This window comes from uncultured Cytophaga sp. (assembly GCF_937863595.1).
Classification (GTDB): Bacteria; Bacteroidota; Bacteroidia; order Cytophagales; family Cytophagaceae; genus Cytophaga.
The window spans coordinates 1-57671 of record NZ_CALMGQ010000136.1 but is presented as its reverse complement, the minus strand read 5'-3'; the positions used below and the strand labels follow the sequence as shown (position 1 = coordinate 57671).

50 protein-coding genes (1 of these 50 running past the window's edge) are annotated in these 57671 nt (G+C 36.0%); 22 read left to right on the top strand and 28 right to left on the bottom strand.

Going from position 1 to position 57671, the window contains the following annotated elements; all coding sequences use genetic code 11:
- Positions 1–425: the end of an isoleucine--tRNA ligase gene (gene ileS, locus Q0543_RS11945; protein WP_299253211.1), read on the top strand. The gene continues 2929 nt to the left of window position 1, outside the view; 425 of the gene's 3354 nt are visible here — the last part of the coding sequence; its start codon lies beyond the left edge, outside the window; its stop codon occupies positions 423–425.
- A 91-nt stretch (positions 426–516) separates the two neighbouring features.
- Positions 517–1134, top strand: a complete 618-nt coding sequence (locus tag Q0543_RS11940) for a lipoprotein signal peptidase (RefSeq protein ID WP_299253209.1) — start codon at positions 517–519, stop codon at positions 1132–1134.
- A gap of 166 nt (positions 1135–1300) precedes the next feature.
- Here the strand turns inward: Q0543_RS11940 and recG are convergent, their stop codons facing one another.
- The 5 genes from recG to mutY all read right to left on the bottom strand — a co-directional run bounded on the left by recG (position 1301) and on the right by mutY (position 6698).
- Complete coding sequence (gene recG / locus Q0543_RS11935) at positions 1301–3391, bottom strand: ATP-dependent DNA helicase RecG (RefSeq protein ID WP_299253206.1); 2091 nt, start codon at positions 3389–3391, stop codon at positions 1301–1303.
- A gap of 97 nt (positions 3392–3488) precedes the next feature.
- Positions 3489–4085: a gliding motility lipoprotein GldD gene (gldD, locus tag Q0543_RS11930; protein ID WP_299253203.1), complete on the bottom strand. Its 597-nt coding sequence runs from the start codon at positions 4083–4085 to the stop codon at positions 3489–3491.
- Positions 4069–4947, bottom strand: coding sequence for a transporter associated domain-containing protein (locus tag Q0543_RS11925; protein ID WP_299253200.1), 879 nt, complete (start codon positions 4945–4947; stop codon positions 4069–4071). Before Q0543_RS11925 ends, gldD begins: the two co-directional genes overlap by 17 nt.
- A 180-nt stretch (positions 4948–5127) precedes the next feature.
- Entirely contained in the window at positions 5128–5586 is a 459-nt protein-coding gene (ssb, locus tag Q0543_RS11920; protein WP_299253197.1) for a single-stranded DNA-binding protein, read from the bottom strand.
- 56 nt (positions 5587–5642) lie between these two features.
- Positions 5643–6698: an A/G-specific adenine glycosylase gene (gene mutY, locus Q0543_RS11915; protein ID WP_299253194.1), complete on the bottom strand. Its 1056-nt coding sequence runs from the start codon at positions 6696–6698 to the stop codon at positions 5643–5645.
- A 161-nt stretch (positions 6699–6859) separates the two neighbouring features.
- Here mutY and Q0543_RS11910 point away from each other — a divergent pair, with 161 nt between their 5' ends.
- From Q0543_RS11910 to Q0543_RS11900, 3 genes are all read left to right on the top strand, one after another.
- The gene (locus Q0543_RS11910; protein WP_299253191.1) at positions 6860–7192 is read left to right on the top strand and encodes an HU family DNA-binding protein; all 333 of its coding nucleotides are present in this window, start codon (positions 6860–6862) and stop codon (positions 7190–7192) included.
- A gap of 75 nt (positions 7193–7267) precedes the next feature.
- On the top strand, positions 7268–8110 hold the full coding sequence (locus Q0543_RS11905; RefSeq protein ID WP_299253189.1) for a tetratricopeptide repeat protein: 843 nt from the start codon (positions 7268–7270) through the stop codon (positions 8108–8110).
- Positions 8111–8317: 207 nt separating this feature from the next.
- Complete coding sequence (locus tag Q0543_RS11900) at positions 8318–9925, top strand: Rne/Rng family ribonuclease (RefSeq protein WP_299253186.1); 1608 nt, start codon at positions 8318–8320, stop codon at positions 9923–9925.
- A gap of 79 nt (positions 9926–10004) precedes the next feature.
- Here Q0543_RS11900 and Q0543_RS11895 read toward each other — a convergent pair whose 3' ends face one another.
- Positions 10005–10718 (bottom strand): porin family protein, encoded by a 714-nt coding sequence (locus Q0543_RS11895; RefSeq protein ID WP_299253181.1) that lies wholly within the window; start codon positions 10716–10718, stop codon positions 10005–10007.
- Positions 10719–10762: 44 nt separating this feature from the next.
- Here Q0543_RS11895 and gldB point away from each other — a divergent pair, with 44 nt between their 5' ends.
- Complete coding sequence (gene gldB / locus Q0543_RS11890) at positions 10763–11791, top strand: gliding motility lipoprotein GldB (RefSeq protein WP_299253178.1); 1029 nt, start codon at positions 10763–10765, stop codon at positions 11789–11791.
- 1 nt (position 11792) lies between these two features.
- Here gldB and Q0543_RS11885 read toward each other — a convergent pair whose 3' ends face one another.
- The 5 genes from Q0543_RS11885 to Q0543_RS11865 form a co-directional block, all read right to left on the bottom strand.
- Positions 11793–12968, bottom strand: coding sequence for a glycosyltransferase family 4 protein (locus Q0543_RS11885; RefSeq protein ID WP_299253175.1), 1176 nt, complete (start codon positions 12966–12968; stop codon positions 11793–11795).
- Entirely contained in the window at positions 12968–14824 is a 1857-nt protein-coding gene (asnB, locus tag Q0543_RS11880; protein ID WP_299253172.1) for an asparagine synthase (glutamine-hydrolyzing), read from the bottom strand. Before asnB ends, Q0543_RS11885 begins: the two co-directional genes overlap by 1 nt.
- 226 nt (positions 14825–15050) lie before the next feature.
- On the bottom strand, positions 15051–15704 hold the full coding sequence (gene nth / locus Q0543_RS11875; RefSeq protein ID WP_299253169.1) for an endonuclease III: 654 nt from the start codon (positions 15702–15704) through the stop codon (positions 15051–15053).
- A gap of 9 nt (positions 15705–15713) precedes the next feature.
- Entirely contained in the window at positions 15714–15944 is a 231-nt protein-coding gene (locus Q0543_RS11870; RefSeq protein WP_299253166.1) for a hypothetical protein, read from the bottom strand.
- On the bottom strand, positions 15919–16524 hold the full coding sequence (locus tag Q0543_RS11865; RefSeq protein WP_299253163.1) for a sigma-70 family RNA polymerase sigma factor: 606 nt from the start codon (positions 16522–16524) through the stop codon (positions 15919–15921). Before Q0543_RS11865 ends, Q0543_RS11870 begins: the two co-directional genes overlap by 26 nt.
- Before the next feature lie 379 nt (positions 16525–16903).
- Between Q0543_RS11865 and Q0543_RS11860 the strand changes: the two genes are divergently transcribed.
- The gene (locus Q0543_RS11860; RefSeq protein WP_299253160.1) at positions 16904–17338 is read left to right on the top strand and encodes a DMT family transporter; all 435 of its coding nucleotides are present in this window, start codon (positions 16904–16906) and stop codon (positions 17336–17338) included.
- A 416-nt stretch (positions 17339–17754) separates the two neighbouring features.
- A complete protein-coding gene (gene uvrA / locus Q0543_RS11855) occupies positions 17755–20589 on the top strand; it encodes an excinuclease ABC subunit UvrA (protein ID WP_299253158.1) in 2835 nt (944 codons plus the stop codon).
- Between the two features lie 67 nt (positions 20590–20656).
- Here the strand turns inward: uvrA and Q0543_RS11850 are convergent, their stop codons facing one another.
- From Q0543_RS11850 to Q0543_RS11805, 10 genes are all read right to left on the bottom strand, one after another.
- Positions 20657–21970 (bottom strand): T9SS type A sorting domain-containing protein, encoded by a 1314-nt coding sequence (locus Q0543_RS11850; protein WP_299253155.1) that lies wholly within the window; start codon positions 21968–21970, stop codon positions 20657–20659.
- A 235-nt stretch (positions 21971–22205) separates the two neighbouring features.
- Positions 22206–23441: a hypothetical protein gene (locus Q0543_RS11845; protein ID WP_299253153.1), complete on the bottom strand. Its 1236-nt coding sequence runs from the start codon at positions 23439–23441 to the stop codon at positions 22206–22208.
- Positions 23442–23765: 324 nt separating this feature from the next.
- Complete coding sequence (locus Q0543_RS11840; RefSeq protein WP_299253151.1) at positions 23766–23999, bottom strand: hypothetical protein; 234 nt, start codon at positions 23997–23999, stop codon at positions 23766–23768.
- Positions 24000–24017: 18 nt separating this feature from the next.
- On the bottom strand, positions 24018–24788 hold the full coding sequence (locus Q0543_RS11835; RefSeq protein ID WP_299253148.1) for a YgcG family protein: 771 nt from the start codon (positions 24786–24788) through the stop codon (positions 24018–24020).
- 422 nt (positions 24789–25210) lie between these two features.
- Positions 25211–25999, bottom strand: coding sequence for a YgcG family protein (locus tag Q0543_RS11830; RefSeq protein WP_299253145.1), 789 nt, complete (start codon positions 25997–25999; stop codon positions 25211–25213).
- On the bottom strand, positions 26000–26437 hold the full coding sequence (locus Q0543_RS11825) for a TPM domain-containing protein (protein ID WP_299253142.1): 438 nt from the start codon (positions 26435–26437) through the stop codon (positions 26000–26002). It abuts the gene before it with no gap.
- 2 nt (positions 26438–26439) lie between these two features.
- Positions 26440–27021, bottom strand: coding sequence for a LemA family protein (locus Q0543_RS11820; protein WP_299253139.1), 582 nt, complete (start codon positions 27019–27021; stop codon positions 26440–26442).
- A gap of 281 nt (positions 27022–27302) precedes the next feature.
- Positions 27303–28631, bottom strand: coding sequence for a choice-of-anchor Q domain-containing protein (locus Q0543_RS11815; RefSeq protein ID WP_299253136.1), 1329 nt, complete (start codon positions 28629–28631; stop codon positions 27303–27305).
- A 54-nt stretch (positions 28632–28685) separates the two neighbouring features.
- Positions 28686–29756: a peptide chain release factor 1 gene (gene prfA, locus Q0543_RS11810; protein ID WP_299253133.1), complete on the bottom strand. Its 1071-nt coding sequence runs from the start codon at positions 29754–29756 to the stop codon at positions 28686–28688.
- Positions 29757–29819: 63 nt separating this feature from the next.
- The gene (locus Q0543_RS11805; protein WP_299253130.1) at positions 29820–30395 is read right to left on the bottom strand and encodes an SRPBCC family protein; all 576 of its coding nucleotides are present in this window, start codon (positions 30393–30395) and stop codon (positions 29820–29822) included.
- A gap of 331 nt (positions 30396–30726) precedes the next feature.
- On the opposite strand from Q0543_RS11805, the gene Q0543_RS11800 reads away from it, so the two are divergent.
- The 3 genes from Q0543_RS11800 to Q0543_RS11790 all read left to right on the top strand — a co-directional run bounded on the left by Q0543_RS11800 (position 30727) and on the right by Q0543_RS11790 (position 34056).
- Positions 30727–30864 carry a hypothetical protein gene (locus tag Q0543_RS11800; protein ID WP_299253127.1) on the top strand — a complete coding sequence of 46 codons (138 nt, stop codon included), beginning with the start codon at positions 30727–30729 and terminating at the stop codon, positions 30862–30864.
- A gap of 246 nt (positions 30865–31110) precedes the next feature.
- Entirely contained in the window at positions 31111–33450 is a 2340-nt protein-coding gene (locus Q0543_RS11795) for a TonB-dependent receptor (protein ID WP_299253124.1), read from the top strand.
- A gap of 3 nt (positions 33451–33453) precedes the next feature.
- A complete protein-coding gene (locus tag Q0543_RS11790; RefSeq protein WP_299253122.1) occupies positions 33454–34056 on the top strand; it encodes a hypothetical protein in 603 nt (200 codons plus the stop codon).
- Positions 34057–34232: 176 nt separating this feature from the next.
- Here Q0543_RS11790 and Q0543_RS11785 read toward each other — a convergent pair whose 3' ends face one another.
- Positions 34233–34940 carry a hypothetical protein gene (locus tag Q0543_RS11785; RefSeq protein WP_299253120.1) on the bottom strand — a complete coding sequence of 236 codons (708 nt, stop codon included), beginning with the start codon at positions 34938–34940 and terminating at the stop codon, positions 34233–34235.
- 95 nt (positions 34941–35035) lie between these two features.
- On the opposite strand from Q0543_RS11785, the gene Q0543_RS11780 reads away from it, so the two are divergent.
- Positions 35036–36217, top strand: a complete 1182-nt coding sequence (locus tag Q0543_RS11780; RefSeq protein ID WP_299253117.1) for a class I SAM-dependent rRNA methyltransferase — start codon at positions 35036–35038, stop codon at positions 36215–36217.
- A gap of 16 nt (positions 36218–36233) precedes the next feature.
- On the opposite strand, the gene Q0543_RS11775 is transcribed toward Q0543_RS11780, so the two are convergent.
- Positions 36234–36932 carry a HEAT repeat domain-containing protein gene (locus Q0543_RS11775; RefSeq protein WP_299253114.1) on the bottom strand — a complete coding sequence of 233 codons (699 nt, stop codon included), beginning with the start codon at positions 36930–36932 and terminating at the stop codon, positions 36234–36236.
- A gap of 87 nt (positions 36933–37019) precedes the next feature.
- On the opposite strand from Q0543_RS11775, the gene Q0543_RS11770 reads away from it, so the two are divergent.
- Positions 37020–38609 (top strand): hypothetical protein, encoded by a 1590-nt coding sequence (locus tag Q0543_RS11770; RefSeq protein ID WP_299253111.1) that lies wholly within the window; start codon positions 37020–37022, stop codon positions 38607–38609.
- Positions 38610–38783: 174 nt separating this feature from the next.
- Here Q0543_RS11770 and Q0543_RS11765 read toward each other — a convergent pair whose 3' ends face one another.
- From Q0543_RS11765 to recF, 4 genes are all read right to left on the bottom strand, one after another.
- The gene (locus tag Q0543_RS11765) at positions 38784–39329 is read right to left on the bottom strand and encodes a hypothetical protein (RefSeq protein ID WP_299253109.1); all 546 of its coding nucleotides are present in this window, start codon (positions 39327–39329) and stop codon (positions 38784–38786) included.
- Positions 39329–42649, bottom strand: a complete 3321-nt coding sequence (locus Q0543_RS11760) for a PKD domain-containing protein (protein ID WP_299253106.1) — start codon at positions 42647–42649, stop codon at positions 39329–39331. The genes Q0543_RS11765 and Q0543_RS11760 overlap by 1 nt, the downstream gene beginning before the upstream one ends.
- Before the next feature lie 97 nt (positions 42650–42746).
- Positions 42747–43067 (bottom strand): DUF721 domain-containing protein, encoded by a 321-nt coding sequence (locus tag Q0543_RS11755; RefSeq protein WP_299253103.1) that lies wholly within the window; start codon positions 43065–43067, stop codon positions 42747–42749.
- Positions 43068–43071: 4 nt separating this feature from the next.
- Positions 43072–44193, bottom strand: coding sequence for a DNA replication/repair protein RecF (gene recF, locus Q0543_RS11750; RefSeq protein WP_299253100.1), 1122 nt, complete (start codon positions 44191–44193; stop codon positions 43072–43074).
- A 58-nt stretch (positions 44194–44251) separates the two neighbouring features.
- Between recF and pdhA the strand changes: the two genes are divergently transcribed.
- The 4 genes from pdhA to Q0543_RS11730 all read left to right on the top strand — a co-directional run bounded on the left by pdhA (position 44252) and on the right by Q0543_RS11730 (position 47950).
- A complete protein-coding gene (gene pdhA, locus Q0543_RS11745) occupies positions 44252–45295 on the top strand; it encodes a pyruvate dehydrogenase (acetyl-transferring) E1 component subunit alpha (protein WP_299253232.1) in 1044 nt (347 codons plus the stop codon).
- 25 nt (positions 45296–45320) lie between these two features.
- Positions 45321–46028, top strand: a complete 708-nt coding sequence (locus Q0543_RS11740) for a tetratricopeptide repeat protein (protein ID WP_299253097.1) — start codon at positions 45321–45323, stop codon at positions 46026–46028.
- Positions 46029–46101: 73 nt separating this feature from the next.
- Positions 46102–46581: a 6,7-dimethyl-8-ribityllumazine synthase gene (ribH, locus tag Q0543_RS11735; protein ID WP_299253094.1), complete on the top strand. Its 480-nt coding sequence runs from the start codon at positions 46102–46104 to the stop codon at positions 46579–46581.
- A gap of 31 nt (positions 46582–46612) precedes the next feature.
- A complete protein-coding gene (locus Q0543_RS11730; protein ID WP_299253091.1) occupies positions 46613–47950 on the top strand; it encodes an aspartate kinase in 1338 nt (445 codons plus the stop codon).
- 130 nt (positions 47951–48080) lie between these two features.
- Here Q0543_RS11730 and Q0543_RS11725 read toward each other — a convergent pair whose 3' ends face one another.
- Positions 48081–48560 (bottom strand): RecX family transcriptional regulator, encoded by a 480-nt coding sequence (locus Q0543_RS11725; RefSeq protein ID WP_299253088.1) that lies wholly within the window; start codon positions 48558–48560, stop codon positions 48081–48083.
- A 31-nt stretch (positions 48561–48591) separates the two neighbouring features.
- On the opposite strand from Q0543_RS11725, the gene Q0543_RS11720 reads away from it, so the two are divergent.
- The 5 genes from Q0543_RS11720 to Q0543_RS11700 all read left to right on the top strand — a co-directional run.
- A complete protein-coding gene (locus Q0543_RS11720; RefSeq protein WP_299253085.1) occupies positions 48592–49878 on the top strand; it encodes an MFS transporter in 1287 nt (428 codons plus the stop codon).
- Positions 49862–52336, top strand: a complete 2475-nt coding sequence (locus tag Q0543_RS11715; RefSeq protein ID WP_299253082.1) for a bifunctional UDP-N-acetylmuramoyl-tripeptide:D-alanyl-D-alanine ligase/alanine racemase — start codon at positions 49862–49864, stop codon at positions 52334–52336. Before Q0543_RS11720 ends, Q0543_RS11715 begins: the two co-directional genes overlap by 17 nt.
- Before the next feature lie 117 nt (positions 52337–52453).
- The gene (locus Q0543_RS11710) at positions 52454–52681 is read left to right on the top strand and encodes a FeoA family protein (RefSeq protein ID WP_299253078.1); all 228 of its coding nucleotides are present in this window, start codon (positions 52454–52456) and stop codon (positions 52679–52681) included.
- Positions 52682–52709: 28 nt separating this feature from the next.
- Positions 52710–54800 (top strand): ferrous iron transport protein B, encoded by a 2091-nt coding sequence (gene feoB / locus Q0543_RS11705; protein WP_299253075.1) that lies wholly within the window; start codon positions 52710–52712, stop codon positions 54798–54800.
- A 146-nt stretch (positions 54801–54946) separates the two neighbouring features.
- Positions 54947–57671, top strand: a 2725-nt coding sequence (locus Q0543_RS11700) for a glycosyl hydrolase family 8 (RefSeq protein WP_299253071.1), incomplete at its 3' end; no start/stop codon positions are given.

Genomic DNA, 57671 nt, shown 5'->3' with positions numbered 1-57671 from the left:
ATATAACAACGATCGAGCGTGGTACATTCGATTTGAAACTTGCCGATGGAGCAGTTATAGCCATTACTGCGGAAGATGTAGAAATACGTTCACAAGACATTCCAGGCTGGTCTGTGGCATCGGAAGCTGGACTTACTGTTGCGCTTGATATCACATTGAGTGATGAACTGAAGCAAGAAGGCATTGCGCGCGATGTTGTAAACAGAGTTCAAAACATGCGCAAGGATATGGGCTTGGAAGTACAAGACAAAATTCGCATTAGCATACAACGTAATGACGAGCTAATTAATAGTGCATTGCGCTCTAACCAAGAATATATTTGTACCGAAACACAAGCATTGTCATTAGATATTGTTGATGTTCTTACAGGCGGAACAGAAATAGAAATGGATGAGCAAACACTTATCATGAAAATAGAAAAATAACGTTTTAAGTTTTAAGTAATAAGTTATATGAGGGCCCATTCTCAATATTTCTTTTTCTTAAAACTTAAAACATATTACTTAAAACTTAAAAATGCGTTACACAAAATATTTCATACTTACCATACTGGTTATTTTAATCGATCAAATAATCAAGTTATGGGTTTTTAAAACGTTTCCATTTGAAGGCTACGAACACCCGAGCATTCGATTAGGAGATTGGTTTAAGTTGCATTACATCACCAATGAAGGAATGGCCTTCGGAATTAAGATTGCAGGAAATTACGGCAAGCTTATTTTGAGTTTGTTCCGTTTGGTAGCAATGGGTGTAATAACTATTTATTTGTATAAAATGGCTAAGAAAGAGATGCACGAAGGCTTCCTTTGGTGCGTGGCATTGATATTGGGCGGCGCTATGGGAAATGTGGTAGACAGTACGTTTTATGGTGTGTTCTTAAATCTACCAACCTACGATGCTCCCATGCTTTGGTTTCACGGCAGAGTCATTGATATGTTTTATGTAGATATCTGCAATTGTCTTATTCCAGAATGGGTACCTGGTATTGGCGGAAGTTATTATCCTTTGTGGCCAATCTTTAATTTTGCAGATGCAACGATTTTTGTTGGTGTAGCACTTATTTTGATTTTTCAGAAAAGGTATTTCCCAGAAGAAGTAAAGGTTGTTGAGGAGAAAAAAGAAGAGGAATTATAAAAATATTAATTTAAAGAATAGGAAAGGTGCGGGCGAAAGTTCGAACCTTTTTTGTTTTATGATGTTTTTAAAATTATCAATTTAAAAAAGTATACAATTAATTTATTTAAAGGTCAGTGGTATAGTATGAAGCCTTAGGCCTTCCGCATTAAGCCTTCCACTTCCTTTAACTAATTCTACTCCACTCTTTACTATTCTTACTTTTCGATTCCATGTAACCACGGAGCATACGATTTTCAGGTTTTAATAAATCGGGATCACTGTCTAGCAAGTCCATCGCTGCTTGTCGGCTGTGTTGCAGGGTATGTGCATCTTGAGCCAAATCCGCCAATCTTAAATCCAATACGCCGCTTTGTTGCGTACCTGCTAAATCACCTGGTCCGCGGAGTTTCAAATCTACATCTGCGATTTCAAAGCCGTTGGTGGTACGCACCATTGTTTCTATACGTGTTTTACTATTTGCTGATAATTTATGACTCGTCATTAGGACGCAATACGATTGATCTGCACCACGACCAACGCGACCGCGCAATTGATGCAACTGCGACAACCCAAAGCGCTCTGAATTTTCAATCACCATCACACTTGCATTCGGTACGTTTACACCTACTTCAATAACAGTTGTGGCAACCATGATCTTTGTTTCGCCTTTTACAAAACGTTGCATTTCATAGTCTTTGTCTGCGGGCTTCATACGTCCATGAAGAATACTTATAGGAAACTCTGGGAACGCACGATTCACACTTTCAAAACCATCCATCAAATCTTTTAAATCTAATTTTTCAGATTCTTCAATTAAGGGATACACGATGTATACTTGTCGGCCTTCCAATACCTGTTTACGAATAAAGCCGAATACAAGCAAACGATCTTTGTCGTATTTGTGCGATGTAGAAATAGGCTTTCTACCTGCTGGCATTTGGTCAATTACAGAAATATCTAAATCGCCATACAAAGTCATTGCCAACGTACGTGGAATAGGCGTTGCCGTCATCACCAAAATATGTGGAGGCGTTTCTTTATTTTTCTTCCAAAGTTTTGCACGTTGTGCTACGCCAAAACGATGTTGTTCATCGATGATACAAATCCCTAATTCTTTAAACTGAACAATGTCTTCGAGAATGGCGTGGGTGCCAATTAATATATTCAAACTTCCATCGAGCAAATCACGATGAATAACTTCGCGTTCTTTTTTCTTGGATGAACCTGTAAGCTTAGCAACCGTTAGGCCTACTTTAGAAGCGAGTTCTTTTAAGCCTTCATAATGTTGTGCCGCAAGTATTTCTGTAGGTGCTATCAAGCACGCTTGATAGCCATTATCAATGGCCATGATCATACATAAAAAACCTACAATTGTTTTTCCGCTACCAACATCACCTTGTAAGAGTCTGTTCATCTGTGTTCCAGAAGTAACGTCTTTGTAGATTTCTTTGATAACTCTTTTTTGAGCATCAGTTAAATCAAATGGAAGATGTTCTTTGTAAAATACATTTAAGGTTGGTATGTGATTAAACACAAATCCTTTGTAATGTACTTTACGGTAACTTTTTTGATGCAGTAATTTAATTTGAATCAAAAATAATTCTTCAAACTTCAACCGTGCAATTGCTTTCTCTAAAGACGCAGCATTGGGTGGCATGTGTATCCACTCCATTGCTTGCGCTCGGGAGATAAGTTTGAAGTTTTGAATGATGTTAGCAGGCAATATTTCGGGCAAGCGTGGCGCAACTTCTTTGACAACACGTTCAATTATTTTTGAAAGCGCTTTGCTATCGATGCTTCTGCCTTTTAGTTTCTCTGTAACATTGTATACAGCCTGCAATCCTTTTTGCGCATGCTCATCTGAATACACTTCCATTTCTGGGTGCACCACATTGAGTTTGCGGCCATAGAGATTGGGTTTACCAAAAACTACGTAAATGGTATTGGGTAAAATATTTTTTTCAATCCAAGCACCACCCTGAAACCAAACCAATTCTAAAATTCCTGTATCGTCTTGTACAAAAGCGATCAGTCGTTTCTTTGGTCCAACACCTTGCGATGATATGCCTGTTATTCTTCCCCGAACTTGTATATAGGGGAGGTCTTCGTGAATATCTTTGATGGGATAGATTTTACTGCGATCCTCATGTCTGAAAGGAAAATAATACAGTAAATCTTCAAAGGTGAAAATACGCAACTCTGTATTAAGCAACGCAGCTTTTTGCGGCCCAATACCCTTTAGAAACTCGACTTTAGTGTCAAGGAGTGTTGACATAGCTTCTCAAAAAAACAAATAACAAATAATAAATAACAAACGGATGTAGATTTCAGTAGTTTGGAATTTGTTTTTTGTTATTTGGAATTTAGTTTTATTATTTAAACTTAAGTGTTTCAATTAGATGTAGTACATCTTCTTTCATATAACGAATGACTGGCGCAAGCGAATCATTTTTAGTAGACGTTCTAAAATATACGGCACCACGTAGGAAATGATTTGTTGAATCACTCACGTGAAATTGTATTTGACTAGGCACATCACCTGCTAATTCGAATACCTTAACAGCGTAGCCATTTGGGTTTGAAATAATCAGTTCGTCGATGGCGTATGCTTTTACATTATGCTTATTTGCTAAGGTATGGGAATCCCGTATGTATTCATCAAGCAATTTTGCATTGCCCTTCGGGTTTTTATAGGTGATTTGAATATTTGCTTTATATTCTGGGTAGTAAATATCAAGCCAATAAGGTTCTGCTGTTTTGCTTGTATCGGGCGCAATAATAGCTGTGTGCGCATATTCAAAGGTGTATGGATAGTCGCCTTTAAGCGTATCGTACGTGTGTGCAGGTAGATCTATTTTGTTATATCCTTTTGGCTTGGGTTGAAATGTTGTTTCTTCATTACAAGAAGACAAGAGCAACATTGAGGCAGCAAAAGATAAAAGAAGAAATGTTTTATTTGTTATGTTCATTTTCAGGAACGGTTACTTTAACGCGCAAGATGCGCTTATTTGTTACTGCATCAATTTTAAAAATGTAATCCGCATACGTAATCTCATCGCCAAGTTTTGGCATGTCAGAGTTGATGTTTAGTAATAGGCCACCTAAGGTTTCGCTTTCACCTTTCACTTCAGCGAAAACATCGCGATCTAATTCGAGCGCTTTGTAGAAATCTACCAAAGACATTTTACCTTCTACTAAATAACTGGTATCACTCAATTTTGCAAATTGTTTGATATCATCATCATACTCATCGTGTATGTCTCCAACAATTTCCTCAATCACATCTTCCATTGTAATTAAGCCAGCGGTACCACCATATTCATCCACAACAATGGCCATATGTAAGTGTTTCAATTGGAACTCGCGCAAGAGCTCTTCTATCAGTTTTGTTTCAGGGATAAATTCTACTGTGCGAATCAATTGTTGCCAGTGAAAGTCTTTGTCTTTGTTATAAAACGGAAATAAGTCTTTAATATTTAAAACACCTTCAATCTTATCACCAGATTCTTTGTATACAGGAATTCTTGAGAAGCCGCAGGTACTAATATATTGTTGTAATTCTTGATATGTTAATGCAATATCAACAGCAGCCATATCCATACGTGGGCACATAATTTGCTTCACCATGATATTGCCAAATTTCACCAATCCTCGAAGCATTTCTTTTTCTTCGCGCGTGCTAAGTTTCCCTTTGGTTGACTCTAACTCGTGCTCTAGTTTTTCAATATACTCGCGTTGGCTGTCGGTAATCTCTGGAATACCAATTGATTTACGCAGCCATTTTGAAAATGAATTGCTCGACTTTTTATTCTGTTTATTCCCTTCGGACATAAAACGTTAATTGATTAGTTTGTTTTAAAATAAAAAAAGTCTGTCATAAGTAAATTACTTACAACAGACTTTACAATTGTTTAAGCATATAGTATAGGAGTGTTATAAGCAGCAACTATACTGTATGTAGGTATGGGGTAAGGATCAGATGATCGTTCCATTAACAATTTTTTGTGAAAATTAGAATGGTAAATCGTCTGCACCACTAGTTTGCGGCTCAAATGATCCAGCGCTTTCCATTGCTGGACTAGATGGACTTGACGATGATGCGTTTGATGTAGACGACCCTCCAGAATTTTCTGAATTAGGTTTTCCTCCTAACATTGTCATAGTATCACCAACGATATCCGTTGCGTATCTTTTAATGCCATCTTTATCATCGTATGAACGCGAACGAATTTTGCCTTCAACATAGATTTGACTTCCTTTTTTAAGATAACGTTCAATTACATCTACAATTGGCCCCCAAAATACAATGTTGTGCCATTCAGTCTGGTCAACACGTTCGCCGTTTTTGTTTTTGTAAGATTCTGTAGTTGCCAAAGAAAAGTTTGCAACTTTACGATCTGTGCCTACTGCACGTACTTCAGGATCTTTACCAAGATGCCCTACTAAAATTACTTTGTTAATTCCTGCCATGGGAGTTTTTTGTTTTTAGCTGTATTGAAAAATTTATTAATTAATAATAAAGATACTTAAAATTTATGAGCCCTCAAACACTTAGTAATCAAAACAGGCTTTGGGGTTTGCGTTATTTCACTTATGTTAATTTCTTGCATCGAATATTGCTTTTTTATGGCGTTGAATATTATTTTAGGAACATCAAATGCATAAAAGGATGCATGTAAGATTTGGTGACTTAAAATGTGTTTATATGGTCCGTATTCCGCACGCAGATGCTTTTCTGTAAGTCTTATTTGGTCGAGCAGCAGTTCGTCTAAGCTCACGATACGCTCTGTTTCGTGCAACCAAAATTCATACAAACCTTGCCAAATATCGTTTGCACCACGTTCTTTCATTAAAACCACATCGCCATTACGAATGATAAAATAATTAAAGAATCTATTTTGTTTCGCCTTTGCCTTTGCTTTAAGTGGCAATATTTTTTGGTCGCCCGCACTATATGCTACGCAAATCCCTGAAAATGGACAATTTTCACAATTGGGATCAGCAGGGGTACAATGCATCGCACCAAACTCCATGATTGCCTGATTGTAAATGTCTGGATCTTTAGTGGGTATAAGGCTTTGAGCTAATTCGGCTATCTGTTTCTTTGTTGTATTTAAGGTTATATCCTCATAAATACCAAAGACTCGGGTTAATACGCGGTAGACGTTTCCATCCACAACAGATACTTTTTCTTTATAGGCAAAGGAAGCTATTGCTGCTGCAGTATAGGGCCCTACGCCTTTTAAAGTCAACAATCCAACATAAGAATCCGGGAAAACGCCATTAAATTCAGTTACAATTTGCTGGGCAGTTTTATGTAAATTTCGGGCTCTTGAATAATATCCTAGGCCTTGCCAAAGAGATAAAACATCTTTTTCACTCGCATTTGCAAGGTCGAAAACAGAGGGAAATTGCGTTAAAAAGGCAAAATAATAAGGCATTCCTTGCTGAACGCGAGTCTGTTGTAAAATTATTTCCGAGAGCCATATTGGATATGGGTCCGTTGTTTCTCGCCAAGGGAGTTCTCTTTTATTTTTTAAATACCATCGAATCAGTTCTTTATGGAATTTTTTTTGTATCATTGTAGGATCTTGCATGGGGACGAAGTGCTTAACCACTTATGTTACACAAAATTATGTAGGATTAATTAAGTAAATATATTTTTTATTCACGAAATAGTAGCCTAAATTTGTAAGCTATTTTTGAACTAATTAAGTATCATATAATTAATAAATATAGAGTAATGACGAAGGCAGACGTAATTAACGAAATCGCAGAAAAGACAGGAATTGACAAAGCTGATGTAACAACAACAGTAGAAGCATTCTTTAAGGTTGTCAAGGACTCTATGTCTGAAGGAAACAACATCTACGTAAGAGGTTTCGGTAGTTTTATCAACAAAAAACGCGCACGCAAAGTAGCACGTAACATTTCTAAAAACACAGCAATCATCATAGATGAGCACTACATTCCAAGCTTTAAGCCTGCTAAGGTTTTCGTTGAGAAAATCAAATCTAGCAAGAAAGTAAAAGTTATGGCAGAGAAACTTATTGCTGCTGACGAAGAAGTTGACTAGTATCAGCATTATTTGATGAAATAAAATGAGTTGAGCCTGTATGTACATGCAGGCTCTTTCTATTCTTCTTTAATCATGCAAAAGAAACAAATCATTGTAGCTTTAATAGCTGTAGTAGGTATTGGACTTGTATTTAGCCTTCCTAAGTTCTTGGTTCACAATGAAAAAGATGAGGTGTCTGGCACAGAAACACCTGTTGCTAAATCGGACTCGTTATCTGAGATTGGCAAAATGATGGCTGAGAAGCACACGCATAAAGCGTCTGATGCCGATCAAAAAAGAATACAAGATTTAACAAAGAATTATTATTCCATTTCGAATAACGAAAAAAAGCGTATCTTTGCAGACTCAATTTTGGTGTTTTATACAAAATTCCACCAATATGATAGTGTTGCTAAATATTCAGGGGAAATTGCAGTATTGCAGCCAACCGAGAAAAATTTAGTTTCTGCAGGCGATGCATTCATGCAAGCATCAGATTTAGTTTCAGTAAATGAAAAATCTGCTTACATGGATAAATCAAGAGGCTTTTATAAAAAAGCGCTTGAGTTAAATGCAGCAGATTTAGATACAAAATCCAAATTGGCAATGACGTATGTTACCACGTCTAACCCAATGGAAGGCGTCACTCTTTTGAGAGATGTAATTAAAGAAGATCCGACAAATCAAACGGCTTTATTTAATTTGGGATATTTGTCTATGCAATCTGGCCAATATGCGAAAGCAGCAGAGCGCTTTAAAACTTTGACTGAAGTGAATCCAGAACATGCGTCTGGAACGTTTTACTTAGGTTTAAGTTATCAAGAATTGGGAAATAAAAAGAAGGCGAAACAATACTTTGAAAAAGCAAAAGGGTTGGATAAAGACCCTGAGTTTCAAGCAATCGTTGATAGCTATTTAAAAGAATCTAATCAATAATATTATACATTTAAACGATTACAATTATGCCTTGCGGTAAAAAAAGAAAACGACATAAGATCGCTACACACAAAAGAAAAAAACGTCTAAGAAAAAATAGACATAAGAAGAAGTAGTCCCTTCTTTCTTAATAAGTTTTGAAATAGCTGGTTTCTTTCAGATTCCAGCTAATTTCTATTTTAGAACCTTTTACATTTAAATAGAAGCGTGAGCAACGAATTATTTATAAGTTCGTCTCAAAATGGAGATCGCATTGCCCTAATCCACGATAAGAGGCTTGTTGAATACCAATTTGAGGATCATGCCCGTAAATTTAATGTTGGTGATATCTATTTAGGTACAGTACGCAAAGTCGTACCTGGACTGAATGCAGCTTTCATAGATGTTGGGTATGAGAAGGATGCTTTTTTGCATTATTTTGACCTTGGTCCGAAGATTAAATCCCTGAGCAAGTTTACAAAAAATGCAATTACCTCAGCATCCACCCCGGCGCTACTCAAAAAGTTTGAGTTAGAACCGGAAATAAAAAAAGATGGTAAAGTAATTCAGGTACTAGATAAAGGAACCCAAATTTTAGTTCAGGTTGTTAAAGAACCTATATCTACAAAGGGGCCTAGACTTTCATGCGAGATTTCTCTTGCAGGTCGTTATTTAGTTTTAGTACCTTTTTCTAATGTAGTTTCTGTCTCCAAAAAAATTACAGATAAAGAAGAGCGCCAACGTTTGGTACGCTTAATTTCTTCTATTCGTCCAGAAAACTTCGGCGTAATCATACGCACAGTAGCGTCGAATAAAGAGGTTGCGGAACTTGATAAGGATCTTCGAAATTTAGTAAAAACGTGGGAAGATGGTATTGCTGTTCTTAAGAAAGCAAGACCTAGAGACTTAATTATTGGCGAATTGGATCGCACCTCTTCCATCTTAAGAGATATGTTGAACGAGAGTTTTGACAGCATCAATGTAGATACAAAAGAGTTGTATGACGATCTCCGTTCGTACATTAAAAACATTGCTCCTGATAAGGAACGCTTAGTTAAATTACACCAAGGCAAAACAAAAATGTTTGAAGCTACGGGTGTAGAAAAACAACTGAAAACCTTATTCGGAAAATCCGTTAGTTTAACGGGCGGTGGATATTTGATTATTGAACACACAGAAGCATTACATGTTATTGATGTGAACAGTGGTAACAAATCAAATACTGAAACCAGCCAAGAAGAAACAGCATTACACACCAATCTAGAATCTTGTCGTGAAATAGCACGTCAATTAAGACTTAGAGATATGGGCGGTATTATTGTTGTGGATTTTATCGATATGAAAAATCTCGATAACCGCAAAGTAATATACGAACGCATGAAATTGGAAATGAAAGACGATCGTTCTAAAAACGTGATTCTTCCATTAACAAAATTTGGCTTGATGCAAATTACGAGAGAACGTGTACGTCCTCAAACAAATTTAATTACGCTAGAAGTTTGTCCTAGCTGTAATGGCACAGGCAAAATCAGTGCAAGTATTGCAGTAACCGATCAAATAGAACACAAGTTGGATTACATCATTACCAAGCAAAATGAGAAAAACATAACCTTGGTATTGCATCCATATATTTATGCATATTTTACAGCGGGCTTTATATCTAAGAGAACAAAATGGTTCTTAAAGTATTTCCGTTATGTGAAATTGCGAACAGATTCATCTCTGGGTTTAACAGAGTTTAAATTCTTAGATGAAGGTTCTCAAAATATTGATATGGAAAGTGAAGCAACACTTGAGGATTATAGAAACGAAGAATACGTTACTTCAGAAAAATAATTCTTTAATATCGTATTAATAAAAAAATCCCTTTCTGATAATTATCGGAAAGGGATTTTTTTATTAATAATAACGTATTTTAAAAGTTTATACCTACTTCTAAACCAATTAAATCCATATTGTATTTTGCAGACTTATTAAATTTTTCATTAGTTGTATTAGAAGTTCTACTATTCAAAACGTTTGTTAGACCTCTGCTATAATACAATCCAGCAAACAAAGCATTCGATTCACCAATCTGGTAATTAACGCCTGCCGCCATGTAGGCAGACACATCAAATGCATTGTATTTGTTTTGATAATCACCAACTAAACTAGAATTTTGACTTTTAAATTTTTCATAAAAATTTATGGTTGCTAATGCGCCTAATTGAAAATACAACTTTACATTGGTTGTAATTTCATTTGTATACACTTTAAATGTTATTGGAATTTGGACGGATTGAAGACTTACAATATCCTTTTGGTCAACCGAACCTTGGTAGAGGCTAAATGGATTTGTGGCTGGATTTGTGACTCCAGAAGGGCTGTTAATAGACAATCCAGATCTTCTACTTAAATACCACGCACCTGTAGAAAAGGCATAATTGTCGCTTATTGCAAAATCAAACGTTGGGCCTACTGCAAAACGAATACCTGAACTATTATTTTTAAATTCATAACCATCTGCATTGTTCAAATCTTTTACTCGATCCATACATACAACCGATGAAGCACGCAAGCCAATGGTTACTTGAGCAAAACTTGCTACAGTTAAAAAGCTAGATAAAAAAAGAAGCGATATTTTTTTCATAAATTTGTCGTTATGTATATTAAAATTAATATATCTTTAAAAATATGAAATTTTGGATAGCGATACTATTTACAGCGGCACTTTTTTCTTGCAAAGATCAAAAGTCGGAATCAAATGTAATTGAGAAACAAGTTATAAAGCCTGAAGAGGCAGAAGAGGTAGTTGTTGCTGCGGACGTTATTCGGTTGGACAAACAATTATTGGCCATGCAAACTAAGGAAGAGATGGAGCGAATTTTGGTAGCGAACCCTCCATTTTTTAAACAATATCTTAGAGGTGTTGCTAAAAAGCCCATGGCTGCAGATGTTGATCACATGTTTGGTTATTATAACAATCCAGGCTTGAGAAACTTTGGCAAGGAAGTAGACTCAACATGGGGCGATATGAAGCAATTTAAAAGTGGCTTAGCATCGGCTTTTCAATTAATGGAATACTATATCACTGATTTTAAGGAACCCAAAATTTATACCATTTACTCTGGTTTAATGGAGCCAGACATTTCTTTCTCTGACTCAGCAATTGTAGTGTGTTTGGATTGGTATTTAGGCCCTAAATCTTCGTACAAACCAAACTTATATGAATATATGTTGGGCCGCTACGATAAGCCGTATTTATTGCCCATGATCGCTTTAGGTATATCAACAAAATTTAATAAGAATAACCCCTCAGACGAAACACTATTGGCGGAAATGATTTATTATGGGAAGGCGCATTATTTTGTTGAACGCGTGATGCCTGATTTGGAAGATTCTTTAAATATAGGGTACAGTTCAAAAGAATTAAAATCGATTGATGCGAATCTTCCTGTTATTTGGGGACATTTTATCGATCGTAAAATTTTATTTGAATCAAGCCGTAAAATCGTAGAGCAATATACAGGCGAAGGTCCATTTGTAAATGAAATAAGTAACGATTGTCCGGGACGCATTGGAAGATGGTTGGGCTGGCAAATTGTACGCAAGTACATGATCACACACCCAGAAGTTACTCTGCAAGAATTAATGGATCAAAAGGATGCCGGAAAAATATTCAAGGAATCGGGTTATAAGCCACCATTAAAACCAAAAAAATAAATCAGCAAATTGTCTCTATAACTTTCGCAACCAATATATCGGTTGAAAAATAATCTTCAGCAACTCGTCTGGCATTGTTCTGAGAAGCATGCAGGCGAGTTTTGTCGTTTATATACGGTTGAATCTTGTCTATGAAATCTTGGGGAATTTTAGGATTTGCATAAAACCCAAGCCCTTCTTTCTCAATAATATCTTTTAGCCAACCTTCTGTATTTACAATCACCATACGACCTGCAGCAAGTGCGTCAAAAAATTTATTCGGGCTATTTGTTTGCAATATAGGTTTTGAATCGAATGATATGTAAACTGCATCGCTTATGTTCAACACTTCTTTTACACCTTGCTTATTGCTGTAAGGGATGAATTTAACGAAGGGATAATTGATTTTTTTTATTTCATCTTGAATATAATTCAATTCAGAACCAGCCGCTTGAATGACAAAGAATAAATCCGTATTTTTTATTTTTTTACAATAATCTATGATGTCAACTAAGTAGGTAAGATTATTGGAAAGGCCTGCGCTTCCTATATAACTAACTACAAAATTTCCATCAATGCCGATTTTTTTTTCTAAAGACTCATTTTTTTCTTTGTATTGAAAAAATGCACAGTCTGACATATTTGGGATTACAACAACTTCCTTAGCCGGACACATTTTGACAATACTGTCTTTCATGCTCGGAGACAAAGCGATAATTTTTTTTGCATGCGAGTAAATATTTTTTTCAAGTTTGAACAAGAAATATTTGAGCAAGCTGTTTTTAATGACGCCCATTTGTATCGGAGCTTCTGGCCATAAGTCACGCACTTCAAAAATATACGGAATGTTCTTATTTCGTTTTAGAAGCAAGGATACAAACCCAACAGTTATGGGTGTTGAGGTAGCATAGCACAAATCAACACCTCCAATTTTTTTTGCACACGAATAAGAAGAAAGAATAAAACGTAAAAATGAAATCGTTCGTTTAAAAAAACCAAAGGCATTGTCGTAGGCGATTGGAAGATACGTTACGGTAATTCCATTAATGAGTCTTGTAATTTGTTCGGGCTTGTTGTGAGAGGTAATTAGATGCACTTCATGTCCCGCTTGTACCATACCCGAAGCGATATGCCAGGAGCGAATAGCACCGCCTTCTTCTGGCGTTTTAAAGTATTGATGTATGTATAAAATCTTCATTAAAATTCTTTTTCATACCAATTCATAAGCAACAACACAGACCATAACTCCGAAGAGCAATCTCTGCTATTGTTCAGATGTGTGTCTATAAGTTTCCCAACTGTATCATACGGAACCCATTCATAAATTGGATGAAGACTATTCCTCAATTGCTTCACAAAATTTATATTTTGAGGCATCTTAATCCAACGCCCAAAAGGCATACCAAAACCTTCTTTGGGACGATTTAAAAACGCTGCCCCCCCGTTCATTTTTAATACTTCTTTGAGTATCCACTTCCTTCCGTTTTTCAACAATACCGATGGATTCAATCCTTCAACAAATTGCTTAACCTCTTGATCCAAATAAGGTACACGCGCTTCAATAGAAGAACGCATGGTCATTTTATCCGTAAGCGCAAGAATGTCGGAAATTAAATATTTTGATCGATCGGTGCGCAAACAAAAATTTAGATAATATGAAACATCTTCGTAGTTTTTGTCTTCAGCCTCTTCTTGAGTTGAATCATCTCTTTGAATAAAGTATTCAGAAGACGAAAAATTCATGCATGTTTGAATGGGATCTACATCTAATAATCCTGTAAATTTGTTCCACAAACGAAATACTTTTTTGAGCGAATGATTCCCTCCATCGGGCAGAATATTGTAGGTTCCTTTTATCAATTTTATCGCCGTCTTTTTGTGCAACAGATGATGGAGATAACTATTATAAGCTTGGTGTCGGTTGTAGCCAGCAAACATTTCATCTGCTCCAGCACCGTTAAGTGCTACCTTGATGTGTTTTTTCGCTTCTTCAGAAATGACGTGCGTTAAGAAAATCGCCGAATCTCCAATAGGTTGATCAATTAGTTTTACAAACTCCGGAAGTTGTTGCAGCATACTAGAGTCCACGTTTATTTCATGATGATCGGATTGATATTTCTTTGCAGCCAAACGCGCAAAGGTAACATCGTTTGTTCCGTAGGCTTTTTCATTTAAAGCATTCGCAATGGTAAAGGTCGGAAACCCGATATGTCCTAAAGAATGTATTTTTGAAAGCAATAAAGTCGAATCAATTCCACCACTTAAAAACAATCCCACAGGAACATCTGCCACCAATTGTCTTGAAACAGAATTTGTTAATAAATCATTACATGTATGTATGAGTGTTTGGTCTTTAACGGGACTGCTGTCTGCTATATTTACAGGTCTTTCGTAGCGTTTTATTTTAAAATCATGCGCATCGATTTTAATGAATGATGCTTCATTCAATTCAAAAATATTTTTATAAAAGGTAAATGGCTTTGCTGCGTATTTGAATTGTAAGTAATGGTTTACTTGAGAGCTGTTAAATTCTTTTTTAACCAAACCGCTAGCAAGTATCCCCTTGATTTCTGAAGAAGCAATAAAATAATTATCGTCGTTATAGTAGTACACTGGTTTAATTCCGCTTGGATCACGTGCAATAACTAGGCTGTTTTCTTGTCGATCATACAACGCAAATGCAAACATGCCATTCAATTCAGTTAATCCTCCTAAACCTTTTTCCATCATCCAATGAAGTAAAACCTCTGTATCGGATTCTGTTTGCCATTCATCGTTCGATATTCGTTGTTTTAATTCTTTGTAATTATAGATAGCCCCGTTAAACGTTAAAGAATAGCGTTTGTCTTTAGAGTGAAAAGGTTGGTTGGAGTGTACATTACGGTCAACAATTTCCAATCGATTGTTGCCAATAAAGATGTGCTGCCCTTTGTATTGAAAGGAAACGAAATCACTATTGTCTGGTCCTCTATAAAGAGTTGCAGCATTCATAGCTTGAATAGAGTCAGCTGTTAAATGCCCTTTTTTGTCGATGATTACATTAATGCCGCACAAAATAACAGGGATAAGATACAGCGATAAGGTACAATAAAAAATGAAACTCTAGTAGCACATTTCAGTGAAACTATTGGATTGTGTTTTAATAATTCGTGTACGCTGGTTTTTGCCCAAACACGAAGAAATGTTGCTAGGCGCTAGTTTCCAGTTGCTAGACGATGTACTGCGGATATATAATAGATAATATACATGTGCCTTTTTAACCTAACACTATAAGTACAAACTATTTCTCCGCCTTTATTTTTTTAGCGTAATACATACAAATATCTGTAAGCGGACAAATTTCGCATTTTGGTGTGCGTGCCAAACAGGTATAGCGACCGTGTAAAATAAGCCAGTGATGTGATTTGTAAACAAGATCCGTTGGAATGTATTTCATCAGATGTTTTTCAACTGCTAATGGAGTTGTTGCCGTTTGCGGCACCAATCCAATTCTTCTTGAAACCCTATATACGTGCGTATCAACCGCCATGGTTGGTTGATGCCAAATGACACTGGCAATTACATTTGCTGTTTTGCGGCCAACGCCTGGAAGTTTGATCAACTCTTCAACTGTGTCAGGTATTTCTCCCTTATAATCGTTGATGAGTAATTGTGCCATTCCAACCAAATGTTTGGCTTTGTTGTTGGGGTAGGATATGCTTCGAATGTACCCAAATACTTCTTCTACCGTTGCTTGTGATAAAGCATAGGCATCGGGAAAACGATTGAATAAAGCCGGAGTTGTGAGGTTAACCCGTTTGTCTGTGCATTGCGCACTCAAACTCACCGCCACCAAGAGCTCGTATGGATTTGTATATACGAGCTCTGTTTCTGGTTCGGGTGAATGGGTTGAGAAATAGGAAAGAAATCTTTCAAAACGTTCTTTGCGTAGCATATCAGTAATTTACTGTTGCAAAGAAAAGGATTTTGAATACATTAAAATACGGTTTATGACATTTTCTGAAGGTTCAAGAGTTGTTTTGTCTAATCGCATTTTCATTTTATTGTATTTTGTATACAATTGGTGAAAATCTGAATCAATTAATAACAAACTTTTAAACTGAGTCCGTTCAATCGGACCTACTTCATCATAAACAAATCGAACAACATCATTTTGGGTAAACGTTTTTATCATACACAGGCGTCTTTGGTTGCGGTGTCAGCTCCTTGCGGAGATTGATCAATGCATAACGCATTCTGCCCAAAGCGGTGTTAATACTTACACCAGTAGCATCAGCAATTTCCTGAAAACTCATGTCGGAGAAATGTCTCATCATTACTACTTCACGCTGACTTTCAGGCAATTTTTGAATCAACGAATGAATTAAATTTTCGTTTTCTGCTTTAATCTGAGTGGTTTCATACGAATCTTCAGAAAAGTGCAGGGTGTCGAAAATATTCATTCCTTCATCCATAACGACGGTCGGATATCTTTTAGTACGTCTGAAATAATCGATGGCTAAATTGTGCGCAATACGAGCAACCCAAGGTAAAAATTTCCCCTCTTCGTTATATTGTCCGCCTTTCATCTTGTGAATGACCTTAATAAAAACGTCTTGCAAGAGATCTTCTGCTATGTAGCGATCCTTGACAATTAAATAAATAGTGGAATAAACTTTTGATTTGTGCCTTTTTATGAGTTCAGCAAAAGCCTCTTCGTTACCGTGGATATATTGAGATACCAATGCGGAATCACAAACAGTTGAAATTTTCATATCCGTACATGTTTAGTTAACGTAGAGGTCTAACTCATAGGGTAGTATTTTGTGGTTTATACGTAAAGGCTATAATAATCCTAAATTAGGAGTAAATAATGATATTTACAAGGATATATACGTAGGGGTAGGGAAAAGTAACTGGAAAAAAACGTACAAAGTACAAAGTACATAGTACAAAGATGGATGATTAGCAGTCTAGGGTGGTTCAATGGCGAGAAAACGATAATAACATGACATACAAATAGAATTGTTATTTTAAATTACTTGGATTAAAGAGCATAGACCACACATAATAAACAAATTCATCAAAAACATTGTTTTTAAGTCTTAGTACTCCGTACTCTGTACTCTATACTTTCTTCAAAAACACATGAAAATGAACACAACATACTTTATAACACTTGCCTTAGCAGGCATTGCCGTTGCTTTTCAAGCAGGCGTAAATGGGGCATTAGGAAAGCAGATTGGCACAATGGAAGCATCTTTCACGTCTTTTTTTGTTGGCTTGGTAACGATTGGAATTGCAATGCTCTTTTTTGGAAAAGGGAATATTACGTTGGTGAAAGATGTTCCGTTATGGCAACTTTCGGGTGGTATTTTAGGGGCCTTTTATGTTTTGGCAATCATTATAATGGTTCCTAAAATCGGCATTGGTAATGTATTGATGTTGTTAATCATAACCCAACTGACCACAAGTGCCGTAATCGATCATTTCGGCATATTTACAGGGATACCTATTAAAATTGGTTGGAAGAAAATTTCTGCCATGGGCTTGATGTTTTTTTCCTTGTGGCTGTTTTATAAGAAGTAGGAGAAAGTACAGAGTATAGAGTACGGAGTACAAAGATGGCTCATTGTCATTAACTTGGGTACATGATTGAGGGATAAATAGTATCGATATTATTCAAAAAAATTACAAGCCTTAATTCATTAGCTCTGTTTAAAAAATGTATTTAGCCATGTAGTCAAAGACTGCGAAATGATTGACACAAGTCCGCTTTCTGTTCATACTTACTGTATTGTTGAAATAGCAGTGTTTAACAATTAGCTGCGTTTAGGATAGATAAGACTGGCGCCAGAGAAGATAAATTTTTGTTTTAGTACTCCATACTTTATACTGCGTACTAAGTACTTTTTAATTGTGATTATTGAATAAAAAAGTGGAACTTTAAACAGTATGTATTCCTTATAAAAGAGGTGTATTGCCGAATGACCAAGATTGAATGTATGAAAGAAGTAGCTGTGAAAAAAAAAACATATAGTGTGGATTTAGAATCGTTGAGTCCACGAAATTTTATCATCATTAAAGGTGCGCGGGTTCATAATCTCAAGAACATAGATGTTGCCATTCCAAGAAATAAATTAATCGTCATTACAGGTTTGTCGGGTTCTGGAAAATCTTCTTTGGCTTTTGACACCTTGTTTGCCGAAGGGCAACGTATGTACGTAGAGAGTTTAAGCTCTTACGCGCGTCAGTTTTTGGGTCGTATGGAGAAGCCAGAAGTAGATTACATCAAAGGCGTGTCTCCCGCAATTGCCATTGAACAAAAAGCAAATTCACGCAACCCACGTTCCACGGTTGGTACAACAACAGAGATTTATGATTACCTAAAATTATTATTTGCGCGGGTTGGGCATACCATTTCGCCTCTTAGTGGAGTAGAAGTAAAAAAGAATACCGTTACAGATGTTATTGATTGGATTTTTAAATACGAGGAAGGAACACGGTTCATGGTACTTGCTCCGTTTAAATTAAAACACGATCGCAAACCCCACGAAGAGTTACAAGTACTGTTGCAGAAAGGATTTACCCGTTTGTATTTGAATGGGGAAGTTGTGTTGATGGAAGAACTGCTTGAAAAAGGAACAAAAGCCATTCCTGCAAAAGCAGAAGCGTGGATTTTAATTGACCGAAATACCGTCAACAAAGTTGAAGAAGATGCGGTGTTCCGTGTGGCAGACTCTGTACAAACAGCCTTTGCAGAAGGCGAAGGAGATTGCAGAATTGTTATACCCGATAAAGTAACAGAAGACTTCTGCGATCGTTTTGAAGCAGACGGAATTATTTTCGAAGAACCAACGGCAAATTTTTTCAGTTTTAACAATCCATATGGCGCCTGCAGAACCTGCGAAGGTTTTGGACATGTAATGGGCATCGACGAAGATTTGGTTATTCCAGATAAATCCTTGTCTGTTTACGAAGGCGCGATTGCTGCTTGGCGTGGAGAAAAAATGAATGAGTGGCAGAAACCACTTATTAAAAACGGAATTAAATTCGACTTTCCCATTCATAGAGCTGTACAAGATTTAAGTCCAGAAGAGAAGCAATTGCTTTGGGATGGCAATAAGTACTTTGAAGGCTTAACGGCATTTTTTGCGTATTTAGAAACGCAAACATATAAAATACAATATCGCGTAATGCTTTCCCGCTTTAGAGGCAGAACCGTTTGTCCGGACTGCAGAGGCACGCGTTTACGTAAAGATGCATCTTATGTTAAAGTGGCAGAGAAATCAATCACAGATATTGTATTGATGTCTGTTGATCATGCCGTGAAGTTTTTCAACACAGTAAAACTTCATAAGAACGAAGCAAAGATTGCAGAGCGTTTATTAAAAGAAATTATCAATAGACTATCCTATTTAGAAAAAGTAGGCTTGGGGTATTTAACCTTGAATCGTTTAACAGCATCGCTTTCGGGTGGAGAGTTTCAACGTATTAAGTTAGCAACTTCTTTAGGTAGTGCTCTGGTAGGTTCTATGTATGTATTGGATGAGCCAAGTATTGGTTTGCATCCGCGCGATACAGGAAAGCTAGTAGAAGTGCTTAAGATGTTGCGCGACATGGGCAACACGGTTATTGTTGTGGAGCACGAAGAAGAAGTGATGCGTGCTGCGGATCAAATTATTGATATTGGTCCAGATGCAGGTATTCATGGTGGTGAGCTGATGTTTCAAGGTGTAATTGATGATATGTTAACGCACAGCGGATCGTACACAACCGATTATTTAACAGGCCGCACATCAATTGAAGTACCTAAGCACCGCAGAAAGTGGAATACGTTTATAGAGATAAAAGGCGCCCGCGAAAACAATCTTAAAAACATCGATGTAAAATTCCCGCTACACACCTTCACTGTTGTTACAGGCGTAAGTGGTTCAGGGAAGTCTACGTTAGTTAAGAAAATATTATTCCCTTCGCTTCAAAAGATATTTGGTTTTTCCGGGGAGTTCACGGGTAAGTTTGACCGCATCGATGGAGACATACGTGAGGTAACGCAAATTGAATTTGTAGATCAAAATCCAATTGGCAAATCGTCACGTTCCAATCCGGTGACGTATGTGAAAGCTTACGACATCATTCGAACCTTATATGCAGAACAAGGCTTAGCAAAATCCCGCGGATATAAGCCTGGCCATTTTTCATTCAATGTAGATGGTGGCAGATGTGAATTGTGTCAAGGTGAAGGTATTGTAACGGTTGAAATGCAATTCATGGCAGACGTACATTTAATCTGCGAAGCCTGTAATGGCAAACGTTTCAAACAAGAAATACTAGAAGTCAAATACAACGAAAAAAGTATTTCGGATGTATTGGATATGACGATTGAAGAAAGTTTAGACTTCTTTAAAGACAAAAATAAATTAATTGAAAAGCTACAACCCTTATCTGACGTAGGTTTGGGATATGTGAAACTGGGGCAATCTTCGAGTTCCTTATCGGGTGGAGAAGCACAACGTGTGAAACTTGCTTCGTTTTTAGGGAAATCACCCGAAGACAAAAACGACCATATTTTGTTTTTGTTTGATGAACCAACAACAGGCTTGCACTTTCATGACATCCGTAAATTATTGGATTCCATTCAGGCCTTGATTAATAAAGGAAATTCTGTGATTGTAATTGAGCACAATATGGAAATGATTAAATGCGCCGATTGGATTATTGACATAGGTCCAGAAGGAGGCAACGGCGGCGGAGAAGTGATCTTTGAAGGCACGCCAGAACAAATGCTCAAATGTACGAAGGGACATACAGCGCGGTATTTAAATGAGAAGTTGAAGTAGGAATAAAGAATCATTATTTAACGTCGCCGAGGTTTAAAACCTCGGCGACGTTTGTATTTTACGATTATTAATAATTATTTTTAACAATCTTCTGAATATACACCTGACCTTCATTTTCAAGAGTTAGAAAATAAATGCCTGCCGTAAGTGCGGGTAAATTAGAAAGGTCTATCTGTTGATTAGAAGAAGAAATTACAATTGAGGAAGTATGCACTTCAACGCCAAGAGTAGATACAATTCGAAGATTCCAATTTCCAACAGTTAAATTTGATGCATTAAGTAAGATAGAATTTTCAAATGGATTCGGAGAAACGAGTAGTTTCCCACTAGACGTTTGTAGGTTTTTTGTATCAAGAATTAATTCTAAGCCATTACAATCATCATCTAAAATTGATTGTTTAATGTATCGTATGTTTGCATAACCTTTAGATGGAAGAGGCATACCATCATTAAAGCCCGAATTGCCAGAAAATGAATAAGAAGACAATCCACTGCCTATCTGAAATGAATATGATGAAACTGGAGCCTCAAATACCATAGGAGGCGCTATTAGCAAACTCCGGTTATTATTCATATTAGGAGCAAATGTAAGATACTCTCCATATTTGTTTGGGGGAAAAGTAAGTGGGTACGTGTAAGGAAAGTCCCCATTCACTGAACATTCTGTAACTATTAATTTACAATGGGTTTGATTGGTAGAATAAATGCTTCCGTCGAAAGCATCAATATGACATAAGCTAAATAAATAAGTAACGGTATCGCCGTTTAAAGAAATTATTTTTGTGAGAACTTTAAATATATCATTACCTACAGGCGGCCGATTCGGATATGTAAGGTTCGGTTGATAAATTAAAATGTCTCCAATATCATAGTTGAAATAATCAAAGAAATTAAGTTTGTTTATGCCAGTCTTCGTATTTAAAATATACGTTAGGTTAAAATGGCTAGAGCCAAAAAAAAGATTATCGAAAAATGGAAATGAATATACAAGGCCAAATTTTTCAGAAATTTTGATTGAATCCTTAAAGCCTGAAGTATTTTCAACTAAGAATGTTTTCACATAATCCATTTGATTTGTTAGCACAAGCTCTTCTTCGTAGCTATTATAATGAACAGTATATAAAATATTGTTGAGCTTGAACGTCCACAGCGCACCAAGTATTTCTTGTGTTTTTAAAATTACTGTGTCAGTTTGAGTATAATTTGAACCGAGAAAAAGATATTCGCCATTTATTTTCTTGATCAATGAATCCCCAAAGAAATTGCTTCTAGGGGCATATTCTACTTGTAGTTGATTAAAATAAAAAATAGAGTCAGAACCAATTAAAACCGCACTATCTACTTCGATCCCATGTATTAACTCAGTATTAATTTGGTTCATTATGTATCCAGTATATGTATACTGGTATTTATACTTATTTTTAAACGGCTGAAAATTCTGTGCAGTGGCAGAAAAAGCAAGTGTAAAAATCAAAAGTGAAACAGGTATAGAAAATCGCATGGCTATAGCTTTTAGAATAGTAATTTAAAGATAATTACGAATAAACCGATATATGGGTGTTAAAATATAACGTCCTAGCTTATGTAACATGCCATAGATGGAATTCAGCGTATCTTCACGAAAATGGCCCATAAGAAAAAACGTTATAAGTATGCCACACACACACCGTAATAAAGATTGCGATTTGTGCTTTTTTAGCATTCAATAGGCTACCTGCTTGAGCAATACTTAAGCAAAGCAATATTGGCATTATTGTGAAGGTGAGTCGTTCCGCATAATAACCCAGCAGCATAAAGAAAACCGTAAAGCAACCTAGCTGTAGCAAAATCAATTTCGTATTTCTATCAAATATAAAAGCAGGCTGCGCTTTGATTTTTCTGAAGATTATAGTAACACCTACGAATGCCATAAATATGTACATCATAGTAAGCGTAGAAATAAACTCCACTAAATTCAAACACAGAGCAGTAGCGAAATTTGTTGGAGAAACAGATAACGAATCTATGATCCATACTAGTTGCCTGTATCGAACAATCTCATGATTGTAGTATTCAATACCTTTATATTTTAAAAATAAAATCCATAATAGCGTAGGTAGCAAGAAAAGTATACAGCTAATAAAAAGAAAGCCGAATGTATGATTGCTCATTAATTTCTTGTCATCATATAAGATGTAGCACAGATATAAGAGCGCGCTTACAAATAAAATTAAAAAGCTTCCGTACATCAGCATACCTAAACCTAACATAAAAAAGTACAGGTATATATTTTTCGTTGACATAACCTTAAGCCATTTGATGGATATATATATACAGAACAAGGGAATTAGGAAGGCAAACATTTGTTGATGTGCCGTCCAAAAAAATGCTTTGGTCATAAAGTTAGATGCAATAAAAACAGATAGCATTAGTGTAGTTGTATACGAAATATTGCCATCCGTAAGTATTCGTACAATCTTATCGAAAAAGTACAATGAGAGTAATAGGATAGTAAAATTTAGAAATACATATCCAACATACATACTTTTTTTGAGTGTTAATTCGAATAGGTTTTTAAATGGACTGCTTATATAATGTACCGTATAGCCGACACATGACGCTACAACAGAATATAAAGGACGGCTTTGTCTCACATAATTTTCACGCAATAAAACAGAAGGACTCATTGCACTTTCTATATACTCGTTTGAATCGTAATTTAGAATAAAACCTGCGTAAGGGTTAAGTGGAACATATTCTCCCCAAAATTCAGTATCTATTGTTGGTTTGGGCGAGTACAAAAAACACGCATTCGACAATAAAATCAGTATTGAAAAATGTATAAGTCTTTTAATCGTAGGGGTTTTTTGCATAGTTGAGTGTATGAGTATAAAAATGAACTTAGGCGAAAATAATCTAGTATATCTATGTTGTTCAACAAATATAAAACAAAAGAATGATTCGATTTGATTCAAAGAGTATATAAATGAATCATCAATGAAATCCCCATTAAGACTGAAAACTAGTGCTGGGATATTGCGTCACGAATTTTTGTTAGAAGATTATGGCTGTGCCATTTAAATTTATTGGTATTAATATTTAAATGGAGCTTCACCAATTTTTAATCCATGGTTATCATAAAAATATTCTTTCAATTGATCCCACAAACCATCCCATAAAATATTCTTCTCAATGCTTCAAATGGCTTTGTTTGCATGTTGTTGTGTATAGATATCACAAATTTCCTTACATGCATTCGTGAATGCAAGGGCATATTCATTCGCTTGTGGAATGGCCTTGTCTTGTATAATCGTAAGACAACAAACAGAAATTAGTTCCGCTTCAACTTGATATAAATTCGTTCTATAATTATGTTTTTGAAAATGAGTCAAAGATTTTTGAAAGATTACTTTTGCTTCTTCTGTAGTCATTTGTTAATACTTAAATAATTACCAGCTACCGCCAGAACCACCACCACCGAAGCCACCGCCGCCAAAGCCACCGCCGCCAGAACTGTCACCAGAACTGTCACTATCGCTGCTATCGCTACTATAACCACCAAGACCTCCACCTATAATTGGTCCAAACCGACCACCTTTTGATCTACTTTTATTATTTCCCTTCTTGTCTCTATTTATATAGTTGAAAAAACTAACTATAATAATGAGAACGAAAATCATGATAAACAAATTCGGTACCGGCGAACTTTTATTGCCCTTTGGATCTGCAGCATATTCATTTTCGGAATACCGAATAATGGCGTCAATCGTAAAATTAATGCCATTGAAATAATTACTACGCTTAAATTGAGGAACCAACTCCGATTCGATGATGAGCTTGCAACGCATATCTGGCAAAACGCCACCCATACCATAACCAGTAGCTATAAATGCTTTTCTATTTTCTTTTGCGATTAATAATAAGACACCGTTGTTTTTTGATTTCTTACCAATACCCCATAATTCGCCTAACTGGAATGCATAATCTGAAATGTCATAATCACCCAGATTGCTGATTATGACAATGGCAATTTCTATGGAAGTAGAATCGTTAAATCTTTTTACTTTTTGCTCCAATTCATTTGCTTCGGTCGCACTTAACAGCCCTGCAAAGTCGTTTACAAATCGCGCGGGACTGGGTTTTGGAGGGAAATCATTTGATTGCGCACTTACTTTAAAAGAAAATAGTAAAATAAATAAGAATAGGAATCTGCTTTTCATCTAGTTATTAGTAAAAGAAATATCGTTTGATAATTCTTTTCCGTTGTTGTTTGAATACAATTTTACGTTCTCCAAAAATTTCAAAGTCTTCTTTAATTTCATCAAGAAATTTAGTGATTTTCAGTCTATATAGTCAGGTTGTGATTTTGCACTGCGAGTTTCGTAAGCCATTAACTATCTGTACGTATCAATAAATGCAAATAATGTAGCAACAATAGTCGCTACTACTTTTTAACCAGCCCCATTGTTGGAAATAAGAATTTCGTCAATCACACTAGTGTTACTATTCGTATCTCCAAAGCCAATATTGTATCATTCTTTATATTCGTAGGCGTATAATGAATACTGCGCTTAATAACAGTCCATCTACGTTTAATTAGAATAAAACAAATGCTAAGTAAAAAATGAACAATAACAGGTTATTACCAACTACCGCCAGATCCGCCACCACCGAAACCACCACCGCCAAAGCCACCAAAGCCTCCTCCGCCGCTACTTCCGCCTCCGAATCCACCAAACCCTCCACTATTTCTATAGCTGCTGCCCATAGCAGCTCCGCCAAGAAGTCCGCCTAAAAAGCCTCCGCTGCCATTGCCAGAGTTTCCGTTTGAATTATTCCCTGAGTCTTTGCGATTTATAAATCCGATAATAATGATAGCAACAAGTATGAATAGAAATACATAACCAGGCTTTAAGCCTTTTTGTTGTACAGGGTCTGCTACATATTCGTTTGCTGAGTAACGAATGATTGCATCTACAGAAAAATTAATACCATTGTAATAATTCCCACGTTTAAATTGAGGAATCAACTCCGATTCGATGATACGTTTGCAACGCATATCTGGCAATACGCCACCCATACCGTAGCCAGTTGCTATAAATGCTTTTCTGTTTTCTTTTGCAATTAACAACAAGACACCATTGTCTTTCGACTTCTTACCAATACCCCATAAATCACCTAATTGAAATGCATAATCTGCAATATCGTAATCGCCCAAGTTTCCTATAATGACAATAGAAATTTCTATCGAAGTAGAATCATTAAATCTATTTACTTTTTGCTCTAATTCACTTACTTCGGTTGGCGTCAACATTCCTGCGAAATCATTTACCAATCTTGGCGGACTGGGTTTTGCAGGAAAATCACTTTGTTGAGCACCTACTGCTAAGGAGATCAGAAAAAGAAATAGGATTAAGAATCTGCTTTTCATCTAGTTTTTCTTGAAAGAAATATCGTTTGGCAATTCGTTTACATCGTTGTTGGAATACGGGAAATGCTCACTTAGTTTTGATCCAGCCTTTTTAATTCCTTCACTCAAACCTTGTGCATACAAATTGTTTTTAAAGTGCGTTAAAACAATTTCTTTAATAGAATCCCAGAAGCCTGCAGGCACCTTAGTGTTGATGCCTGCATCTCCTATTATTGCAAATTTTCGATCTTTTATGGAAAGGTAAAAGAGTACTCCATTTCTCAATTCCGTTTTATGCATAGCAAGATCTGCGAACACATCTGCAGCACGATCTAATACATCGTATTTGCACACGTTTTCAATATGCAAACGTATTTCTCCAGACGTAGATTTCTCTGCTTCCTGAATGGCTTCATTGAGTGCAGCAGTTTCTTGAGCATTAAAAAAGGAATGTGGCATACTTAAAATTTAACTTTTACTGCTTTTTCAGCACCAGCTTCTGCTTCGAAATATCCTTTTTTCTTGAATCCAAACATGCCAGACATCATGTTGTTTGGGAATGTTTGGATTGTAGTATTGTATTCTTTTACTGCATCGTTGAACTTTCTACGAGCAACGAGAATTCTATTTTCTTGTCCAGACAATTCTGCGCGCAAATCTGAAAATCCTTGATCCGCCTTTAAGTTTGGATAATTTTCTGTAATGGATAGTAACTTACTCAATGCGCTTGTTAATTGACCTTGGGCAGCTTGATATTTCTGAATACCTTCTTCAGTTAATTGGGATGCATCCACTTTAACTTGTGTTGCTGAAGCACGTGCTTCGGTTACTTTAATCAACGTTTCTTGTTCGAAATTAGCATAGCCTTTTACGGTTTCAACCAAGTTGCCAATCAAATCATTTCTTTGTTGATAAGCAGCATTAACTTGAGCCCATTCACCATCAACTGCTTCTTGTTGCGTAACCATGGTATTGTAACCACAAGAGCTAAATAAAAGCGAAATCAAAAGGGCATAAAGAGGAAGTGGTAACAAACGTTTCATCGGGGTATAGATTTTAGATTTAGGGTTAAATTTTTAAGTAAGTTAATTCAGAAATTTACTACTATTTAAATTTACAGCATATACCTGTAAAAACATAACATTCAGAAAGGTATTTACTGATAAGATAGACGTACGAAGTCAATAAAAATTGTAGAAGGATTTAATTTAATGGGTGGTTGAAAAAAATCAAGATAGCCTGTGAGGTAAATTTTATTGCATTATAACAACCACTGTAATTTTGTTGTCTAACACCTGGTAACTATCATCTAGAAACTATCTAACTATTGAAATTCATACGCACCAGCATCTGGGTTAGCATCTCTTGGGGTGCCAATTAAATCGTCTGAAATACCCACTGGCAAACAAAGGTCGATGGCAGGGGAGGTATCCTTTAATTGAAAATTAAATAGTGTGCTATTTTTAAACAGAGGGTCTGCATTCAAAATAGTTGAATGCGTTCCAAGAAAGGCTGACTTCCAAATACTAGATTGCACAAAAAGTGCAGGCGTATTTGTTGCCAAAATTTCATCGGTTTTATCACCCCACAAAATACTGTTAAATACATACATCTTTAAAGAAGAAGCATTATCGCCTAGCACCAAACAAGGCTCCTCTCTAACAAAGCGTGTTGAATAATTTACGAATGTACAGTGCTTCCAAACACCACAACCACCTAGGTGTTTAAGCGCAGCATACGGACTATTGCTTAAGAGAATGTTTGAACCATTTAGATCAACAGTCGCCGCATCTATCAAACCTTTGCTTGTATAAAGTATCGATACATGGTCTAAACTTAGTTCTGCAATTGTATCGGCATCCACAACTGAAAATAATTTCAATGCGGTTGTTGCATTCCGTATGGTTGTCCAAGAAATGCGGTTGTCTGTGCTGGTTGTCTGGAAAATAATTCCGCCCCATTGACCAAGATCTGCTTTTGCAGAAGCATCTAATTTATCTGAAGCAATCAAGACAGAATCTGTTTTGGTTCCGTCCACCGTTAAGCGCCCCTTAACATTTATGGCAGCGGCATTGTGCATGTATATTTTGCAACCGGCTTCTATTTTCAATTCACAGCCAATACCAATTTGTATAGTATCATAGAGTACATAGGGCTTATCGTTTGTCCAAGTTGTATTGCAAGGCAAGGTGGTTTTTTTATAAAAATGCGCATCTTGACCATACGTTTCAAGTAGTATTTTTTGATTGTTCGTATTGGTATTGAATAAGATTGAATCACTAACCAGAAAGGGCATGTTTTGATTGCTTGGATTTATTAAAACTTTAACCAAAACATATACGCTGTCCTTACCAAGTATTTCTAGATCAGATACTAGCGGACCGCTGCGCCCGTTTACAATAATGCTATACGGAGAATTGGAGCCTCCCGCTAGTATAATACTTGAAACACGAATTTTATTTTTGTTTGGATTGTAAACGATTAATCTTTTGGTAATACTGCCGACACTTGCAAAAAGGGTATCAAAAAAAATAGTATCTTCTGAAAAACTCAGCCTATTGCTAACATTGTTGCTCAGCTCTTCATCTTTGGGCTTGCAACCAAAAAAATGCAAAACCAAAATGATAAAAAAACAAAGGGAACAATATCTCATAGCATAAGGTATAAATATAAAGGGTTGGTGAAACCAACCCTTTATAGAATAGTATTAAGCAACACCTTCTTGAAGTCGGTTTGCATTTTCAGCCAACCTGAGTTCTTCAATAAAGTCACCGATGTTGCCATCCATTACTTGTGTAAGGTTATGTACCGTATAGCCAATGCGGTGATCAGTAACACGGCTTTGTGGGTAATTGTATGTTCTAATTTTATCCGAACGGTCACCACTACCAATCATGGAATTACGTGCTTTACCTAATTCGTCTTGTTGTTTTTTATATTCAATTTCATAAATACGAGAACGCAATACTTTTAATGCTTTATCAAAGTTTTTCATTTGAGACTTCTCATCTTGGCATTGCACAACCGTACCAGAAGGTATGTGTGTAAGACGGATAGCAGAATACGTTGTGTTTACAGATTGTCCACCTGGTCCAGAAGAACAAAATGTATCCTTACGAATGTCATTCATGTTTAATTGAATATCCACTTCTTCCACTTCTGGCAATACTGCTACAGATGCTGCAGATGTATGTATGCGGCCTTGTGTTTCCGTTGCTGGTACACGTTGTACACGATGTACGCCTGATTCAAATTTTAATTTTCCGAAAACATCATCACCGGCTACGCTACAAATAATTTCTTTGTATCCACCAGATGTTCCTTCGGTTGCATCAATCAATTCCATTTTCCAATTCATGCGTTCGCAATAACGTTGGTACATACGGAATATATCTCCAGCAAAAATAGAAGCTTCGTCTCCACCACTACCACCTCTAATTTCGAGGATGATGTTTTTACTATCGTTGGGGTCTTTTGGTATTAGAAGTTCTTTAATTACAATTTCTAATTCATCTTTTTGAGTGGCTAGCGTTTCAAGCTCTTCTTTTGCCATTTCTCTAAAATCTGGATCTTTTTCTACACTCAATACTTTTTTTGAACTGTCAATGTTGTCCAAAATATTTTTGTATTGTACATAAACATCATTGATCTTATTGAGTTCTTTATATTCTTTATTAAGGGAAGTATAGCGTTTCATATCCGACATAATGTTCGGATCTAGAATGGCTTCTGAAACTTCTATAAATCGTTCTCTAATTGCTTCTAATTTATCAAGCATGGGTAGTATAGGTAATTAAGACACAAAGATAGAAAAAGGAAGGGAGAAAAAGGCAAAGAAAGCTTAGAAGCCTTCATTGGAATCCGAATTTTTAGATTCTATAATCATTTTAAGCCGATTTAGGCTTTCTTGAAACAAAGAACCTGCAATATTATTCATCATTAATATGATATACCTGTTGGGCAGGTGAAAACCTACATCCCCAGTTAGGCTTACCGTAACTTTTGAAGTGGTTTTTGTAATAGCGTCAATTTTGATATTACCATCTGTATTGAATCGATTATTAATCAACAATATAAAGGATACATGGTCATTTAGCTCATTATCAATAATTTTTATATTCCCTTTGCCTAACTTGTCGCCGTTGTAGCTCATTTCACTACCAATACCTTGCGCAGAACCGCTATATTTCTGAACCAATGAATAATCTTTGTTATTGTTTAAGGCAGTCCAAGATTTCCATTTTTGCAGATTGTTTAAATAAGGGAAAATAGCTTCATTCGATCCATTTATTTTTATGGAACGTTCCACATGATAGGAAGATGGCAAAGCAATACCAACAACTACAAACAACAATATAATTGTTAGTAGAATAAGGGATCCTTTTTTAAACTGATTGCCAATGATTAAGCGAGACATATGTGTAAATTCGAAAAAACGTACCTTTCTATACGATTAGAATCGATAAGGGTTAACATTTTTACTTTTTGAGATGTAATGAAGTGAAGGAGTTTTAATCAAATAGTGTTGAAGTAGTAATTAAAACTATAACAAGTTATATATTTTATTTAAATATCACTGTTTTTGGGGGTCCTTAAATCTAAAAATGATTGCTACTCAACCTAAATATATTAAAGAGTTTGCAAATAGACGGCTTACAATATTGTTTATGCTAAAATTAGCTGTTAAAGCAAATGGAGTATCCTAATGGTCTCATTTTAACTCATAATTAGCAAGCTTTCATTTGGGAATGAACTTAATTAAGTTGAATTTTGTAACACCCTGTGTTGAATCAGAAAAATACATATCGCTTACTTATTGGAGTATTCCTCTTGTTTTTTACACGGGTGGTGCTGCCAAATTTGCACCACCATGCGGAGGAATATAAGCATCAAGGAATTAATATACCGCTTGGTGACGAATGTTTGATTTGCTCCCTTGATCTTGTTTCGGCCGACTTTATAGTGCCAACACTATTTTTCTTTACTGTTGTAAGCATCGTATTCTTTATATATAGCTGTACTTTTAAAAAGAAGATATTTCAGTTTTCAATTTTTACTAAAGGACGCGGGCCTCCGATTGTTTTTTAAAATTCAATTTAACTAACATTTAATTCTTATTAAATTTTCATTGCGTGAAGAATATTCTTTTTGCATTGATGTGTATGTGCATACTTCCAAGTATTGCAAAGGCACAGGCAATGCAACGATCTACTGATAGTTGCTCTTATAAATTAGTTGGCAAAATTTTATATCTAAACGATAGTATGCCTATTGATGGAGCAATGATTTCTATTGATGAAATAAATACGTATGCACTCACAAATGCATTAGGAGAATTTAAATTCGACAATTTGTGTGCAGGAACCTATACAATCCATATGGATATGTATTTAGGTGTGCATAAAGACACGGTTATTACATTAAAAAATACGACTGAAGTTAAATTTTTAATGGAGGAACGGGTTTATGGTGAAATCATCATTGAAGGGTTTCGAAAAAACAATCAGCCTGAAATAAGTACTTCCGAAACACTTGAAAAAGAAGCATTGGCCCGTGTGCGTGGAGCAAGTTTAGGGGAAAGTTTAACATCTATTCCTGGTGTTTCAGCATTGCAAACGGGTCCAACAATTTTCAAACCTGTTATACAAGGCATGTACGGCAATAGGGTATTGATTTTAAATAATGGAATCCGTCAAGAAGGTCAACAGTGGGGCAATGAACACGCACCAGAAGTGGACCCTTTTATAGCAAATAAAATCACTGTAATAAAAGGCGCACAATCGATTCGTTATGGTTCAGATGCCATTGGCGGGGTAGTATTGTTGGACCCTGAAGCGTTAAATACATTCAGAGGAACGAGAGCACAAATAAATCTTGCGGGTTTTAGCAACAACAGAGCAGGCGTGGTTTCTGGAATTGTTGAACATGGATTTTCTCATATACCGGGATTGGCTGTTCGGTTACAAGGGACACTACGTAAAGGCGGAAATTCTCGCACACCTGATTATTGGTTGAAGAATACAGGCTTTCAAGAAAAGAATTTCTCCGCAGCCGCAGCATATCAGCGTACACATTGGGGACTAGAAACATTCTATAGTCAGTTTAATACGGAACTAGGAATTTTTGCAGGCTCTCATATAGGCAATGTAACAGATTTAATAACTGCCATTAATAGCAATCAACCTGCGGTAACATCCGATTTTTCTTATTCGATAGAACGACCAAAACAAGTTGTGGGCCACGAACTTTGGAAAAATAAAGCATATTATAATTTTGGCAGAAATAGATGGGTTGTAGAATATGCAAGGCAATACAATAAACGCCAAGAATACGACAGCCATAAAGCTTACAACCCAAATCTTCCAGATCAGGCGCAATTGCAATTTGAATTAACCACCCATAATATTCAATCTTATGTGGAACATACAATAGGCAAGCTAAGAGGCGTTGCAGGCATTAGTTATATCAACCAAAAGAATACGTACGAAGGACGATTTTTCATTCCAAATTTTTTAAGCAATGCGATAGGTGTATATGTAACAGAAGCGTATACATTTTCTAAAAAAACAAAAATCGAAGCAGGTTTGCGTTATGATTACAAAACGCTTCAATCGTATTATTATGAAAATGGCATTTTAAAAACGCCGTATCGTACCTTTCAAAGCCCCACGGCGAGCTTAGGAGTATCACACGAACTTGGCAAAAACTATACTTTGTTAAGTACAGTTGGAACTGCATACAGGCCACCTAATGTAAATGAATTATATAGCTATGGGGTACATCATGGGGCAGCAGCGTATGAAATAGGAAACCCCAATTTGAAACCTGAGCAATCCGTAAATGCGTCGGTAACACTAAATTATTTCTTTAAAAAATGTTTCGGATACATTCATGCCTATGGATATTATTTTAATAATTACATTTATTTAAAACCCGTATTCCCAGCAACATTAACGATACGTGGAGCATTCCCAACATTTGAGTATACACAAGTAAACGCAACGTATGGAGGATTTGATATTGCATTTAATGACAGCCTTACAAAGCACATCATTTATTCAACAAGGCTATCCTTAGTGAGTGCCTACGATCGAACACAAAACGATTGGCTGATTTCTATTCCACCTACAAAATGGCAAAACGGATTGAAGCTTGTTTTGCGAACAAAAGGGAAAATAGTAAAACCATATTTGTCTGTAGATGGAATTTGGGTTGCTCATAAAAGCAATACGCCTATAAATAGTGATTACAAAGCGCCTCCTCCTGCCTATTTCTTGATACAAGCTGAGGTTGGTGCGTACCTCACCATTGCTAAGCAAGACATGCTGATTACATTAACGGGACAAAATTTATTAAATGCGCAATACAGAGATTATCTAGATCGCTTTAGATATTACTCCGATGCTGTAGGCAGAAACATTGTACTTCGATTACAAATCCCATTAGATTTCACAAAAAACAAAACGATTTAAAATATGAAAGCAAAAAAAAATATTCATGCGAAGGCTTTACTTTTATTATCATTCGTTTGCATGCTGTATGCATGTAAAAAAGATGACAAGGATGTCTCGATCCCAGCTAATTCAAATGATCAAGAGCTCATCACTACGGTAAGATTAGTTGTATCAACAGACGCAAGCCCAACGGATGTAAAATACTTTTCATACAGGGATATTGATGGAGACGGAGGAACTGCTCCTAAATTGGACACAATAAAATTACTTGAAAATACAACTTATACGGTTCGTGTTTTATTATTAGATGAAACAAAAACACCTATTGATACTATTTCAAACGATATAGAAGCAACGGAAAAAGATGCACATCAGTTCTTTTATTCAAAACTAGGCATGTATGACTTAACAACAACGTATTTGGATTTTGATGACAATAGCGTACCAGTTGGCTTGAGAATTTCAATTAATACGGGTGCTGGATTTACAACGAAAGCAAATAAGTATAAAGTTGTTCTAAAGCACCAACCAGGTTTAAAACCAAAGACTGGAAACGGAAATGCGAACCTAGGAGAAACGGATGTAGAAGTTGATTTTCCAATCTTGATTCAAGGTATTCAATAGGCCAACTTATTCTATTAATGAGTTAGTAAAGAAGATGTTAAAACATACAAACAGCTGTTCTTCCTATCGTTTAAACACAAGACTCTTCTGCTTTGCTCATACCCGCTGGTAACGTAAATGTGTTACAATAAAAAACCGATACAATTTGTATCGGTTTTTTATTGTAGAACGTGTGATTAAAATATCCTAGCTTGTTGGAGATTCTTATCTGGTGCAGCAACTTTTTCTGCACTTAAGTTTGTTCTAAATCCTATAAAGAATGTTAGTATATTCGATTTGGATGGAGCTGCAATCTTAGAGGCATTATTTTTATCCGGTTGGAAACGGTATTTGGGATCGTAGAAATTGCCCAAAGTATACTCCGCACCAATAGTAAAGCCTTTGTAATTATAACCTATCATTGCAGAATAATTAAGAGTATTAACGGCACCATAACTTTTTCTTATACTTTTATCTCCAAATTTATTGAACGCTTTTTCTTTGTAGTCAAACTGAACAAGAACCTCTGCCGCAACATACAGATATTTATCGTCGGCAATATTTCCATATTTTAATCCAAGTGGAATACTAATGGAATAGGCACGGTTTTTTACTTTTTGATTTATGGTGTCATTTGACTTGTAAATGAACCCAACATTTTTAATGCCGACGCCAGTATATACTCCGAAGTGCGTATTGAAATCTTTATGTGCTTGTATGGTGTAGTTTGCAAAGGGCGAAAATCGTACGATGCTTTTCATGCTATTGCCTGCGCTATCTTCCAAAATACCAACTTGTAACAACGTCTTGTTCTCAAAAACACCATATATTTTTTTATTTACTTGTGCTAAAATAATTGTTTGAAAACTCAGTAGGATTAAAATTAGAAGTAAACTTTTTTTCATGCGCGTATGTGTACGTTATATCTATGTAAATTAACGGTTTTAAAGACATATTTCAAGTAATTTAGGTAACTTTGTAGCCTAATAATTCATTCTATATGCCAATTCCAATACTTCAATTAAAAAAGGGTAAAGAACGTTCCATTAATAATCGCCATCCATGGATTTTTTCAGGCGCTGTTGCAAAACTCCCAAATGAGGAAGAAGGAACAATTGTATTGGTAACAGATTTTGAAAATAAGAACTTATGTTATGGCTTTCTTTCTCATAAAAGCCAAATCGTTTGTAGATTATTTGAGTGGGATAATTTATCGGAAGATGTATTAAGCGATGCATATTGGGCTACTAAAATTAAAAATGCATTTTTACTAAGATCCACTGTTATTAATAAAGACACAACCAATGTGTATCGCTTGCTACATGCGGAAGGTGACTTCTTCCCAGGCATTATTGCGGATGTATACGGCGAAGTGGTTGTTTTACAAATACTCATAAAAGGTGTTGAAAAACTTGTCCCTGCTGTTAAGCAAGCGTTGATAGAAATCGGTTTTAAACATATTTATATTAAAGCGAAAACTTCTTCTACTGTATTAGAGGATATCCGTACGGGTAGTGCCTGGCTTGAAGGTGGAGTGGAAGTGCCAGTATTGGTAAAAGAAAATAATGTAGCTTTTGAAGTTGATTTTATTGACGGACAAAAGACAGGTTTTTTTGTCGATCAACGAGACAATCGAGAGTTACTTAAAACCTATTCCAAAGGAAAAAATGTATTAAATACGTTTTGTTATACAGGCGGCTTCAGTGTGTATGCTGCAGCTGGTGGCGCAGCCTTGGTTGATTCTGTAGATATCTCTAAAGATGCAGTTGCTTTGGCGGGTAAAAATATGGAATTGAATTTCCCCGCTTTCAATCACAATACCATTGCTGCAGATTGCTTCGATTTTTTAGGCGAAATAGAAAAGGATCACTATGACATCATTGTACTAGATCCACCTGCTTTCGCTAAATCAGCAAAGGCTGTTGCCAATGCCTGTAGAGGATACAAACAAATTAACTTAAAGGCATTTCGTAAAATTAAAAAAGGCGGCTTGGTATTTACGTATTCATGCTCCCAAAATATTGACAAAGATCTGTTTCAAAAGATTGTTTTTGGTGCAGCAGCAGATGCTCATAGAAACGTGCGCATCATACACCAAATGCATCAGCCTGCGGATCACCCAATAAATATTTATCATCCCGAAGGTGAATACTTAAAAGGTTTGGTTCTTTACGTTGAATAATAAAAAAGATTTTTTGTTAAAAAGGATCGTGCACTTCTAAATAATTTATTTTGTTTGCCAAGCTACTATCAATTAAAGTAGTTTGGCGAATGGAAAACCCTTCTAGTAACAACTTGCTTTCTTTTACATTCATTTTTTTTAATGAAAAATAACATTCCGCACGCATGTTCGTGGATTCGGAACTATCATTTAGTATCTGATTTAATTTATCAATTGCGGCAGTATACGATAAAACCCCGAGGCCTCTGGCGGCTTGCTCTCTTGTATAACTACTTTCACTTGATAAATGATCGAATAGAAATGGTCCAATGCATTTTCCTGCATCTTGAACAGGCTCTAAATATAATCCCTTGCTTACCTCTTGATTTAGGAAAATCTCAAAATAATTTTTTCCTATAAAAGGAGAAAAGAAATAACTACTTAACATATAAAATAATACCCCAAGGCCTATAATACAAAGAGACAGCATTCGTTTTACATCAAATAAGACAAACGCAAGTCCAACAATATTTATACTAACGACAGAAATATAATACCGAATCAAAAAAAGTTTATTGCAAGCAGAAATGATGGATTGAATGCGTATTGAAGGAATAGCTTTCCAGATATAATTACTTGGGTCGGTAACTACCCACCAAAAAATAAAAAGGAGTATATTTACTATAAGGGCTACAAAGCCAATCAGTACATATTTTTTAAAAGTGATGCCTTGCATACATTGGTTATAAGTGAATAAAGATAGAAAAGCGAAATCATTTAAGCACTATTTTTGTTAAAATTGAAATGAATTATGGATAGTATAATGAGAAAGTTTGTATTTATATGCCTTTTATTGCTTGGGTTTTTAAGCACCAAGCAGGGCGTAGCTCAAAATTTGGAAGGCGAAACAGAATTAGTAGTGCGTTCTACAGAAAGCATCTATTCTGCAGTTGACACCACTGAAAATTATGTAGTTGCATTTAAAACGAAGTCACAGTATGAATGTGTCTTTTATAATGCAAACCATAAAAAAATAGGAACAGCAATTTTTACAATTCCTTCAAATCAAAAAAAGGACACGTATTTAGGAATAGAATTAAACAAAGACACCTGTTCTATATATACGTTAAATCTACGTTCCAATCAAATTACCCAATTCAACGTTGCCCGATCTGGAGGCAACCTAAATAGTAAGATTATAGGCCAAATCACCTATTCAGAAAAATTTTTAAAATGTGTATTATTGAATGGTGAATATTATATACTCACAGCAACTCAAAATAAAAACCAAATAGATGTGTATGCAATCAAGAATCATGCACTAGTTAAAAATACCTATTTAATTGACATGCCAGACTTTTATAAAAGGCTAAGTTCAGGAAATCAATTATTAAATGAAGACAGAACGACCGTTGTTGGTATCGATGCAATAAATTATGACATTGAAAACAATGTAAAATCTGCACGAGCTACTAAGAAGATTTACAGTTTTGAGAATAACATATATTTGATTTTTGATGATGCCGATTTCTCTCACGTGGTTAAATTAGATTTAGAAACAAACGTAGCACGTTATAAGCAATTTGCATACAGCTTAGATTATGGAAATACTTCTTTTAAAAAACAAGGGAACTCTTTTTTGTACAAGAATACCTTGTTTCGAGTGACGATGAGCATGGAACAAATGTCTTTAATTGCAATGGATATAGAGAGCAATCAAAGTTATGTAACGTATTATGCGACTCCACACATGCCAATGGATTTTAAGAACGGCCCCATTATTCAAGAGAATAGCGGCGACAATACTAGAATCATTGATGACAATGCTACCTTTTTCAAAAAAGCACTTGCAGGTAATTTAAGTATTGCAGTGAACCTTAAAGACAGTTCTTACATTGTAGAAATTGGAAGTTTTGAAGAGATGGTAACGAATAACAATTATAATAATCCATCCTCTGGCAGGCCAACAATCTCTATGGGAATGGGAATGGGTATGGGCATGGGAATGGGTGGTGTTGGCATGGGAATGGGAAATATGGGCATGGGTATGGGGAACGGCATGGGCATGGGCGGCGGCATGGGTGGCTATGGATATGGGGGCTCTCCATATAATAATTATGGCTGGGATTCTCCAGGTTACTACAATGGTTATAATGGGTATTATCCTTACAATAGCTCCTCAACATCCATACGTACTGTGTATGTGCACTGCATGTTAGACTCTACTACATACAAACACCAAATTGGTATCGTTCCTATAACCTTACGCGAACGGGTAAGTAATTTTGAGACTGAAACCTTTAAAGAAAGCAAACCTGAATTAATCCGTGTTATTGATTTTAAAAACCACATTATTATTGGCTACATCTTGCCAAATAAAAAAGCATTTAGGCAATACTCATTTTATAAGTAATTGACTATTAAATCAATAGTTTTTATAAATGATTTTAAAAGGAATTATAATGAAAGTTTACAATTTGCGGTTACCTATCCATTCTTAGAGGTATAAATAGACAATAGATAACACAAATTCCAATTTAAATTCCTGTTAGTAGAAAAGCGGCATACTCCCAATGTGCCGCTTTTTTTATTGCAAAAACTTTAAAGATCGGATTTCTGCAGTTATTTCTCCCTCTAATTGTAAAAATATAGGTTCCGGACAGTCGATAAAAAACTGTAAACCTCTACTTGCAGGATGGATGCCATTTATAATGATGAGTCGATGTTTTACATCTTTTTCATCTAAATAGAATGCCCAGTAACCAATCGCATAGGGCAACCTTAGTAGCCCGTCACTAGAAGTAATGGTTTTAACTATTTTAAAATCTTTCTTTTTTTTAAATGCAGCTAAAGAAGCTAGAGAATAATTTTTAATGGTTGTTGGTATAATTTTTTCGACCAAGCACGATTTTGTAGCTATATAGATGCCTCCAGAATCAGAGGTGATTGCTTCGCGGCTGAAATTATAAACTTGTATATTTCTTTTTTTGTCAATGTGAGATGTTGTTTTGCTCCATTTGTTAGTAGCTTTAAACGTTATCGTTTGCCCATAGGTGTGGGATAGTAATCCATCTTCTTGTGCAAGAACATTAAAGCAAAACAAAAACAAACTAGTATAAAGTAATATTCGCATTATTTATCAGATATAATATGAACCCAGCTCTTACAGCAATCGCCATAAGGTGCGCAAACTAAGTAATAATATACACTTGTTGAAAGACCATCCCCACAAAATTCATTTTTATAGGAATCAGCCTTAAATACTAGGCTATTCCATGGGTTGTATACTTCAACTTTCCAGCCTGGATATAGTCCAACAATTTCAAAACAATCATTTTTACCATCTTGATTTGGCGTAAATAGATTTGGGATAAGAACATCGTCGATTTTCACCACGCCAACTTCTGTTGCGGAACAAAAATCATTGTATACATTTAATACAATTGGGTAAGAACCTCCTTTATTGTATTCATGAATTGGAGAGTTTTCTTTTGAGGAAGACCCATCACCAAATGTCCAAAAGTAATTAAGCGGGCCTGTGCTTGGATTGCTCAAACGCACAGTAGGCTTGCCGTTACAAGAGGTCATATTTTCCCAATTTACACCTTTGGCTAACGTTGCAACCTGTATCGTTAGCGTATCATTGTATTTGCAACCATTCTCATCTACCACATTTAAATAATAGGTGCTTTTTTTCGTTGGAAAAAAACCTGCATCACATGCCTGAGGATCTGTAATAGAAGTTGATGGAGACCATGTATAGGTATAATTTGGCATACACGAGTTCAGTATTTTTATGGTGTCGCCCAAGCAGATAGTTGTATCTGTTAAATTAATACCAATGCTAGGTAACGGAAGAATGGTTATTATTTTCTCTGCGGTGTCTTTACTAGTACACGTGGTTAAATCTGTTGCAATGAGTTTTGCGATATAAGAACCTGGTTTTTTATAATAATGAACAATAGGGCCAGGGCCATTTATTTTTGTTCCGTCTCCAAGATCCCATTCATAAGCAACACCTCCTAAACTTGCATTTGTAAATGTTACGGCTTCTCCTGCACACCTAGGAGGACTTGAAGTAAAATCTGCGCGCAAGTTAGATAAGTCGTATTTGAAGCATGCATTATTGCAATTAGTACTTCCTTTTATCGAGCCATCTGTAACAGGAAATTTTGATGTGGAATATTTCCTTGTCTTACAGCTTGCACAAACAGATTGATATACAATTCCATTTTTGTCAAACCTGCTTGTTCCGCCATCAACATGGTCATCTTCTCCAAAGCCGCCGTAGTATGTTGCATACAATAAACTCTTAAATTCCTTTTCTAAAACCATTAAATAAAAATCAGAACCATCGGTTTTATTATATAGAGCATTTGCTGTAATAGGTAAATTATGTGTATAGCCTCCAAGATAGTTGTCTGAGTAACTATTAATATTACCTCCCCAACCAGAAATTAATAAATTGTCACAATTATTAACCAAAAAGGCAGTTGGAACTATACAAATGGCATTGGCATCGTTGCCAATAGTTGTTGATAATAATGCTACACTTAAATTGGGATTAATTTTCTGAATGAATTGCCCGGTTGAAAGTTGACCATAAACATTAGGAGACATAAGATAATCTCCTTGGGTTTGACCTAAGACATATATATTTTCAGCAGCATCTAATTGAATAAAGAAACATTGATCGTATGAATCAGTACCAACATAGGTTGCATTTAATAGAGTTGTTCCATCGCTACTTATGTGCGCAATAAAACCATCTGTAATATCGGTCGCAATCATCGTTTTTTTAAACCCGGATGAAGCTCCAGGGAAATTTTTACTGGTTGTCCCTCCTGTGATGTAAACGCTTTTATCTGACGCTACTCGTATAGAATATCCTGCATCGTAATCATCTCCGCCAACAAACGTATTCCAAATCATTGTACTTAAGTCAGGCGACATCTTGCAAACATACGCATCCATTTTTCCATTAAATGTTTTGTCATATCCAGGAACAGACATATTTATGATGTTTGCAGAATTCGTTTTAGAAACGATGTATACATTATCAAGTTCGTCACAATAGATCTCTCCACGTAATTGATCTCCATAATTTCGAGTTACAGGATCAAACTCCAGACTTAAACCATCTAGACTATCACCACCAATAAATGTAGAATAAGATAAAGCATTTCCATTTTCACTAAGAGCACAGACAAATAAATCACTTCCATGATCAAAATAAATAGGATCACTTTCTCCAAAAGGCATTGAAAACTTTCCACCATTGAAAATTTCATCATATGCACCAGTAGTAGTTGGGAAAGCAATTGGTTTATGGGAAGTTGTATCTGCAAGACCGTCCGAACTTGTTACACCAAATAAAACGAGTTCATTTTTACTATTTACAATACAACTGCTTGGCATATCTGTTTCTGATCCCCCCAAATATGTAGCATATAATAAATTGCCTACAGGATCAAATTTCATAATGGCAATATCGGGATCAAATTTATAATTTTTTATAATAGAAATAGAATCAATATAATATGTAGTATCCTGTTTATGAACATAAAAAATAGTATCATTTGCCGCCCTTTCCTTGTAACCATTATAATTTATTTGGTAGGAACCAACAGTTGAGGGATAACCCATATCGAAAGTAATTCCAACCATGTATGTATTGCCATCGTCATCATAGGTTGCAGAATTACCCCAGTTATCAGCAGTAGAACCTGAGTAGGTAGAAAAAATTAATTGTGGGTCAATCACTAAAGGGAATTTTTTATTGTAGCCTTTCGGAAAATCAAAACTTAACACATTATTTGTTAATCTAAAAGAACAGGCTACTTGAATGTTTTTACCATTTATTTCTTGATAAGCAAAAGGCTTTTGTTCATAGAAATCTTTGATGGAGGTTTCAATGATTAATTCACCATTTTTCAAATACACACTATCAATCCCATTATATTTTAATTGTATGGACGCAACGTTTGCGCCAGGCTGCAAATGAAATTCATATTTAAATCCTGTTTCTTGTCCAAAACAAACTAAGGATGTTTTTGGGTAAATATCATTCAATATTGTTTTAGAATAGGCGTGAACATTAGACCCCCACTTACTTTTATCATTCCCTTTAAAATAATTGTAGTTATAAGTTGTTGGATCTACTCCTTGGGTGGATGAAATAGGAGAACAACCAATAAACTCAACTTCGTATGCATGCGCCTGTATGGAACTTTTTTCGGTTCCTTTATCATCTATGATGACACGTTCTTGACTCGAAGAATGGTAATCATCATCGGAGCCATGTGCATGATGACCAGCCATTGCCGCTTGATCATAAAAATTAAATAAAAATCGATTCTTTTCAATATATAACTGCCCAGAAGGAATCTCAGAACGATACAATACATTGTTGTCCCATTGGCCTTTGTTTTCTACAAATAGGCCCCCTTTCATTTTCTCTGGGGCGAATTGAGCGCTTGAAGAAAAGGATAGAAGAAACAGGCAAAAAACTAAAAATAGGTTATTACGGTTCATATAGCTGTATTATAAATTATAAGAATATGACATCTTCAATTACTTTATCCCCTGCAGCTGTATTAAGTAACTCAACAACCTTATGTTTTGATTGATTTAGTTCGCTTTTTAAGGGCGCTGAGGATAAATGAATATATAGTTTTTTATTTCGGATATATAAATTGGTGGTTCTCTTAGCTATCGGAGCACCCATGATCTTTTCCCAATTTTGTATGATATAGCTTTCTTTGTATTTGTTGCGCACACGCAATTGGTCCATCCAATGATCAATGGCATCACCAATGCTTAAGGAGTCTCTTTTTCTTTTAAAATAATCTTTTTCGTATTTTTCGTTCATATACTTAAGAAGTTGAAGAAGGTAAATTACTAAGAGAAATACTACCTTGATCTATTATAAACATACGAAAATCTTTCGAATTAGACTTGAAAAAAATACTAGAGCGATCTGGGCGTGCATCAGAGATAAATAATTGACCGTGAACATGCTTTTGGACTAATGCAATGAGTTTTTCTATACGTATGTCATCTAATTTGTCAAAAATATCATCCATTAACAAAATCGGTGCATGGCCCGTACATGCCTTTAAAAGTTCGTATTGGGCTAATTTTAAAGCGATAACAAAGGTTTTTTGCTGCCCCTGAGAACCGTATTGTTTGATTGCTTCAGAATTAATAATAAACTTAAAATCATCTTTGTGTACGCCTTTATTGGTGCGTTGAAGTATTAAATCTTTTGAGTATGAATCCTGATATATTTTTTCAAAATTAGGGTCCAATACCTTGGTTTCATACTCAATATGCGTGTTTTCGTATTCTGGGGATAAAAGTGAATAATACTCCTGGAAAATAGGCAATAAACGTTGTAAGTAAGAAGCACGCTTTTGGGCGATGATAGTGCCTGATTGCATTAGATTGTGATCGTATGCATCCATTAAAATACGATCAATGAAACGGCCTTCAGCAGCTAGTTTCAACAAGGCATTGCGTTGTTTTATAAAGTGTGTATATCGTATTAATGCTTCTAAATAAATGGGATCCGCTTGTGAAAATAAACTATCAAAAAATCGTCTTCGATCTTCTGACCCATTTCGGATTAAATCTGTATCGTGTGGTGTAAGAACAATTGCGGGAAATTTGCCAATATGTTCCGAAAGTTTGTGGTAGGGTTTTTTATCTACGGTGAAATTCTTCTTTTTTCCGTCAAAATCGTACTGGAGCTTATATTCTTTTGAATTTTCTTTAAACCAGCCTAAAGCCGAAAAATACCCTTGATTGGTATGGATCATTTGCTGATCATTCATTCCTAAGAAGCTCTTAGTCAAACACAAACAATAAATTGCATCCAATAAATTAGTCTTCCCGCTACCATTTAAACCTGCCAATAGATTGATTTCCTTGGAGAAGCTCAGCTCCAACTCGGAATAGTTCTTAAAATTTAGCAGACTTATCTTTTCAATATACATGAATTTTATTTATTTTAGCTCTTCAAAGTATACTGTTAAACAGCACAAACAAGAAGAGATGGCAAGTGTTAAAGAAAAAGGGAAGGATAACACTAAAACAAAGGTAGAATCCACAGGAGCATTTACCAAAGAAACATACCTTTTCTGGTATGAAAAAATGCAATTGATAAGAAAATTTGAAGAAAAAACGGGTCAGCTTTACGGTCAGCAAAAGATTAAAGGCTTTCTTCACTTATATATTGGTCAAGAAGCGTGTGCTGCAGGTGCAGTATCGGCGTTAAAAAAAGGCGATCATTACATCACTACATATAGAGATCATGGTCAACCATTGGTTTTAGGAACAGATCCTAAAAAAATAATGGCTGAGATGTATGGCAAAGCAACTGGCACCTCTAAAGGTAAAGGCGGATCGATGCACATCTTTGATAAAGAAGTGAATTTTGCAGGCGGTCATGGTATTGTAGGTGGACAAATTCCATTGGGTGCTGGATTGGCTTTTGCAGAAATGTATAAAGGTACCGACAACTTATGTATTTGTTATATGGGCGATGGTGCAGTGCGTCAAGGTGCATTACACGAAACATTTAACTTAGCGATGTTGTGGAATATCCCAGTTATATTTGTAATCGAGAATAATGGGTACGCAATGGGCACTTCTGTGCAACGTACTTCTAACGTTACAGAATTATATCAAATTGGCGAATCATACGATATGCCTTCAGAAGCAGTAGATGCAATGAGTGTAGAAGAAGTACACTTATCAGTAGCTCGCGCTGCTGCTCGTGCAAGAAGCGGTGGCGGACCAACATTGTTAGAATTTAGAACGTACAGATATAAAGGACACTCGATGTCTGATCCGGCTAAATACCGCACAAAAGAAGAATTAGATTCGTATAAAAATCAAGATCCGATTCAGCAAGTACGTGAAACAATACTTTCTAAAAAATACGCTACGGAAGCAGATTTAGATGCAATTGATGCTCAATTAAAAGCAACAATTGAAGAAGCCGTTAAGTTTGCAGAATCGTCTCCATATCCTGATGCTGCAGAAGCATATACAGATGTGTATACACAAACAGACTATCCATTTATAACAGAATAAAACAGATTACTTTTTAAACACTATAATGGCTGAAATAACCGAAAAAAGTGCTCCTAAAAAAGCACAACCTGCACTTGCTAAAAAAACAAACATGTCTGCTGAAGAATTAGTTGAAAAATACAAAAAGCCTGTACTTATTGGTATTGTTGCGCTTGTTGCCTTAGTTGGCGCATTTACATTTTATAAATACAATCAATCTGAAAATAATGCGGTTGCACAAACCGAGATGTATCAAGCAGTATTCTTCTTTGAACAAGATTCATTAGAAATGGCTTTGAAAGGAATTCCTGCAAAAGAAGTTAAAGGCTTACAAGAAATTGCCGATGAATATTCTGGGACAAAAGCGGGCAACCTTGCTGCATTTTATACAGGAGTTATTTATTTGAAACAAGCTAAGTTTCAAGAAGCAATTGATTACCTAGGGAAATTTGATTCCAACGAAGGAATTTTACAAGCACGTGCTTGGTGTTTAATGGGTGATGCATATTCAGAATTGGAAGATAATGACAATGCAGCTACGTATTACAAAAAAGCATCTGAATATAAGCCGAACGAGCAAATTACACCTGCTTATTTAATGAAATTAGGTTTGGCGTATGAATTGAAAAGTGATTGGAAAGCTGCAGCTGCTGCATATGATAAGATCATTAAAGATTTTCCTCAGTCTCAAGACGTAACGGATGCTAAGAAGTATAAAGCGAAGGCAACAGCCTCCCTTTCTGTTTCGGAATAAATCAATCAAAATAACGAAAGTGAAAAGGGATAAAGCAAAACGTTTTATCCCTTTTGTTGTATAAAACAAAAATATGTCAAGCGCAGATAAAAATTTAAGTAGTTATTCGGGACAAATCCCCAACCTTTCTTCAAAAACGTTTGGTATTGTTGTAGCAGAATGGAATGAAGAAATAACAGAAGCGTTGTATGAGGGAGCAATGGAAGTACTTACAAAGCACGGCATTCCCAAATCAAACATCATTCGCACAAATGTGCCGGGTACGTTTGAATTAAGCTTGGGCGCGCAATGGTTGGCATTAGAAGACAAGGTTGACGCAGTAATATGTTTGGGCTGCGTTATTCAAGGCGAAACACGACACTTTGATTTTATCTGTCAAGCGGTAGCAACAGGTATAACAGAAGTAAATTTAAAATACAACAAGCCTGTTATCTTTGGGGTATTAACAACAGATAACAAGGAGCAAGCTTTCGATAGAGCAGGCGGAAAACATGGCAATAAAGGCGATGAAGCAGCAATTACTGCGTTAAAAATGTTAGCGCTAACAAAATAAATTAAGTAAAACAATTTAGAAATAATAGATAATGAAAGTTTTAAAATTCGGTGGCACATCTGTAGGTAAGCCAGATCGTATGCACTCTGTTGCAAAATTAATATCATCTACTCCAGATATAAAAGTAGTTGTATTATCAGCCGTTTCAGGCACTACGAATGCACTCGTAGACATATCTAATAAATTAACTAAAAAAGATACGAAAGCTGCTGAAGAAGCTATAGCAAACTTATTTGGTCCTTATAAAGCTTTTGTTGAAGAACTATACAGCACAGCTGAAGGGAAATCAAAAGGCCATGCTATTGTTAAAACATACCATGATCTAATTAAATCATACGTTGGAGCAGCAAACTTTGGCGACAAAGAAACACGCTTGTTTTTAGCTCAAGGAGAAATTATTTCCACAAACTTGTTCCAAGAATATTTGTCTGAACAAGGTTATTCATCTGCATTATTGCCCGCACTGGAGTTTATGAAAACGGATGCGGACAATGAACCGATGTTGGATTATATTGAAACAAAGTTAAATGAGCAGTTGGCAAAACATCCAAATAAAAGTCTGTATATCACACAAGGGTATGTATGTTTAAATTCGGATAATGAAGTTGACAATTTGAAACGTGGAGGTTCTGATTATACCGCGACTCTAGTAGGTGCAGCATTACAAATGGACGAAATTCAAATATGGACAGATATTGATGGGATGCACAACAACGATCCTCGTATCGTAAAGCGTACATTCCCAATACCGGAAATATCGTTTGATGAAGCAGCCGAGTTAGCATACTTTGGAGCCAAAATTTTACATCCAACATGTATACGTCCAGCACAAGTACGTAAGGTTCCTGTACGTTTATTAAATACGATGCATCCAGAGCAAAAAGGTACTGTAATAAACAATAGACCTGCAGATAGAGATATTACAGCAATTGCCGCTAAAGATGGCATTACAGCGATCAAAATCAAATCGAGCAGAATGTTGCAAGCACACGGCTTTTTGAGAAAAGTATTTGAGATTTTTGAGAAGTTTAAGACTTCAGTAGATATGATTACAACTTCTGAAGTTGCAGTTTCTTTGACAATTGATGATGCTAAAAATTTAGATTTGATTATAGCAGAATTGAAAGAATTTTCAAATGTTGTAGTTGATTTAGACCAAACGATTATTTGTGTAGTTGGTAATTTTGGCAGAGGTAAAGTTGGCACAAGCAAACGATTGTTTGATGCTTTAGAACATACACCAGTACGTATGATTTCGTATGGCGGTAGTCTATTTAACATATCCATATTGATAGATGGAAATTCTAAAAATGAAACTTTAAATGTATTAAACGAGAAATTGTTTTTTCATGAAGAAGCAGTGAAATAGTTTCCAGGGACTAGTTACTAGTTTCTCGACAATAAAATAAAAAAATAGCCTCATATCCGTTCAGGATTTATGAGGCTATTTTTTAAGACCAAGCGCATATTTTCAACTTCTAGAAACTAGCACCTGGAAACTAGTCACTAGATCTCAACATATCCCAAACCAAATCGGCTTCAAAACCTCTAGAAATTAAGTAAGCTGCAATTTTGTATGTTTTTTGGTAGGGATTTTTTAGATGTATTTCAGAATTTTTTTTGTCAATAATGCTGGAGATTGTCGCCACATAATCCTTTTCTTCAATTTCTTTTAAACCGGATTTAATACAATATGGGCTTAACCCTTTCATTTCCAGGCTTTTTATAATTTTTATACGCCCCCATTTCTTAATTCTGAATTTTCCGCCTGCATATGCCTTTGCAAAACGTTCTTCATTTATAAAATTATCCTCAATTAATTTTACAATAAATGCTTCAACTTCATCGGTTTTTATGCCATATTCGTATAACTTTAGACGAACTTCTTGGTGAGTGCGTTCTTGGTATGCGCAAAAGGAAGCAATTTTTACAAATACTTGAGCAGAGGTGTAAGCTTTTTCAGTTTTTGTGGTTGCCATTTTGTGTGTTGTAACTTTAGATTTAATATCGTTGACAAATAAAAAGACATTAGCAATTTTAATGACAGCAAATGGAGTCTCGAGCTTTGCTCAAGGTTTCACGATGATGTCTATTCCCTATTATTTCAATACCCATAACAACTATTCGTATTTTAGTTTATGCTTGACTCTTATTACCCTAGCTTCTTTGTTTTGGGCATTATATGCAGGCTCAATCATTGATGGTTTCAATCGTAAAGATGTCTTTTTAGGTACAAATTTTATTGGTGGTATTGTTATTTTATCTATCGCTTCTTTGGGATTTAAAGAAGGCGAACTCACGAATATATTAATAATATTGGTTTATGCATTAACCATGTTTGGATATGTAATTCACTATCCAAATTTATATGCTTTTTCACAAGAACTTTCAGACCCAAAAGATTATACTAAAATAACTTCTTTGATTGAAATTGTTGGGCAGTCGGCCGTTATGGGCTCCGCAATCATGGGCACGATGCTACTCGAAGGGGTTAAAAATATTCATGTTCCGATGACAGACATTGTATTTTCACTAGAGAAGTGGAAAATTCATGAAATATTTTTGTTTGACGCAATTGCCTATTTTATTTCTTTTTTAATCATTTTATTGATTAAATATTCTCCAAATATGAAACTTGTAATTTCAGATGAAGGTTCGTTATACGAACGTCTGAAGACGGGTTATATGTATTTACGAAACAATCAATTAGTAGCACTATTTGGTATTTGTTCGTTCACTATCTTTATAGTAGTGTACATCGAACAATTTGCATTAATGACTCCGTATGTTCTGAACCATTTGAAAGAAGGAGCGCCCGTGTTAGGACTTACAGAAATGATGTATGGCTTGGGTGCATTGTTTTCTGGGGTTATTATTCAAACCCTCTTTAGCAAAATGCCTGTTTTAAAATCTATTATATTATTAACATTCGCAACGGGTGCTATATTCTTGTTGAGTTCAATGACCTGCGCTGTAATTATATTTATAAATGTTGCTTTCTTAAAAGGGTTTACGAATGCAAGTTCTCGTATTTTCAGAGTGACGTACTTGTTTTCATTGATCCCAAATGAATTAGCAGGAAGAGTAAATAGTTTCTTTAACGTAATGAATACGATATTTAGATTGCTATTCCTTTCTATTTTCACACTGCCATTCTTTATGGAAGGCTCAAACGTCACCTATGCATATGCGATTTTAGCTGGATTTTGTTTTTTTGCCGGCGTAGTCTTTTTGATTTATTACAAGCAATTCTCGCAATTGACAGAAAGCATGACTCCGAATGAAGACAAACATTGATATGACCACAGCTCAATTGGTTTCTGTTGTGCATGGACAGTTTTCAAGACTTCACAAGCCGGAAACAATTATAAAGCAATTATTAATTGACAGTAGAAAATTGATGGCTCCCGAAGGAGCTGTTTTTTTTGCTATTAAGGGCAAGCATCACGATGGTCATGATCACGTACAAGATTTATACAACAGAGGTGTTCGGTTTTTTGTTATTGAGCACGGAATCGATGAGGAACAATTTCCGGAGGCTACGTTTATTTCTGTTGCATCAAGCATTGAAGCGTTACAAAATTGTGCTGCATACAGAAGAGCACATTTCTCTATTCCTATTATTGGTATTACAGGAAGCAATGCCAAAACAATTATTAAGGAATGGCTGAGTCAATTATTAAGCTTGGATTATGCTGTTGTTAAAAGCCCTAGGAGTTATAATTCTCAAGTAGGTGCGCCCCTCTCAGTGTGGGCAATCAATGAACGACATCAAATAGGTATTTTTGAAGCGGGGATTTCAACTATACATGAAATGGAAGCCTTAGAAAAAGTTATAAAGCCAACAATTGGAATTTTTACAACCATAGGTTCTGCACATGACGAAGGCTTTAAGAATCGTACAGAAAAAATAAAAGAAAAATTAAAACTATTTACGAATTCTGATATTGTAATTTTCTGTAAGGATCACGAAGACATACGTTCAGCTTTGACAGAGAATACTGCCATCGCAACTTATAGTTGGTCCTTAAAAAACGAAGCAGATGTTCAATACACATTTATAAAAAAAGAAGGAAGAAATACAGTTTTAAAAGTTCTTTGTAAAGAAAATGAAGCAATTTTAACTATTCCTTTTTTGGACGATGCATCCATTGAAAATGCCTTACATGTTGCAACTACGTTATTGTATTTAGGGTATTCTATTGCGGATGTTTCAAGAAAAATCGTGCAATTGAAACCCATAGAAATGCGATTGGAGTTGAAGGAAGCAATCCATAATTCTTATGTGATTGACGATTCATATAATAATGATTTAGCAGGCTTAACCATTGCCTTGGACTTTTTAGATCATGTCACTCAAACAGATAAAAAAACACTCATTCTTTCAGATGTGTTAGAGTCCGGCTTGCAGGCAGAAGCATTGTACAAAAGTGTCGCCGCTGTATTAAATGCCATTAAGCTAGATAAAGTAATAGCGATTGGTTCAGGCATAAAGGAATTAAAGAAGTGGTATCATAAGCCTTGTTTTTATTATGAAGACACAGAAACATTCATTTCAAATTTGTCAACGTTCTCAATTGACAAGGAAGTTATCTTAGTAAAAGGTGCTCGTACATTTCATTTTGAAAAAATTGTTTCACACTTGCAATACAAACTACACGAAACGGTTCTAGAAATTAATTTAGACGCATTGATTCACAACCTCAATGTATACAGAAGTAGGCTGAAACCAAATACCAAAATCATGTGTATGGTTAAAGCGCTTTCTTACGGAAGTGGTGGTTTTGAAATTGCACAGTTATTGCAATATCACGGCGTCGATTATTTGGCGGTTGCATATGCGGACGAAGGTGCTCGATTACGTGAAAATGGAATCACCTTGCCGATTATGGTTATGAATCCAACCCGTTCAAGTTTTGATACCTTGATTCAATATCAATTAGAGCCTGAAATGTATGAGGCGAATTTATTAAATCAACTCATTGATTACGCAGTTTTAAATCAACTTCAAATAGGTATTCACTTGAAGTTGGATACAGGTATGAAGCGTTTGGGTTTTGAACAAAAAGACATAGTAAACCTTCTAAGCACATTGAAAAATGCACAAACAGAAGTACGTGTATTGTCTATGTTTACACACCTAGCGGCATCAGATGGGGAGGAGCACGATGCATTTACAGCGGAACAATTAAAAGCATTTGATTCTATTACGGAAGAATTAACAACAGTTGTCATACATCCTTTTTTGAAACATGCAGCGAATTCATCTGGCATCATGCGGTTCCCGCAGGCGCACTATAATATGGTGCGCTTGGGCATTGGTTTATATGGTGTTGAAAGTGCAGGCAAGTTTCAGCATGAGTTACAACCGATCAGTACATTCAAAACTCATATTTCCCAAATAAAAGAAGTCTCATCCACAGAAACGGTAGGGTATAGCCGTAAAGGGACCGTACAGAGTGCCTCAACAATCGCAACGGTTGCAGTTGGGTATGCAGATGGTTACGATCGCAGATTTGGCAATGGCGGCGGGATTGTAACAGTAAATGGAGTGCGCTGTCCAATTATTGGCAATGTTTGTATGGATATGTGTATGATTGACATTACCAATGCACAAGCAAAAGTTGGTGACGAAGTAATTCTTTTTGGCGAAAACCCAACGGTATCAGAGTTGGCAAAAAGAATCCAAACCATACCATATGAAATACTTACGAATGTTGGAGCGCGAGTTAAGCGCATTTTTTATTCAGCGTAGGTAAATAACTGAAATTTTTAAGGTAAAAGTCTGATTTAAATCAGCCATAAAAAATCTTTTTCTATTGGAGCATACGTATATGGGTTGTACCTTTGTTTAAATTAATTCTAAATAAGAATGACACCAGTAAAAACGGTTGCAGATTTACGAATAGGAGAAAAAGGAGTCATTTGTGACTTTACAGACGAAGAAACGTCCTTAAAACTATTGGAAATGGGCTGTTTGCCAGGTTGTGAAATTGAATTGGATTGTAAAGCTCCATTTGGCGACCCTATTTGCATTAAAGTTTGTGGTTATACGCTTTCCATGCGCCTAGCTGAAGCCTCCACCATTGTAATTTCTTAATAACTTCAATTATCATTTTAATATCCAGATGAAAAGATTAAAAGTAGCATTAATTGGCAATCCCAATGCAGGCAAATCCTCTCTTTTCAATTATTTAACTGGATTAAATCAAAAAATAGGCAATTTCCCAGGTGTTACGGTAGATAAGAAAACGGGAGTTTCTGTTTTAAGCTCTACTGTACAAGCCGATATTATTGACTTACCAGGAACGTACAGCATATATCCACGTTCTGTAGACGAACAAGTTGTTTTTGATTATTTAACCGAAACGCTTCGCAATGAGACGCCTGATATTCTGGTGGTAGTTGTTGATGCATCTAATTTCAAACGAAACTTATTATTATTTACCCAAGTTAAAGACTTAGGCTTTCCAGTGATTTTAGCATTAAACATGCTTGATTTAGCTAAGAAAGATGGCTTAGAATTTGACTTATTAGCACTACAAAGAGAATTAAATGTTCCGATTGTAGAAATCAATGCTCGGAATGGCAAAGGAGTTGACGCATTAAAAGCAGCACTCGTTTGTCCTGTGCATGTCGTACCAGATATTTTTTATAAATCTTCAGAAGTTGCTGGGCCCGTTGTTAGTTATATTCGCAGTCGCTTTAAAATTAAAAGCGATTATATGGCGTTGCTTTTAGCGCATCAACACCAAAAAACAACAATTTTAACAGACGACGAAAAAAAGGACATTTCTGAACTTGTTGCAAAGCATCATCTTCAAAGTAATTCGCTTCAATATAGAGAAACCTTGATGCGTTATGAAGCCATACATAACGTCATTCATAAAGTAATGAGTGAAGATGCGCGTCAGACAAAAGTTCGTTGGTCTAAAAACCTTGATAAGATTATAACGCATAAGGTTTGGGGGTATTTGATATTCTTAGTAATCTTATTTCTTATTTTTCAATCCATCTTTGCTTGGTCTGAATTGCCGATGGAATGGATTGAATTAGGCTTTGGAGCATTAAAAGGAGTAATTACAAATCTTTTGCCAAGTGGCTATTTGCGTGATTTTATCATTGAAGGTATTTTATCCGGCCTACAAGGTGTATTAATATTTATTCCTCAAATAGCATTCCTATTTGCTTTCATTGCCATTTTAGAAGAGAGTGGGTATATGTCGCGCGTAATGTTTATGATGGATAAAATTATGCGACCGTTTGGATTGAGTGGGAGAAGTGTGGTGCCTTTAATTTCAGGCGTTGCTTGTGCAGTGCCAGCAATTATGGCTACGAGAAGCATTGAAACGTGGAAGGAGCGTTTAATAACCATTATGGTTACACCTTTAATAAGTTGTTCTGCTCGTATTCCTGTGTTTACAGTTTTAATCGGATTGATGATTCCGGATACAAAAATATTAGGCATATTTAATCTTCAAGGTCTGGCTTTAATGGCGTTTTATCTACTAGGGTTTTTTATGGCTTTGGTAAGCGCATGGTTCTTACATAAATGGATGGGTGGTAATTTTAAAACCTATTTTATCATGGAATTTCCAACATATAAATTGCCGCGTTTTAAAAATGTCGCAACATCTATTATAGAAAAAGTTAAAACATTTACGTTTGAAGCAGGTAAAATAATTATAGCAATTTCAATCATCTTGTGGGTGTTGGCAACATTTGGACCTAAGGATGATATGCAAAAAGCTGAAGATTCAATCAGTAAAAATAATTTAAGTACGGAGGCGTATGAAAATGAAGTTGCGTCTGCAAAATTAGAAGCATCGTATGCGGGTCAATTTGGAAAATTTATAGAACCTGGAATTAGACCATTGGGCTATGATTGGAAAATAGGGATTGCCTTAATTACTTCATTTGCAGCAAGAGAAGTATTTGTAGGTACCATGGCAACCATTTATAGTGTTGGAAATACCGATGACGAACTTTCAGTGCGCGAATCGATGAAGAACCAGAAAGACGAAAACGGAAATATGTTTTATACCAGCGCACGGGCAGGTTCGCTATTGCTATTTTATCTGTTTGCCTTGCAATGCATGAGTACAATTGCAGTTGTATATCGAGAAACAAAAGGTTGGAAGTGGCCTATAATACAATTCGTATACATGTCGTTTTTAGCGTATGCGAGTAGTTTTATTTTTTATCAGTTGTTCAAATAAAAAAACTCTTTACAACCCATAATAAGGGATAGTAGAAGCACTTTTTAATACAGTTCAAAAAATTGGATTAATTTGTTAATATTTATTACATAATGAATATTAACAACTGCTTATGTCTTATATTAGAGTATATAAGACAATTTTATATGAGAATAGTAACATTATTTTCCATTTTATTTGCAACATTCACAGTATTTGGGCAAATAAATTCTGGAAGTCCAGCAATTCCTTTTGGTTCAAAAATAAGTGTGCTTGCAAACCCTTATGGGAATGGTATTGTGCCAACCAATTTGCCTACTGGCACTTATAACCCAGGCTCTGGGCAGTATGGTAAATCCCAAGATGCTGCAGACGCTTACACAACATGGAAAACAAATTATGTAGAAGCATGTGGAACCAATTTTAGAGTAAAATTTGATAATGCAGCTCAAACGGTTTCCGAAGGCATTGGTTACGGAATGTTAATTGCAGCATATGCAGGAGATAAAACATTATTTGATGGATTGTGGGGGTATTACAAAGCAAATTCAAACGGTAATGGGGTGATGAACTGGAGAACAGGCACGTGTACCTATGACCAAAATGGGGGGGCAACGGATGCAGATCTAGATGCTGCAATGGCACTATTGATTGCTAAGTGTCAATGGCCATCAGCTACAAGCCCCTACAATTATTCCAACGAAGCCACTACCTTAATTACGGCTATTAAAAATACAGAAATCCATAATACTTCTTTTCAAGCGATCAATGGTGATGGTTGGGGTTTTGGAAATAACTGCCGAAATCCGGGTTATCAAGCACCAGCATATTATAGACAATTTGCAGATCAAGTAACCTCACAAGCTACTACTTGGAACAGTGCAGTAACAGCTGCCTACACCTTAGTTAATGCGAATAGAAATACCACAACAGGTTTGGTAACAAATTGGTCTGATCAAAATGGTGTTGCAAATAATTGTAATGGCGGAGCTGTTGAATATGGATACGATGCATGTAGAAGCCCGTGGAGAATGGCAACAGATGTTTTGTGGTTTGGCAATAGTACTGCACAAACAAATTTTTGTATACCCATAGCCTCCTATGTTACGGGGAAAGGATCCAATGCAAGTGGTCCTGTCCCACAAGCAGGTGGAACTGCCACAGCAAATGAAGCTACTTTTAGCTCTATGTATGCAGCAGGTATTTGTGGCGCCAATGCTACGTATCAACCTATCATGAATAGTATGTACACCAAAACAGTAGGCACAGTAGATGACCTGCCAAGATATTTTGGAAATACATTACGCGTCATTTCATTATTCATGCAGACAGGTAATTTTTGGAAACCTTGTGTCGCTGCTCCATTAACAGTGAGTGTAGCATTGACAGCACCAACAAGTGGACAGACAGTGAATGAAGGTGATGCAATTACTCTTACAGCAACTGCTAGCACAAGTAATGGAACAATTACTAAAGTTGAGTTTTATAATGGCACTACGTTAATTGGCACAGCAACATCATCTCCCTATACGATATCGTGGACAGCTGTACCTGCAGGGACGAATCAAATACTAGCAAAAGCATATAATTCTGCAGGCGAAACAGCCGCAACTACTTCTGTGCCAATTTTAGTAGTTAAATCTGTTTACCAAACGGTAACTGCACCAACAATTGATGGCATTGCCGATGCTATATGGGGTGGATCAAATACATCCGCATTCTTAAATAATCTTATTGGTGGATCAATAAGCGGACCAGCGGATTTATCAGCGAATTATAAAGCCATGTGGGATGCAACTTATTTTTATTTATTAGTCGATGTAACAGACGATGTAAAAACAAATAATGGCGGTACAGATGTATATAATGATGATGCAGTGGAAGTGTTTTTTGATATTGGGAATTTAAAAGCTACCAGTTTTGGTGCGAAGGATTTTCAATATACGTTCAGATGGAATGACAATACCGTGTATGAATTAAATAATAAAACAACAGGCGTTACTTTCGGAAGAGTTAATAATCCAGCAGGCTATGTAATGGAAATGCGTTTCCCTTGGGCAACATTAACAGGATCTCCAGCAATCAACCAATTAGTAGGCTTTGATGTAGAGATAGATGATGATGACGATGGGGGTGGGCGCGATGCAAAAATATCGTGGGCTGCTTCGGCGGATCAAGCGTGGCAAAACCCATCCTACATGGGAACTGTAATTTTAAAAGGTGGATGTAACGCACCAGGTGTTGCAGGATCGATTTCAGGATTATCTGCTACATGTGCAGGCGCAACTGGAATTACATATTCTATTCTTCCAGCATCTGGCGCTACGAGTTATGATTGGACTGTGCCAAGCGGAGCTAGTATTACAAATGGCGCGAATACAAATTCAATCACAGTTAGCTTTGGTTCAGTAGGAGGTTCTGTATCTGTTAGTCCTAAAAATGCGTGTGGAAGTAGTGCAATCAGCGTTAAATCAGTATTGATAAATGCTATTGTAACTCCAGGTGTAACCATAGCAACTAGTCAAACGAGTATTTGTACAGGCATGAGTGTTACATTTACTGCAACACCAGTAAATGGAGGAACACCAACATATCAATGGAGGAAAAATGGGGTATCTATTTCTGGCGAAACAACAGCCAGCTATGTTGCATCTGGCATTTTGAACAACGATACCTTTGATGTTGTAATGACCTCCACTGCAAGTTGCGTTTCAACACCTACTATAACATCTACTCAAACAATAATAAGCGTTGCACCAACAGTTATACCAAGCGTAACAATAGCTGCTAGTCAAACAAGTATTTGTACAGGTACGAGTGTTACGTTTACAGCAACGCCAATAAATGGGGGAGCAGCGACATATCAATGGAGAGAGAATGGACCAGCCATGT

What these genes read in the sequence shown, in the direction of transcription:
- gldB (WP_299253178.1), top strand. Translation starts at nt 10,763, where the DNA reads ATGAAATTTTGGATAGCGATACTATTTACAGCGGCACTTTTTTCTTGC.
- mutY (WP_299253194.1), bottom strand. Translation starts at nt 6,698, where the DNA reads ATGATACAAAAAAAATTCCATAAAGAACTGATTCGATGGTATTTAAAA.
- gldD (WP_299253203.1), bottom strand. Translation starts at nt 4,085, where the DNA reads ATGAACATAACAAATAAAACATTTCTTCTTTTATCTTTTGCTGCCTCA.
- ssb (WP_299253197.1), bottom strand. Translation starts at nt 5,586, where the DNA reads ATGGCAGGAATTAACAAAGTAATTTTAGTAGGGCATCTTGGTAAAGAT.
- Q0543_RS11710 (WP_299253078.1), top strand. Translation starts at nt 52,454, where the DNA reads ATGACACCAGTAAAAACGGTTGCAGATTTACGAATAGGAGAAAAAGGA.
- Q0543_RS11790 (WP_299253122.1), top strand. Translation starts at nt 33,454, where the DNA reads ATGAAAGCAAAAAAAAATATTCATGCGAAGGCTTTACTTTTATTATCA.
- ribH (WP_299253094.1), top strand. Translation starts at nt 46,102, where the DNA reads ATGTCAAGCGCAGATAAAAATTTAAGTAGTTATTCGGGACAAATCCCC.
- Q0543_RS11785 (WP_299253120.1), bottom strand. Translation starts at nt 34,940, where the DNA reads ATGAAAAAAAGTTTACTTCTAATTTTAATCCTACTGAGTTTTCAAACA.
- Q0543_RS11730 (WP_299253091.1), top strand. Translation starts at nt 46,613, where the DNA reads ATGAAAGTTTTAAAATTCGGTGGCACATCTGTAGGTAAGCCAGATCGT.
- nth (WP_299253169.1), bottom strand. Translation starts at nt 15,704, where the DNA reads ATGCTACGCAAAGAACGTTTTGAAAGATTTCTTTCCTATTTCTCAACC.
- Q0543_RS11885 (WP_299253175.1), bottom strand. Translation starts at nt 12,968, where the DNA reads ATGAAGATTTTATACATACATCAATACTTTAAAACGCCAGAAGAAGGC.
- recG (WP_299253206.1), bottom strand. Translation starts at nt 3,391, where the DNA reads ATGTCAACACTCCTTGACACTAAAGTCGAGTTTCTAAAGGGTATTGGG.
- pdhA (WP_299253232.1), top strand. Translation starts at nt 44,252, where the DNA reads ATGGCAAGTGTTAAAGAAAAAGGGAAGGATAACACTAAAACAAAGGTA.
- uvrA (WP_299253158.1), top strand. Translation starts at nt 17,755, where the DNA reads ATGAAAGAAGTAGCTGTGAAAAAAAAAACATATAGTGTGGATTTAGAA.
- Q0543_RS11870 (WP_299253166.1), bottom strand. Translation starts at nt 15,944, where the DNA reads ATGATAAAAACGTTTACCCAAAATGATGTTGTTCGATTTGTTTATGAT.
- Q0543_RS11800 (WP_299253127.1), top strand. Translation starts at nt 30,727, where the DNA reads ATGAACTTAATTAAGTTGAATTTTGTAACACCCTGTGTTGAATCAGAA.
- Q0543_RS11895 (WP_299253181.1), bottom strand. Translation starts at nt 10,718, where the DNA reads ATGAAAAAAATATCGCTTCTTTTTTTATCTAGCTTTTTAACTGTAGCA.
- Q0543_RS11925 (WP_299253200.1), bottom strand. Translation starts at nt 4,947, where the DNA reads ATGTCCGAAGGGAATAAACAGAATAAAAAGTCGAGCAATTCATTTTCA.
- Q0543_RS11740 (WP_299253097.1), top strand. Translation starts at nt 45,321, where the DNA reads ATGGCTGAAATAACCGAAAAAAGTGCTCCTAAAAAAGCACAACCTGCA.
- Q0543_RS11780 (WP_299253117.1), top strand. Translation starts at nt 35,036, where the DNA reads ATGCCAATTCCAATACTTCAATTAAAAAAGGGTAAAGAACGTTCCATT.
- Q0543_RS11725 (WP_299253088.1), bottom strand. Translation starts at nt 48,560, where the DNA reads ATGGCAACCACAAAAACTGAAAAAGCTTACACCTCTGCTCAAGTATTT.
- prfA (WP_299253133.1), bottom strand. Translation starts at nt 29,756, where the DNA reads ATGCTTGATAAATTAGAAGCAATTAGAGAACGATTTATAGAAGTTTCA.
- Q0543_RS11850 (WP_299253155.1), bottom strand. Translation starts at nt 21,970, where the DNA reads ATGAACCAAATTAATACTGAGTTAATACATGGGATCGAAGTAGATAGT.
- Q0543_RS11715 (WP_299253082.1), top strand. Translation starts at nt 49,862, where the DNA reads ATGAAGACAAACATTGATATGACCACAGCTCAATTGGTTTCTGTTGTG.
- Q0543_RS11860 (WP_299253160.1), top strand. Translation starts at nt 16,904, where the DNA reads ATGAACACAACATACTTTATAACACTTGCCTTAGCAGGCATTGCCGTT.
- Q0543_RS11805 (WP_299253130.1), bottom strand. Translation starts at nt 30,395, where the DNA reads ATGTCTCGCTTAATCATTGGCAATCAGTTTAAAAAAGGATCCCTTATT.
- Q0543_RS11835 (WP_299253148.1), bottom strand. Translation starts at nt 24,788, where the DNA reads ATGAAAAGCAGATTCCTATTCTTATTTATTTTACTATTTTCTTTTAAA.
- Q0543_RS11815 (WP_299253136.1), bottom strand. Translation starts at nt 28,631, where the DNA reads ATGAGATATTGTTCCCTTTGTTTTTTTATCATTTTGGTTTTGCATTTT.
- Q0543_RS11845 (WP_299253153.1), bottom strand. Translation starts at nt 23,441, where the DNA reads ATGCAAAAAACCCCTACGATTAAAAGACTTATACATTTTTCAATACTG.
- Q0543_RS11840 (WP_299253151.1), bottom strand. Translation starts at nt 23,999, where the DNA reads ATGACTACAGAAGAAGCAAAAGTAATCTTTCAAAAATCTTTGACTCAT.
- feoB (WP_299253075.1), top strand. Translation starts at nt 52,710, where the DNA reads ATGAAAAGATTAAAAGTAGCATTAATTGGCAATCCCAATGCAGGCAAA.
- Q0543_RS11905 (WP_299253189.1), top strand. Translation starts at nt 7,268, where the DNA reads ATGCAAAAGAAACAAATCATTGTAGCTTTAATAGCTGTAGTAGGTATT.
- Q0543_RS11820 (WP_299253139.1), bottom strand. Translation starts at nt 27,021, where the DNA reads ATGAAACGTTTGTTACCACTTCCTCTTTATGCCCTTTTGATTTCGCTT.
- Q0543_RS11865 (WP_299253163.1), bottom strand. Translation starts at nt 16,524, where the DNA reads ATGAAAATTTCAACTGTTTGTGATTCCGCATTGGTATCTCAATATATC.
- Q0543_RS11940 (WP_299253209.1), top strand. Translation starts at nt 517, where the DNA reads ATGCGTTACACAAAATATTTCATACTTACCATACTGGTTATTTTAATC.
- Q0543_RS11765 (WP_299253109.1), bottom strand. Translation starts at nt 39,329, where the DNA reads ATGCGAATATTACTTTATACTAGTTTGTTTTTGTTTTGCTTTAATGTT.
- Q0543_RS11770 (WP_299253111.1), top strand. Translation starts at nt 37,020, where the DNA reads ATGAGAAAGTTTGTATTTATATGCCTTTTATTGCTTGGGTTTTTAAGC.
- Q0543_RS11755 (WP_299253103.1), bottom strand. Translation starts at nt 43,067, where the DNA reads ATGAACGAAAAATACGAAAAAGATTATTTTAAAAGAAAAAGAGACTCC.
- Q0543_RS11910 (WP_299253191.1), top strand. Translation starts at nt 6,860, where the DNA reads ATGACGAAGGCAGACGTAATTAACGAAATCGCAGAAAAGACAGGAATT.
- Q0543_RS11760 (WP_299253106.1), bottom strand. Translation starts at nt 42,649, where the DNA reads ATGAAAGGGGGCCTATTTGTAGAAAACAAAGGCCAATGGGACAACAAT.
- Q0543_RS11775 (WP_299253114.1), bottom strand. Translation starts at nt 36,932, where the DNA reads ATGCAAGGCATCACTTTTAAAAAATATGTACTGATTGGCTTTGTAGCC.
- Q0543_RS11830 (WP_299253145.1), bottom strand. Translation starts at nt 25,999, where the DNA reads ATGAAAAGCAGATTCTTAATCCTATTTCTTTTTCTGATCTCCTTAGCA.
- recF (WP_299253100.1), bottom strand. Translation starts at nt 44,193, where the DNA reads ATGTATATTGAAAAGATAAGTCTGCTAAATTTTAAGAACTATTCCGAG.
- Q0543_RS11825 (WP_299253142.1), bottom strand. Translation starts at nt 26,437, where the DNA reads ATGCCACATTCCTTTTTTAATGCTCAAGAAACTGCTGCACTCAATGAA.